The organism is Moraxella sp. CTOTU46934, from assembly GCF_031979465.1.
Classification (GTDB): domain Bacteria; phylum Pseudomonadota; class Gammaproteobacteria; order Pseudomonadales; family Moraxellaceae; genus Faucicola; species Faucicola tetraodonis.
Window position 1 is genome coordinate 230,687 of sequence record NZ_DALZEG010000001.1, and the last position, 57,671, is coordinate 288,357.

Sequence of the window (57,671 nt, forward strand, 5' to 3'; positions counted from 1 at the left end):
AATCAGGTTATAGCATCAAGATTGACGAAATTCGGGAATTGCAGCCTTTTGTCACGCAGTCTAGTGGCGGATTAAGAATCGTGGTTATTCACCAAGCGGATGCGATGACTCTAGCCGCCAGTAACGCGCTCCTTAAGACATTAGAAGAGCCTGCCGAAAATGTGTTGATACTGTTAATTAGCGATAGTCCTTCGCAGCTACTGCCAACGATTCGCTCGCGGCTACAGGCATTTTCAGTGAGCCATGTGACCCCCGCTCAATCAATGCAAGTGATGCAGCAATTAATGCCCAATACCGATGCCGTGACTTTACAACAAGTCAATGGATGGTCTGGTTATGCGCCTTTTTTGGCACTGCAAATGTTACACAGCGAATGGTATCAACACCGCCAGACTTGGATAAACAGCTTTCAAGCAGTTCGTAGCGGACAACGTACGCCTGTACAAGCCAGCAACTATTGGCAAAAAACGCTGACATTAACGGACTTTTTATACTTGTCGCAAGCCTTGTTAGTGCCATTGGGGCAATTTGCCGTCGGTATCTCAGCGTCATCCAATGATTTGGATTTTGGCAAGCTACAGCCAGCACCGACATTAAAGCAAATTAGCCAATTACAACAGGTCATCGATCAAATCTGGCAAGATAGACAGCAACATATCCAAGATAAGTTATGCTATGATAAAATTTTTAGCACCATGCTTGATTGCTAATTTACTCAATTATCTATATTACCCAATTATCTATATTATTTATCATTCACCATACGTTGGTAACCCCATGCGTTAGTAAAAGGAACAGTGATTATGGCAATGCCATCTCGTGGCGGTATCACCACCATTAACTATGATACGATCGAAAAATTGTATGCTAGCTATCTGCCTTTTATTGAAAACGGTGCGTTATTTATTCCTACAAACCAACAGCAACAACTAGGCAGTCAAACCTTTGTGGCAATTACTTTGCCAAATTCGAGTGAGAGAATGCCGCTACATGGTAAAGTGGTGTGGGTCAACCACCGCGCACAAGCACAGCGCCCCGCAGGCTATGCGTTACAGCTTGGCAAAGATGAAGCAGGTTTACGCATCAAAAATGAAGTCGACCGCCTGTTAGCGGGTCATATCAACTCAGATAAACCCACCTTTACGCTATAAATTTTGGAAATTCTGAAAGCTCTGGCAGTTTTAGTCGGTGATCGTTAAAAGCCAGCGATTGTTAAAGGTGAGCTTATGCTTAATCCTTTAAGTCGATAGCTTTTTTTCTTCTATCGCACAATGGTTAATCATTACTCTGCGTATCGGTGCATTTCTCATTTTTTGCCCGTTTTTTGTGCATTTTTTCATTGGCAAAAATAATACGCAATGTAGTCAATCCTTGTGTCAAATTACTTGTATAAAATAGCTTTCAGGCGTAAAATATACGACTATTTTTGCTTTGTTTATAAAAATGGCATGTCACAAACTTTAACGCAACCGTCTTTTGATCTAACCGCAAGCCTGCCCGTCATCACCATTGATGGCTCAAGTGGTGCAGGTAAAGGCACATTGACGGCAAGACTGGCAAAGCTGCTGGATTATCAAATTTTGGATTCAGGAGCGCTGTATCGGATTGTGGGTCTTGCAGCCCACCAAGCGGGTTTGTTAACGGACAACATTGATGAAGCTGCACTAGCTGATTTAACCCAATCGTTGAAAATTGAGTTTGCAGCCGCAAAAGCGGATTCTGAGCATGTGACAGTGCTCGTGAATGCCAACGATGTGAGCGAAGTGATTCGCACCGAAGAAGTGGGGAACTTTGCGTCAAAAGTCGCGGTATTCCCGAAGGTGCGTCAAGCGCTATTAGAGTTACAAAAAAATATGGCAACGTCGCAAGGCAACCCAAAAAAGGGTTTGATTGCAGACGGGCGTGATATGGGAACAGTGGTTTTTCCCGATGCGCCGCTGAAAGTTTATTTGATCGCATCCTCTGAGGCACGAGCCGCGCGCCGTGTCAGTCAGTTGACCAACGCTGGCAAACAGGCAGATTTTGACGAAATTTTGGCACAAATTATTGCGCGTGATGAGCGTGATAGTACACGCAGTGCCTCACCGGCTAAGGCTGCCGATGATGCGATAGTGATTGATAGCTCAGCCATCGATGCTGAGCAAGTGTTTAACCAAGTTTGGCAACTATGTGTTGAGCGCGGTTTGACAATTAACTAACTATTTTTTAACTAACAGTTTTTAAAAGTTTTATCGATTTTTTATAGGCACTAAAACCAGCCTTATGTTTATAAAAAATCTTAATTTGAACCGTACTGTGCTGGACAGGCTACGGCTATACAAAGGTAAATTTTATGATGGAATCATTTGCTGAACTGTTTGAAGCAAGCCAAGTACTTGACGTAGAACGCGGTGCAGTTATCGCAGGTACCGTAGTTGCGATTGATAGCGACTGGATTACCGTAGATACGGGTCTAAAATCAGAAGGTATCGTTGCGCGTTCAGAATTTTTGAATGAACAAGGCGAGCTTGAAGTAGCAGTTGGCGACCAAGTTCAAGTCGTTGTAGACGCGGTTGACAATGGTATGGGTCAAACCCTATTGTCACGTGAAAAAGCAAAACGTGCTGAAACTTGGAACGTACTTGAAAAACTTTACGAAAACAATGAGATCGTAACCGGTCTTATCTCTGGTAAAGTTAAAGGTGGTTTCACGGTTGATATCGGTTCAGTACGTGCGTTCTTACCAGGTTCATTGGTGGACACTCGCCCAGTACGCGACACTGCGCACTTAGAAGGCAAAGAGCTAGAATTTAAAGTCATCAAACTGGATCAAAAACGCAACAACGTCGTTGTTAGCCGCCGCGCTGTGATGGAATCTGAAAACTCAGCAGAGCGCGAAGCGCTACTATCTAACCTTGAAGAAGGTCAAGAAGTGGTCGGCGTGGTGAAAAACTTGACTGATTACGGTGCATTCGTAGACCTAGGTGGTATCGATGGTCTATTACACATCACCGATATGGCATGGCGCCGTATCAAGCACCCATCAGAAGTGGTTGAAGTGGGTCAAGAATTAAAAGTTAAAGTATTAAAATTTGACCGCGAACGTAACCGTGTCAGCTTAGGTCTAAAACAATTAGGCACTGACCCATGGCAAGACGTTCTTAACAACTATCCAAAAGGTACCAACGTTAAAGCACGCGTCACTAACCTGACTGACTATGGTTGTTTTGCTGAAATCGCTGATGGTATCGAAGGCTTGGTACACGTTTCTGAAATGGATCATACCAACAAAAACATCCATCCTTCAAAAGTGGTACAAATCGGTGACGAGATCATGGTTCAAATCCTTGATATCGATGAAGACCGTCGTCGTATCAGCCTAGGTATCAAACAAACCATGCCAAACCCATGGGAAGAGTTTGATAAGAACCACCAAAAAGGCGACAAAGTATCTGGTACTATCAAATCAATCACTGACTTCGGTATCTTTATCGGTCTAGAAGGTGGTATTGATGGTCTAGTTCACTTATCAGACCTTTCTTGGACTGAAAGTGGTGAAGAAGCGATTCGTAACTACAATAAAGGTGATACCGTTGAAGCGGTCATCTTGTCTGTAGACGCAGAAGCTAACCGTATCAGCTTAGGTATCAAACAACTTAACAGCGACCCATTCAACGAATACCTAGTATCAAATGATCGTGGTGCGGTAGTGAAAGGGGTAGTGACTGACGTTGATGCTAAAGGCGCTAAAGTAAAACTAGCTGATGATGTAGAAGGCTACTTACGTGCTTCAGAAATCCAACAAGACAAAGTAGATGATGCGACCACTGTACTGAATGTCGGTGATGAAGTTGAAGCGAAAATTGTCAGCGTGGATCGCAAAACTCGCGGTATCAACCTATCAGTTCGTGCAAAAGATGAAGCAGAGCAACGTGATGCTATCAAAGCATTAAGTTCAAATGCAGCAGCTGATACCCAACCAAAAACCATTGGTGACTTAATCAAAGAGCAACAACAAAACCAATAATCGGTTTTGTGAGCGATAAAAAAAGCGACTAACTTAGTCGCTTTTTTTATTTTTGCCTTTTGGTAGTAAAATAAAAGATTTAATCTAAAAAAAGACGACGAATTTAGTATGGTTTTGTTATAATATGCGAAGAAAAGTAATGAAATGTAATTTTTCATTATTAAAATTGTTGATAGATTGCTGGATGAAATTGAACTGTAACGAAGTTTTTAAAACAATCATTCTGTAATTTAGACTATGACAGTTACGTTTAGCGTGTTAGGGGTAGTATGGAAAAAGTGTTAAACAAATCTGACTTGATCACTAGATTATCAAGTGAATGTGAGAATATACCAGAAAAAACCATTGAGGATGCCACCAAGCAAATCATTGATTTGATGGTCGATACCTTATCTCAAAACGGACGTGTCGAAGTACGCGGTTTTGGTAGTTTTAGTTTGCATCATCGTGAGCCACGTGTGGCGCGCAACCCTAAAACAGGCGAGAAAGTTACCGTGAAAGCAACAGCGATACCCCATTTTAAACCTGGCAAAGCATTGCGAGAGGCAGTCAATCATCATCGTTAGTTGCGGTTTTTGAGTCATTTAACGTTGTTGAACTTACGCTATGGTTTAATATATGATTGATCAAAAAAGAGTGGACAAAAAATCCACTCTTTTTTTTGAATTATCTGTAATAATAGTGGCATTCAAAAATGTAGATTGATTAAAATAACCAAGGAGGAAACTATGCGTTACCTGTTAGCGATTTTGTTGTTCGTGGTCGTTGGTTATTCATTGATGCTGGTATTGGTGAATAACAACCAAGTCGAAGTAAATTTACTGTTTAGCCAAGTGCCACAAATGAGTTTGGGGTTACTGCTGATTATTAGCATTGTTTTAGGGGTCATCGCGGGACTATTGATGGGGTTGATTTTATTTCGTGTGTTACAGATGAAACTGGAAAATCAGCGCTTATCTAAAGAGTTAAAGCAAACCCAAGAAAAATTGATGCAAACACAGCATAATTATGAACAGCATTTAGCGCAAACCAGCAATGCAACGATTGCACCTACCGCAGCCAACCCTAATTTACCACCCGTACGATAAGCAATCCATACTATCGAATTGAAAAAACGAGTCAGTTTGTTATGAATCAAGTGGCAGTACCGCAAGCAACATCACTCATCGAATCAGCTATCAAGTCACCCATTATTGTGGCATTGGATAACATGGATGACCGTCAAGCACTAAGCTTGACGGATAAATTGGATCCTACATTGTGCCGGGTGAAAGTTGGCAAAGAGCTGTTTACCAAATATGGTAGTAGCTTAGTGACAGCCTTACATCAGCGTGATTTTGAAGTGTTTTTGGATTTAAAATTTCATGATATCCCCAACACCACCGCACAGGCAGTATTAGCGGCGGCTGATTTGGGGGTATGGATGGTGAATGTACATGCCAGTGCGGGGCGCACCGCCATGCAAACGGTGAAAGCGCGTTTATCGGCGCAACATTACCAAACCTTAGTGATTGCGGTGACGGTGCTGACCTCTATGTCACAGCAAGATTTGGCTGAGGTGGGCATCACCGACTCGGTAGAAAATCATGTCAAGCGACTAGCATTATTGACGCAGCAGTCTGGGCTTGATGGGGTGGTTTGCTCTGCACAAGAAGCCAATATGCTTAAACAGCTTTGCGGCAAGGATTTTCTGTTAGTCACGCCAGGTATTAGACTACCAGAAGACGCCAGTAATGACCAAACCCGCATTTGCACGCCCAAAGATGCTATAGCAAATGGGTCTGATTATTTGGTCATTGGGCGGTCAATCACGGCAGCAGCGGATCCCACCGCCAAACTGCACTATATCTTGGATACGTTAAAATAATCAATTTCGAGTTATGTATGCCAGTACGTTTTCAAGTGTTAAGTGATTTACATATTGATAGCTATGCAAGAAGGGATTTGCCCATTGGTAAAATCCCTTACACAAATGCCGATGCTATTTTAGTAGCGGGCGACACGTCCAATGGGCTTTTGGGCATCGAATGGCTCATCGGTGAATCAAAGCGACTTGAGAAACCAATTTTTGTGATTGTGGGCAATCATGAGTATTTTGGTCATAATATTCTTGAGTTAGATGCCCAAATAAAGGCATTGACGCAAGATACGCAAGTGCATTTTTTACAATGCGCGAGCTTTGAATTTATGGGTGTCAGAATTATTGGTACAACGCTTTGGACGGATTATCAATATCAACCACAAGATAATACGTTGGAGATTGCTCAGCAGTTTATGCGCGATTATCGCGAGATTTATTATGATAACCGACTGTTAACGCCCCAAGATACTGTATCTATTCATGAGCAGCAGAGGGCATGGTTGCAAAATGCCTTAAAACAAAACGAAAAAGATGCTATGCCCACTGTGGTCATGACACATCACAGCATCAGCCCATTATCTATCGCGCCAAAATATGCCAATTTTCCCAGTAATGCAGGATTTGTCGTTGATTTGAGCGAATGGTTGAAGAGCGATTTTGCGCCTGATATTTGGCTGCATGGACATACCCATGAAGCATTTGATTATCAGCAAGGTCATACACGTGTCATTGTCAATCCCAGAGCCTACCCCAATGAAATCAGTAGTACGGGGATAGTTTTTGACTGGCACAAAGTCATTGAAGTCATGGTATGATTGATGCGTTTTCACAGAAACATCCCATTTAATCGCTTAAATTTTTTGACCTCATCAGTTTGTAGTATCAATTTATGGTGCAAAGATAAAAAGATATAAGGAATGCGTATTTAAATGTCTAATTCAATCAACACCATGCCTGCTCATTTACCACCCAGTATGATTGACTCGGTCAAGCTACTGCCGAAAAATGAGCGATTAATACTATTTACCCGTCATTCATTACGCGAAATGTCAGATAAAAATGGCTTTGCCAGTTATGCATTACCACTGACACCAAAAGGCAGAGTGTTGGCGGAATCTTGGGGACGTTGGTTGGCTGCCAACTTAGATTACTCGATGGATGTAGATAGCATTAGTAGCCCGATACAACGTTGTATTGATACCGCGATTTTAATGCAAGCAGGGGCTGGCATCTCTAGAAATGTGTCGCACCAATCACTGTTGGTAGAGCCGGGTAGTTTGGTGGTTGACCATGAAGAAGTGAGTAAGGTATTCAAACAAATTGGTGCGCTCAATTTTATCAATCGTTTTTTGGCGGGCGACATGGCAGGGATTAAAGCGCCACATAAAGGCGGTTTGGATTTATTAGCGCTTTTATTTCAGCATCAGCCAAAACACGGGCATTTATTACTGGCGGTTAGTCATGATACGCTGTTATCAGCGTTTTTAGCAGTGATGATGGGCGTGGGTGAAATTAGCTGGGATGACTGGCCAAAAATGATGGAAGGGGTATTTTTGTGGTTTGATGATAAACCCTTTAGCGACGCAAAAGTACATTTTATTTGGCGCGGGCAGTGCTATGAACGCCGATTGATTGAATTGTTAGACCCATTTTCACCCTCTTATCCGTTAAAAGACTAATCGGTACCCAACAAAACCATAAAAATAATAAAGGTAGGACTTTATCCTACCTTTTTTGACACAGTCAACCTTTAAACATTTTCATGTTTTAATCAAACATGCTTACCTTTTAAATGATTAACCAAATTTTCAATTTGCTGCGCATGATTGCGAAGTTTATCCTCAATGCCACTAAACTGGTCTTTTAGCTTATCATCGACTTCATGAATACGCTGGGCAAACTCATTTTTTTTCATCTCAATGGCTTGCGTTTTTAACGCTTGCCATTCTGCAATCGTTTGTTTGAAGGCTTGTTGTTCACTGTTTAAACGATCTTTTATCACTTGAAAGTCGCTGGTTAAATTCCCTGAAAAAGTCGCAACTTTTTTCTCAGCACGTTTGAATGCCATTTCTGTTTGCGCATGCTGAATAGTAACGTCAGGGACACGTTTTAAATCCCAAGTCAAACCGATTTTTGACAAGCCATAAATAATCCATTTGCTAGGATCATATTGCCACCATTTTACCCCATTGCGATAGTCGTATTGGAAAAAGTGGTGATAGTTATGATAGCCTTCGCCCCAAGTGAAAATGGCCAGAATCGGATTATCACGCGCGGTGTTGGTATCAGTATAAGGACGGGTACCAAACATATGGCAAAGCGAGTTGATAAAGAAAGTAAAATGATGGCTTAACACCAAGCGTAGTAGCCCTGCAAGTACTAAGGTACCTGCAACATCACCCACCATCCAACCAAACAGCGCTGGCAACCCAATATTGGCCAATAAAATCCACAGGGCATAATATTTATCTTGCGCCACTAACACAGGATCAGCTTTTAAATCCGGGATATTTTTGTAGTCATAGTTGCCGCTTGGGTAGTTTTTGAGCATCCAACCAATATGTGAAAACCAAAAGCCACGCTTGGCAGAGTAGGGGTCTTGATAGATATCATCGACGTGGCGGTGGTGCAAACGGTGTCCCGCACACCAGTCAAATACCGAGCCCTGAACAGCTAAGGTGCCGCCAATCAGAAAGAACCATTTGACAATCGGATGCGCTTGGTAAGTACGATGTGACCATAAACGGTGATAACCGACAGTGATACTTAACCCATTCCAAGCCATAAAGAATGCGAAAATTGCCCAAACTTGCCAACTGACGCTATGTGTCCACAAGTAATAAGGTACAATCAATAAAGCCGCCAAAGGCGTGCTAATTAAGACAAACGCAGGGATCCAATTGATGGGCGCGTTTTCAAAAGATTGAGGTTGTGCCATAGAGATAAATGTCCTGAGGATGATCAAAATACGACATGTATTTTTTTAATCATTTGCGCTATATTGTACTGAAAAAATGGAAAAAAGTGAACACATATACACTCAAATTCCCGACAATTTTGCTAAATTAATATCGATAAACTTACTGTAATATGAATGCTTTAGCCAAAAAATTCAATTAAAAATTTTAGCTACAAAGATATTTTAGACGGACGGTAAAGTTTTGGTTTGACAAATCATCCGAAAGCAAGTTTGCCCCTCACTTCGAACATATTCTAGATTGGCATAATTGGCCTGGCAGAAGGCCTGCGACAAATAAAGCCCCAGACCCGTGCCCTGACTATCGGTGGTAAAAAACGGATTAAATAAATACTGAATATTTTCTTTGGCAACGCCGTGACCCGTGTCTATCACATCGATATGGATAGATTTGCCAAACTCATACACTTCAAGGGTGACAAAGCCGTGGGGCTCGGTTTTGCTACTAAAACGCAGCCCGTTATTGATGAGGTTGACCAAAATCTGTGCTAGCTGATGGTTATCAAACATAAAGCCTTTATCCGTACGGCAGTGCAGAAAAATATCATGGCCGCTAAAGTTTTCTTGTATAAAATCGTTTAGCCAAGTTTTGGGTTCAATATAAACAAAATTAGGGCGCTGCTGACGAGATAATTTAAGCACATCTTCGATGATTTTATTGACCCGAATGGTTTGGTGATAAATCATCTCATATAGCAGGATATTATCATCGGATAAGCCACTGTCAGCCTCATTAACTTCCTCCATTAATAATTGACTGGCTTGGCTAATGGTTGCCAGCGGGTTACGAATCTCATGGGCAATACTGGCGGATAATTGCCCCAGCGACGCAAGTTTTAACTGCTGCGCGCGGCTAAACTCGTGGCGTAAATCTTCAATAAAAATAATGGCATATTGCTGTCTTAATTGGGTGATACGAAGTCGCAAGTCATTAAAGCTTTGGTGATTGGGCTCAATGCCAACGGCCAAAGGTGTGCTAGCAGTCGCTGCGCCGAGCCGCACTATTAAAGTTTCTTCAGGCTCTTGGATGATGGGTGCAAGTCTTGCGGCTAATAAGGGGGAAATGTCTAGTAAATTAAAATTATCAAGGGCCTTGGGCAGATGTAGTTGTTCGAGTGCGGTATCATTGGCGATAAAAATTTCTAAATCGTGGGATAATACCACCACCCCTTGATCAATGATTTGCACAATTTTATTATTGATGGCATTTAGCGCATTGACTTCATTGACTTGGCGCTCAGAGAGCAGCTCAATTTGTTTAAGCCGTTTGGATAACGTATAACTTAAATAAGCAACCCCGATAAAGCTAATCGCCATCGAAGCCACGTTGTTAACCAGCGCGTAGTTCACATCGTTTTTTAGGGTCTGATAAAACTGTTGATAAATAACCAACGTGATGGCAAAAATAGTCAGCAAAATAGCTTGGTTGGAGCGCACCAACATAAAGGCCGCCGCAACTTGCACTAAAAACAGCAAAATCACTTGTAAATCATTACCACCGCTAAAATACAACATGGTAGTGAGTACCAGCGCATCGACAGTTAGCCCGACCATCAACAGCGGATTTTTGGGATAAAAATAATACAAAATAAATAAAGCAATACTAAACAAAAAATAGAAAAAAGTGGGAAAAAGATTAATCAATACCCAATAGTCATGCTGGGCATTTTTTAGTGCCAACATAAAACTAAAGGAAAAAAAGATAGCAATAATAATACGGTAACCATTGTAGACGTTACCGATTCTTTTGGTTTTATCTTGGGTGCTTGGCTTGTCAAATAGCGATGAAAACGCAGGATTGGTAATCATGGTTTAGGGTTGAACTAAACCATGACGCATAGCCAAATGGGTAAGTTTGACATCACTGTCGATATTAAGCTTTTCAAAAATACGATAGCGGTAGGTATTGACTGTTTTGACACTCACAAACAACTGATCGGCGATTTGCTGTGGACTTTTACAATTGACCACCATCATCGCTACCTGCATTTCTCGCTCACTTAGCGCATCAAATGGCGACTCTGAATTGTCAGTGAATAAAATATCAGCAAGCTGCTCGGCAACATCGGCGCTAAAATAACGCCCGCCTTGGTGGACTTTTTTGATGCCTTTAATCATCTCATCAAGCGGTGTCCCTTTGGTGATATAGCCACTCACCCCTGCTTTGATGAGCATGGATGGATAGGGCTGCTGAACCAAAGAGCTGACAGCCAAAATTTTGGTGTTTTTATCGGTTTGCAGCAAGCGCTTGGTGACTTCTAACCCGCCAATGGTAGGCATATTGACATCAAGTAACACCACATCGGGTTTTAATTGTTTGGTTTTGATAATCGCGGTTTCACCATCGGCAGCTTCACCAATCACATCAATGTCAGGGCTATCTGACAGCATCCGTACGATACCCATTCGGACTAAATCATGATCGTCAACGACCAATACTCTAATCATCATTTTTTATCTCCACCGCGCTTATCTTTGCTTATCTTTATGCCAACAAAGTTTTGTATCAACAACACTTTATATAAAAAAGAGTCAGCTAAAAAAACTCATTTTTTAACAATAACTGTCTATCCCCAAGTTTTTATATTAGCACAGTTAGCGATTTAAGACGTGAGTTACTGTCTTAAATGTGACGAGATTTTTTGTTCATGTTATGGGTAAATTTAGGTAGGCAAATTTGGGCACATGACGAAAATTCGCTTAACTTGCCCAATAGCTTTATAATAGTCAGCATTCAAACCTTTATTACTGCTAAAAAAATGCGAATCCCATTATGAGAATTAGAAAGCTGTTTAAATTTGAAAATGCCCATATCGTGCGCAATTGTAGCTCCGATCGCTGCAAGTACTCGATTCATGGGCATAGTTACCAAATCGAGCTGATTTTAGAAGCGCACCGCCTCGATCACGGTCAAATGGTGTACGATTTTGGGCTGTTAAAATCATCGATTAAAGACATCATTGATAGTTTTGATCATGCTATTTGTTTTTGGGATAAAGATGACCCCGACTATATTGACGCTTGCAAAAAATTTAGCGCGCGCTGGATTAGTTTGCCTGTTTCGCCCTCGGCAGAGCAGTTTAGCCGCGTGGTGTTTTTTTGGGCAAGAGAAATCTTAAAACAAACCCAAATGCAAAATGGCGAAACCGATGTCAAAGTGTATTCCGTCATCGCCCACGAAACAGCGACAGGCTATGCCCAATGCTTTGAAGACGATGTCGATAATGCCCAAATGGGCGCGTTGACGCTGGGTGATTTTGAATTTAGCGAGCAAGTAAAAGCCGAATGGCATGACCCAAACATGTATGACAAATTAAAAAAAGGCGAAAAATTTGTCAATCCGACAGTGGTGTTACAAGTTGACTAAGCTGTTGGTATCTGACGGGGTTGTTGTAACGATTTTTGATTTAGGACAAACATTGGGCAAGTTGGGAAATTAATCGACATGAATAAAACTATCCTCCTAAAATCCGAAACCGACACCCAAGCCTTAGCTAAAGAGCTTGCCGAAATGAATGTGACCGGTAGCGTTTGGCTGTCGGGTGATTTGGGTGCGGGCAAGACCACGCTTACCCGCTATTGGCTACAGGCAATGGGTCATACAGGCGCGGTAAAAAGTCCGACTTTTACCCTGGTTGAACCTTATCGTATTACGCAGGACGATGGTACAATTAAGCCGGTTTACCACGCCGATTTATACCGCCTAAATGATCCTGGAGAATTGGAATTTATCGGTTTTTATGAATATCAAGATGAGCCAAATAGTTTGGTGATTATTGAATGGGCGAGTCGTGCAGCAGGCTATTTGACGCCGCCCAATGCCACCCTTGATATCAAACGCCTGGATGACGAACAACGAGAAGTGACGATAAGTTTTGCCTGACAACCGTATTCATAAATTATCCCCACTGCTTATCAACCAAATCGCCGCTGGCGAGGTAGTCACGCGTCCTGCTTCTGTGGTCAAAGAACTGATTGAAAATGCTATCGATGCCAACGCTACTCATATTCGCATCGATATCGAACAAGGCGGGCTTGGGTTGATTCAAATTAGTGACAACGGCATGGGGATTCATCCTGATGACATGACGCTTGCAGTCACTCGCCATGCTACCAGTAAACTTGCTAATGTCAGCGAGTTGGTTGGTATTCATAGTTTAGGCTTTCGCGGCGAGGCACTAGCGAGCATTGCAGCGATATCGCATCTGACATTAACCAGTAGTCACAATGACAGCGGGATAGGGCAACAGCTGAGCGTGAGCGGTAGCGAGGTAAGCCAAGCTACTATTCGTCCTATCGTAAAACATCGCGGCACGTGTGTCAGCGTTCGCGATTTGTACTTCAATGTGCCAGGCAGACGCTCGCACCTAAAAAGTATCGCCACAGAATTTGCCCATATTGAACAAGTCGTGCAGCGATTAGCGATTAGTTTTGCCGATGTGCAGATTGAATTATATCATCAAGAAAAATTGCGTTTTAGCTTAACGCAGTCAGCCAAAGCCGCTCACCAAAATTTAGAGGGTGCTGCATTGCCTTTTTTGCCCGCGTTTAATTTGGCGCGGCTTGAACAAGCGTTAAATTTGCCATTGGCTAACATTGCACAGCCATTTTATTTATCGCTGCAAGGTTTACAAGCACAGACAGAGGATTTAAGTGCCCAAGTTACCGGCTGGTTTTTTATCGCCCATAAGAATAATCTGCCAAAACTGATTTATATCAATCATCGTTTGGTCAGTGATTTGGCGATTAGTCAAGCCATACAAAAAGTGGGTCGCAAGCTGGGTATTGGCATCGACAATTCGCTACAAATGGGCTATGCGTTGTCTTTTGAGCTGCCTGCCGAGTGGATAAATGTCAATATTCACCCAAGTAAACAACAAGTCAAAATCCAGCCATTGACCAATATATTAGCTTGGTTGTCTCAGCATATGCTAGAGCAATTGCAGCCTAAAATGACGGCGTTAAACACCCTGCAACGGCAAGCTTGCATGACAAAAACTGATAACAGTAACGTCGATAAATTTCAAAACTTGCCTGCGGGTAAAGCTACGCCCATTCACTATATAAAGCCTAATGATAAACCCACTAATCACATAACTCACGTTGCCGAAAATCAGTCGATTTATCAGGTGGCAAGAAAGGGTGCTGTTGATAGGTTAACGGATAGCGACGCGATACAGCTAGTAACCTTATTTGAAAACAAGCATGAATTTGAAAGACAGCATCAATGTGAAAACCAGCATCAAACTTTTGCTTTAATTTTTTGGCAAGGATATTTTTATCTGATTGATTTACAATATCATCATATAGACAGTGATGATAAAGCCTATGTTCAATCTTATTTGAATCAAGCTGATTTTACCCACATTGCCGATAATGCCATTCGAGTCAGTGAAGCTGACATGCTACAATGGCTGCTGTCGCAGTCGCATTTACCTAATCCCTAGTTACCTCCCTATTCACCTTAACAATCCCCAGAATAAGCTATGATAACAGCCGATAGACAAGACGTGATTTGCCTTATAGCACCTACTGCCAGCGGCAAGACAGCGTTGGCGTATGAACTCTACGAAACAGGCAAATATCGTCTTATTTCGGTAGATTCTGCCTTGATTTATCGGGATATGAATATCGGTACTGCCAAACCGACACGTGAAGAATTGGCACACTATCCACATGCCCTCGTTGACATCATCAGTCCTGAGCAAAGTTACAGCGTTGCGCAGTTTGTAAGCGATGTGGACTATCATATCAATCTTGCTCATCAGCAAAATAAAACACCTGTGCTGGTGGGTGGTACCATGATGTACTATATGGCACTGATTCAAGGTATCAATGATATCCCAGCAACCTTGCCTGAGATTCGCCAACAAGTCACCCAACTGATTGCCAAGCAGGGGATAGAACAGCTACATGCTTATTTAACCCGGGTAGATCCCATCCTTGCTAAGCAACTCAAAACCACAGACACCCAAAGAATTGGCAGAGCGGTGGAAATCTATCTACAAACAGGCAAGCCATTAAGCGCTTGGCAAAACCAGCCCGCTAGGGCGTTAGCCGACAATCCAAATCAGCGTTGGCAAGTTTTAGCCGTGATGCCAGATCGTGATTGGTTACACAAGCGCATCGCACTTCGGTTAGATATCATGTGGCAACAAGGCTTTTTGCAGGAAGTGATTGCCCTGCGACAACAGTATCACCTCACGGCTGATCTGCCATCCATGCGCTGCGTTGGCTACCGGCAAGCTTGGGATTTTTTAGAAAAAATACAAAATACAACATTGTTTACATATGATAATAATGAAGAAAATTTTCATGATGATGTGGCGCGTTTTTTACTAAACACGCACAGCTCCCCAATTCAAGATTATAGACAAACTATGCAAAATGAGGCATTATATGCTACAAGGCAGCTAGCAAAACGCCAATATACATGGATGCGTAAGCTAGTTAGCACACAACAATTGGTTGAGCGTTTTGATATCAGACCCTTGGCAACTATTGATCAAGCAAGAAATTTGCTAATAAAAACAAGTTAACAGCAGTGACATGCTTGGGTGATACTATTTGAGTGCTTATCTAATATGGTGATTCGACAATCCATATTAAGCTAATAAGGTATAATTAAAAATTCGTTTAAAAATATAATAATTTAACCAACTTTCTGTTTATTTCTGGGAGAAACCTATGTCAAAAGGTCAAACACTACAAGACCCTTTCTTAAACTCTTTACGTAAAGACCGTATTCCAGTGTCTATTTTTTTAGTCAATGGCATCAAACTTCAAGGTCAAATCGAATCTTTCGATCAATATGTGGTATTACTCAAAAACACCGTCAGTCAAATGGTCTACAAACACGCCATTTCAACGGTAGTACCTGCCCGTAATCCCCGTTCAGCCACGCCAATGCCAGGGGCAAGTGGATACGGCCAATCTAGCCAACTGGGCTTTGGTCAAACAGGCGGTTTTGAACCACAAGGCTATGGCGCAAATCGCACAGGGTTTGCTAATCGTGGGGGCTTTGGTGACCGCGGCTTTGATGGTGGTTATGACAATGACCCACGTGGCTATTCGCACGAGCGTACAGGGTTTGCCCAAGCACCGTATGATCGCAGTGGTTTTACTGACCGTGGTTTTGATAGCGGCTATGACACTATGAATTTTGAGCCTGCCAAAGATGATACTAATTTTGACGATGATGCCAACGGCAATGGTGAAGACAAGTTTTAATTTTAAATTCCAAACATGATATTACGTGGCGAACCCTATCAGTGTTCGCCATTTTTTATAGCTTTTATAACTTGTCTTTTATAGTTTATTTGGAACTGATTTAGCAATGCTTAGATTGTTAATACAAACTCGATGAAATGTTGTCAAAATATGTATTTTCGGACTTATCCCGTGAATATTGGCTGAAATTACGCTATGATAATCAGACTTTAAAAAATTTTAAATTTTTAGCTTTAAATATTGTTTATGCTAACTATTAAACGCCCGAATAAGCGTAGAGCAATAAGCGCATAAAGATAAGTGCCCGAAAAAAGCGCACCAATAGCCATCTTGAAAAATTAGTGAGGAATTATCTTGGATGCATCGGTTGATTATTTAAAGCATGCCAAAGACGCTATCAAAACAGAACAACATGCTTTAGATTTGCTGATTGAACAGCTAGATGAACGATTTGTGACCGCTTGCCATTTGATCGAAAACTGTCAGGGGCGTGTGGTGGTGACAGGTATGGGTAAGTCAGGGCTTATTGGTCGCAAAATTGCAGCGACTTTTGCCTCAACGGGAACGCCATCTTTTTTTATGCATCCTGGTGAAGCAGGTCATGGCGACCTTGGCATGTTGGTCAAAGGCGATGTGTTAATTGGCATCTCGAACTCAGGTGAGTCAGATGAAATCCGCACGTTACTGCCTGTGGTAAAAAAACTGGGCATTCCGCTCATTAGTATCAGCCGTGACAAACGCGGTATTTTGCCAAGATCTGCCGATGTGGCTTTGACTTTAGGGGCGTCTGAAGAAGCTTGCCCCCTTGGATTGGCACCGACATCAAGTACCACAGCTACTTTGGCGTTAGGAGATGCGTTAGCGGTGGCGTTGGTGCATAGTAAGCATTTTACCTCAGAAGATTTTGCTTTATCACACCCTGCAGGGGCATTGGGTCGCAAATTATTGACCCAAGTAAAAGACTTGATGCATGTAAATAACCTGCCAACCATTGATGAGCATTCGACGCTTAACGAAGCCTTGTTTAGTATGACGGGTGGCAGACTGGGGATGACGGTAATTACCAATGCAAACAATCAAGTCGTGGGTGTATTCACCGATGGCGACTTGCGCCGTGGCTTAGCGCGCCAATTGGGGCTTGATACGCCGATTAGTCAGGTGATGTCAACCAATCCAAAGTCCGTCAATCCTGATATGCGTGCGTCTGATGCGCTCACCTTAATGAATGAACAAAAGATAAATCAGCTATTAATCATTAATGATGATAAGACTTTAGCGGGTATTTTGACCTTGCATGAGCTACTACATGCGGGTGTGAATTAATAGGCTTAAAATAACTACTTTTAAAGTAACTAGGCTTACAATAATAAGGATAAGGTCATGCAAAGTCTGCTCACTAAAGCAAAAAACGTTAAACTATTGGTTATGGATGTGGATGGTGTACTGTCTGATGGAAAAATTATCTATGATGCCAACAGTGTTGAAACCAAAGGCTTTAATGTTCAAGATGGCTTTGGTATTCAGCGTATTCACCAAGCAGGTATTCAAACTGCCATTATAACGGGTCGCACTAGCGCCATTGTCACGCATCGCGCCAAAGAATTAAAAATTACCCATCTAGTGCAAGGGCGGGAAGACAAATTGACGGCGCTCAATGAATTGTTAGCTAAGATTGGTATCTCGCTAGCAGAATGTGCTTATATCGGTGATGATTGGCCAGATATCAAAGCCTTGCAATCCGTCGGATTTGCTGTAGCCGTGGCAAATGCTAATGGCGAAGTCATCAAACGGGTCGACATGGTTACCACGCGCTCAGGCGGAGAAGGGGCAGTTCGTGAGTTATGTGATTTGATTTTAAAAGCAACGGGTCATTACGATGATATTTTGGCCAGTTATGTGGTTTAGGTCATATAACTTGGTTTAAGGGATTTATGCTAAGGGACTTATGCTAAGGGATTTGTTCTAAGTGATTTTTTTGAAAGTGATTTATTTTAAGTGATTTATTTTAAGGTTTAAGCAAGTTGTTTTAAGTGATTTGGCGTATGCGGCTTAGTGTGGTAACGTCCATTTTTATCAAATTTTTTGGCAATGTTAGGTGGCAATCGTGTCAACAAAAACGCTATTTATTTTAGGCTTATTATTTATTATCGTATCGGCCTATTTTTATGCGCAAAACGATGCTCGCTTGACCCAAGTATCCCTCAAACCGACCGATATTGATTACCAAGCAGAGCAAATTAAAGCGCTACAAACGACGGAAACAGGTAGTGTCGGCTATCAGTTAACAGCGGCGCAAGTAACTCATTACCAAAATGCCAATACCGCCGTGATGTCCAAGCCACAGATTGTTATCCGTCCAAAAAATGAGCGTGAAGTAACCTTGGTGGCAGACCAAGCACAATTGGATGAAAATAAGCAGATTGCCAAACTGATAGGTAACGTGACCTTAACTAGCGTTCCGTTGCTCACCCAAAATACCAGTATGTTGAATTTGCCTGTTAAAATGATAGGTAAAAACTTTGTCGGTGATTTGGTCAATAATACAGTGATGACTAATGAACCGCTGACCTTTATCCATGGGAATAATCGGTTTGATGCCAAACAATTTAGTGGTGACTTGGCAACGGGTGATTACGGTTTTGGACAAGTGAGTGTGATGATTCAACCTGCACAGTAGCTAACCCTATCTCTATGGAGTAGAGTGGCTACTGTTAAGACAGCAACTCAGTTGCGATGTTGACGGGACTTAAGTGAGTATCAAAAATCTTTAACTTCGGTGCTAATTTAATCTATATTGTTGATTTTAAAATTTTTATATAAAAGGTTTAACATGATTGTGGTGAAGACTCGACAATTAATAATGGCTGGCGGTGTGGTAGTTGCTGGCATGCTTGCGGCATCGAACGTGGCAAACGCCCTGCCATCAGACGCCAATGAGCCGATTCGGTTGTTGGCAGACAAAGCGACGTACAGTGAGCGCTCTGGGGTGACAAGCTATACAGGCAACGTCACCATTACCCAAGGCACACTCAAAATGGCGGCGGATAATTTAACCGTCAATTTGACGCCAACCCGCGCCATCGAAAGTGCAGTCGCAACAGGGCGTCCTGCCACTATCCAACAAATTGTGACACAAGAAAAGGGCTTAGCGAAAGGTCAGGCGAATCGAATTGATTACAATGTCAAAACAGGGCTTGTCACCCTCACGGGTAATGCGCGCTTGACCCAAAATGGCGGTAGTTTTTCTGGGAATGTCATCCATTACAGTCTAAAAGTGGGTGATATTGAGGCAAAAGCAGGGAATAACCAACGTGTTGAGTTGGTGTTTCCGCCACAATCAACCAACCGTGTGGGCGTTCGTAATCGCTAGTATTGTTTAACTTGCTTTCGCTTTGTTCATTGCTATTGTTTAGTTCTAGGATTTATTATGTCGCAACCGCAAGCCAACCAGACTCTAATCATGCAGCACCTTGCCAAACGCTATGGCAAGCGTTGGGTGGTTAAAGACGTGTCTTTTTCGGTAGAACAAGGACAAGTGGTTGGGTTACTCGGTCCAAATGGGGCGGGTAAGACTACCAGCTTTTATATGGTCGTTGGTCTGGTCAATATGGACAAAGGGCAGATACAGCTGGGCAATCAAGATTTGTCGGCATTGTCCATGCACGAGCGCGCCGCAGCAGGCATTGGCTACTTACCGCAGGAAGCGTCAATTTTTCGCAAATTAACCGTTGAAGAAAATATTTTATCGATTTTGCAGACTCGCACAGATTTGGATAAAGCGGGGCAGCAGCAGCAACTTGAGCAGCTGATTGGGGAATTTAATTTGGGTCATGTGCGCCATTCATTAGGGATGAGCGTGTCAGGCGGTGAGCGCAGACGCTGTGAGATTGCCCGCAGCCTTGCCTCAAATCCCAAGTTTATTTTGCTTGACGAGCCTTTTGCTGGGGTTGACCCGATTTCAGTAGGCGATATCAAAGAGGTGATTATCAAGCTTAAACAGCGCGGCATCGGCGTGCTCATTACCGATCATAATGTACGTGAAACTTTGGCTATCTGTGAACATGCCTATATTGTCAGTGAAGGACAAATTATTGCGGCAGGCACGCCAGCGCATATTTTAGACAATGAGTTGGTACGTAAGGTCTACTTGGGTGAGAACTTCATGGTCTAGCAAGCAGGGTTTAGCAAGATGGCTACAAGCACATCATGACGATAAAAGCACGCATCTGGCAAGCGATTTTATTTGAGACAATCGCCATACTGCTATCATTAGGCTGGGTAAAATTACTCAGCTTTTTTGGCTTTACGGGTAGTGAATCGCAGCCTAACTCAAGTATATTGGCGCTGCTGATTGGCATTTCGCTCATCGCCATGATTTGGACATTTATTTATAACTTACTGTTTGATAAATTTTTTACCGGTGAAAAACTGGCTCGACCGCTATGGCTACGGGTACTGCATATAGTGGGGTTTGAAGGTGGCTTGTTGGGCTTTACCTTACCACTGGTCATGTGGGTGATGAATATTGGACTGTGGCAGGCGTTTATGCTCGATATTTCGTTGACCTTACTTATTTTGGTATATGGATTTATTTTTTACTGGATTTATGACCTGGTCGCCCATAAATATAGCCACAAATAACAGCGATCTTGCGTGTCAAAACTTGTGTGTCAAACATAGCTCGCTATCCCTAATTTCATTGCATTAATTTCATCGCATTGTTTATCCCTCTCATTACCACCAATACGCTTTAAGTTTTTTTATTTTAAATTTTTCTTTATTTTTAAATTTTTCATTGCAAATTGGAATCTATGGCAAAATCAAAATCATCCTACGTATGCCAACAATGTGGCGCAAACTTCGGTAAATGGTCGGGGCAGTGTGCCGAATGTGGCGCATGGAATAGCCTTGTCGAAGCCCCGACGGTCAGCATGCCACATCACAAACCTGTCACCAAAAAAGCTAGTAACTACGCAGGCGAGCAATCGAGCGTCATGCCACTTAATGCTGTGCCTATGTCACTCGATACTAGGCTACCAACGGGTGTTGGTGAGTTTGATCGGGTGTTAGGCGGTGGCTTAGTGGCAGGTTCTGTGGTGCTGATTGGGGGTGATCCCGGTATTGGCAAATCCACTATCTTGCTACAGACGGCGATTCACATGGCAGAAAATCACAGTCTAGCCGGCAGTGCGCTGTATATTACGGGTGAAGAATCGTTGTCACAGGTAGCGATGCGGGCTAGTCGTTTGGGGCTACCCAATAACAACTTAAAAGTATTGGCAGAAACCAATGTTGAAATGATCTGCCAAGCCTTGACCCAAGAGCAACCAGCCGTCGCTATCATTGACTCAATTCAGACTTTGTTTACCGAAGCTATCCAATCTGCGCCAGGCGGTGTCAGTCAAATTCGTGAATCAGCAGCGATTCTGACGCGCTATGCCAAGCAAACAGGTACAGCGTTATTCTTGGTCGGGCATGTGACCAAAGAAGGGGCGCTGGCAGGCCCTCGCGTGCTAGAACATATGGTAGATGCGGTACTGTATTTTGAAGGGCAGTCGGACAGCCGTTTTCGAATGATTCGTGCGGTGAAAAATCGTTTTGGTGCCGTCAACGAGCTGGGCATTTTTGCCATGACGGATGCAGGGCTCAAAGAAGTGGCAAATCCATCGGCGATATTTTTAAGTCGCTATGATAAACCGATTGCAGGCTCAGTGGTCATGGTTAGCCGTGAAGGTACCAGACCGCTACTGGTTGAAGTACAAGCGCTGGTCGATGAATCGCAAGGGCAACCTAGGCGCATGGCACTAGGTTTAGATTATCAGCGCTTAGCCATGTTGCTGGCAGTCATGCACCGCCATGGCGGTATCCAAACCAATGGGCAAGATGTGTATGTCAATGTGGTAGGCGGGGTCAAGGTGCTTGAAACCGGCTCAGATTTGGCGGTTTTATTGGCCTGTGCGTCTAGTATCAAGGAAAAGCCTTTGCCTTATACCCTGGCAGTATTTGGTGAAGTGGGCTTGTCGGGTGAAATCAGACCTGTTCCCAATGGTCAAGAGCGTCTAAAAGAAGCGGTGAAACATGGCTTTACCCATGCGATTGTACCCAAAGCCAATGCCCCCAAAACGCAATTAGAGCAATATCAAGGTCTCAAAATTATCGCGGTTGAGCGATTAGATGATGCGATTGATAGCGCCTTTAATTATCTATAAATAAAGGAATCATCTATAAATAAAAGATATAAAAAAAGCTGAAAAGTAATGTTTCAGCTTTTTTATAATTGACTTTTTTATTCTGCATCAGCCGCAAAATTAAAGTATTTGGATTGACTGCCAATGATTTTTTCAACTGCTTCAATCACTTCATCCACCACATCATCATACACGCCATAGTGAAGCTCATTGCGAAACGAGGTAAACGGACTTTTACGTAGACCTGAACGCACTTCAGTAATACCATTTTTATGGTAAATAAAATCAACTTTACCATTGGTATTTAATACACAGCTTAGCCGTCCATCTTTTACCATCATATCCACGCGCTCTGGCATAAAGATGTATTCATTGACATTTAACGTTTTGTCTTCGACAGCTTTCGTAACAAGTGATTTTAAATCAAACATAGTGACCTCAAAGGATATTGTTTTTTATAATTAAAATTGAGAAAAATAGCAGTATTGGCACTGCTTGCTTATCCAGTGTTATTATGAAGAATTAATTTATCACTGTGTGTAAAAAAATGGATAACTTATGTTATCCATCTTCATCATGTTAAGTGCTAGGGTTTATTTAACTTATTCTATTTAACCCATCTTATTTAACCCATCTTATTTGATTGGGCCCAGTTAAGTTAGCTCAAAATTAAGCTGTCATCTTCTACCACTTCGCCGCGGGTGCGTTCAAACATATTGAGTAAATCATGGACAGTCATGCCTTTGCGTTCATCGCCTGATACGTCTAGTACCACTTGCCCTTGGTGTAGCATGACGGTGCGCGTGCCATGATTGAGCGCTTGCTGCATGGAGTGAGTGACCATCATGGTAGTGAGATTGTTTTCTTGGACAATTTTATCGGTCAGTTCCAAGACGAAAGCGGCGGTTTTTGGGTCAAGGGCAGCCGTGTGTTCATCAAGTAGTAAAATTTTTGATGGCTGCAGGGATGCCATTAATAGGCTAACCGCTTGGCGTTGCCCGCCTGATAACAAACCCATACGGTCAGTGAGTCGATTCTCTAACCCTAATTTTAAAATTGCCAGTTTTTCACGGAAAATTTCACGGTTTTTGTGATTCAATGCGCCTTTTAAAAAACGCGATTCGCCACGCTTGTAAGCAAGTGCCATGTTTTCTTCAATGGTTAAGGCTTCACAAGTACCTGCCATTGGGTCTTGAAAAACGCGTGCTACCCAGTGTGCCCGTTGGTGGGCGGATTTTTTGGTCACGTCAATATTGTTTAAGGTAATTTTGCCGCTATCGACCCGAATCGTGCCAGCGACGGCATTTAAAAACGTCGACTTACCTGCGCCGTTGGTACCAATGACCGTGACAAATTCACCCGCCTCAATACGCAGGCTGATACCACGTAAGGCAGGGTTTTCAATGGGCGTACCAGGATTGAAGGTCAATCGTAGGTTGTCTGCGTTCATCATAAGGCATTGTCCTTTTGCTTTATAAGTTGTTAAGTGCCAAAGTTAACATCAACTATTTGATACCAAGTTAAGCGGCATGCTTATGGCGATTGCTTAAAATTTTTGATTTGATTTTTGGTAGGATTAAAGCAATCACCACCAGCAGTGCGGTGACCAAGTTAACATCTTGAGGACCAAAACCAATCGCACGTAAGGTATCATTTGACAACGCAATTTGGATAAAGAATTTATAAAGAATCGCCCCGACAATAGCAGATAGGGTAATCCACAGCATCTTTTTGGCAGGGATGATGGTTTCACCAATGATAACGGCAGCGAGACCAATCACAATGGTACCAACACCAATGGAAATATCGGCACCGCCTTGGGTTTGCACAAAAATCGCACCAGCAAGCGCAATCAGCCCGTTAGAAATCGCCATACCTAACAAAATGCTACGAGAGGTAGCAATCCCTTGAGCTTGTGACATTCTAAGGTTAGAGCCAGTTGCTCGCATCGCCAAGCCCATCTCAGTGCTAAAGAACCAATCCAAGAAAAACTTGGCAGCAATCACCACACCACCAATCACCACACAGCGCATCCAATAGCCATTACTATCGGTCACCAGTTCGCCAAATATTGTTGGCTCACCGAGCAATGGCAAGTTTGGCGCTTGCATAATACGCAAATTGACGGCATACAGCGCGACCATCACTAAAATACTGGAGAGCAACTGTAAAATACCAAGTTTGACATGTAGCCAAGCCGTTACCAAACCTGCAACACCGCCAGCAAGCATACCAAAGATACAAGCCAGCCAAGGGTTGACATCCGCGATGATTGCCACGCCTGCGACAGCACCGCCTAAGGGAAAACTACCATCCGCGGTCAAATCTGGAAAATCTAACACCCGAAATGAAATGTATACGCCCAAAGCCACTAACGCATAGATTAGACCACTTTCTAGGGCACCAAATAAAGCAAGTAACGACATAACTGTTCACACAAAAAAGTAAAGACCGCTTGTTAATTCAACAAGCAGTCAGGTGTTAAGGTAAACCAAGTGGCGTTAAGCGTAATGCGACTAAAGTAAAAATACGCGCTTTGAAACTTTAGTTGCCACTGGGAAATCAAATTTGCAATCACATTAAAACAGCTAAAACTAACGAATGATTTATTGTTTAGCTTTTGGCGCAGGTTCTACTTGGGCTGCCTGACTAATTAACTCTTGTGGCAGCGTAATACCGACTTCTTGCGCGTGTTTTGGACTAAGGTATAAGTCAAGCTTATTCATCGTGATAGGCTTGATGGTACCTGGTTTCTCGCCTTTTAGGACGCGTCCAACGATTTTACCTGTTTCGATGCCCAAATTTTTGTAGTTGATACCCATTGCTGCGACTGCACCACGGGCAACGGAGTCCGTATCGGATGCCACTAGAGGGACTTTGATTTCTTTAGCTGCTTGGTAAAGCGACTCATAGGCGGATACCACGTTGTTGTCAAGTGAGGTATAGATGAGCTGAACTTTACCTTGTAGACCACGAGTTGCTTGGGGAATATCGGTAGTGCGCTGTGCAGGTGCCGCAACGATGTTGATACCCATCGGTTTAAATTTTGTTTCAAGCGCTTTGAGTACCACGGTTGAGTTGACTTCGCCTGGGCTGTATACATAGCCGACTGATTTGAGATTTGGTACGACTTTTTTCATCAGCTCAATCTGTGGCTCAAGTGGTAACATGTCTGATGCGCCTGTCACGTTGGTGCCAGAGGCTTCCCAAGATTTTATCAGTTTTGCTTCGACAGGGTCGGTAACTGCAGAGAAAATGACAGGAATTGAGTTGGTCGCTGCAATGACGGATTGCGCCGATGGGGTAGCAATAGCAACGATGGCATCGGGCTTATCCGCGGCAAATTGTTTGGCAATCTGACCGGCAGTCGCCGTATTGCCTTGGGCTGACTGGAAATTTACTTTTAGGTTTTGACCTTCCTTAAAGCCTTCGTTGCCAAGCTCTTCAATCACACCTTGACGAACGGCATCTAATGCTGGGTGCTCAACGATTGCTGTGATAGCAACAGACTTGGTATCGCCTGACGCAGCTGTCGTTGCACTTGCTGTGCTTGCCGTACTGGCATCAGCTGTTTTATTGTTAGATTGGCTGCAACCCATCAGGCTTGCCATACAAATTCCACCTAGTATCATTGCTGTGGTCAAACGAGAAACACCAAATATAGCGTTCAACATATATCACTCCAAAAATCCATCCATAGGGTAACAATTAAAAAGGTAATAAAAAGGTAAATCTTAAAAAGGAAAATCTTACACTTCAATAACAATATCCTACAGCATTGTTAAACATTATTTACATTTTATCAGCTAATTTTGCAGCCGCATAGCGTTATATGTATCAGGCAAGTTTGCCAACCATGATAAAAGCTTTAGGTTACTGGTTAAAAGGTGTTTTCTGATAAATTGCTATAACATAACAATTTGCCTCATTTCGCTAATGTATCATTTTTCAATAATAATTCGCTAAGTCATCAGCTAACCAATAAGTCATAGCGTATTGTTTTTAAGTAGAAAGAAAATTACCACAGCATTGTCATATTAAGTTACATTTTAATTTCATAATATAGCTTCATACAAAATTACTTATACAAGGTACAGATAAAGGTGTATGACAATGAAAAAATCGACATTATTAACTAGCTTACTTTTAGCGGGCTCGTTCGTGGCTTCACCCGTTGTTTTGGCAGACCCTGGTCATGGTAAAGCTCAATATAAACAAGAAAAAAACTGGAAACAGCAACAAAAACACTATAAAGATGACCGCAAAGAAAACCAACGCTACAACACGAACCATGATAGAGACCGCGACAGAGGTGATAATCGATACTACGATAGTCGTACGGGTCGCTACCTAACCCATGATTAGTATCGCCAATTACCCCCAGGTCTACAAAAAAATGTTGCACGTGGTAAAGCGGTACCACCAGGCTGGGCAAAAAAAACTAGACAATCGTTACTACACAGTCAAGCGATATAATGACCGAAATGTCTATGTGTTAAATAACAATGCTTATCGCCAGGCAAAAGTTATCAGTCGCCCGCGCCCAGGTGAAGTTCGCCTACGTGTTGACAACCGCGTACTTGATGTCATTGAAGCGACACGTGTTATTTTAAATGTGCTTTAAATTTTTAAATGTGCTTTAAATAAGGCATCGTTTCACTGCCGAGTTTGAAGAACCCGTCTATTTAGTTAGGCGGGTTTTTTTTATTTACCCATAACAATTATTTGTCAATTTTTCGCTCGGGTGTAGTATCAACGTTAATCGCGCCTTTTAATAGTTCAGGATTTAGTGTTAAGCCTTGGGCTTGTGCATGTTTTGGGCTCACATATAAAGTTAATTGGTTCATTACTTCGGGTTTAACTTGACTGACAGGCGTGCCATCCAAAATTTTGCCTACCATTTTGCCTGTGGTACGCCCAAAGTCATAATCATTGACACCGAGTGCTGCCGTAGCACCGCGGCGGACGCTAAACTCATCGGAGGCGATGATGGGAAGTTTTAGTGCATTGGCTGATTGCACCATCGATTCAAATGCCGATGCCACATTATTGTCCATTGAGGTATAAATCAGCTGGGCTTTGCCGCCAAGACTGTTAGTTGCCATGGCAATATCAGTCGGACGGTTGGCTGGGATATCCACTAAGTTCATGCCACGCTTTGGTAGCGCAATGTTGAGTTTATCGCGCAGCGCTACCGAATTCATTTCACCTGCGCTAAACACATAGCCAATGGATTTGGCTGACGGCATGATTTTTTGTATAAAGTCAAGCTGCGGTGCTAGCGGTAATTGGCTGGATAAACCTGTGATGTTGGGCTGAGTCGGGGTGTTTTGTTGAGTAATGAGCTTGGCAGCGACAGGATCTGACACTGCTGTATAAACAATCGGTATCTCTTTGCTAGCGGCAGCCAACGACTGAGCGGTAGGGGTGGAGATTGCCACGATAGCATCAGGTTTGTCGGCGACAAATTGTTTGGATATTTGTCCTGCCGTTGCTGTATTGCCTTGTGCTGACTGAAAATTTACGGTTAGATTTTGCCCTTTGATATACCCTTCAGCAGCCAATTCATCAAGGATACCTTGGCGAATGGCGTCGAGCGATGGGTGCGCCACAATCGCAGAAATGGCGATGGTTTTATTGGGTTTTTGGCTGGCAGTGGCTGAGGATTTGCTAGCCGTGTCCATAGAGGTTTGCGCGTCTGGTTTCTGAGGTGAGCAGGCGGCTAAAGATAAACCAAGAAGGGCGCAGATAGCGGATAATTGACCGCGTGTGGTTGACAACATAGTATTCCCCAATCATCAAAATTGTTTTGTGAGCAGAGTATATCATTTCAACGTACTAGTTTGCTATAACATAAATGAAAGTTTGCTATCCTCTATACATATCATACATAAGTTTTTTTATTGCTTAGCGGTTTTTATGAACATTAGTCTTTTAAAAAAGTGTTGTAAATATTGCTGTCTGAGTAGGTTTAATTACATAAAGCGCTTAGTGGAAACAAAAAGACCTTAATTGAAACATAAAGTATCAAAATAATTGGATATTTCATGAAACTGTCATAATAAAATGGTATGAAAATCTTTCGATATCTTTTAGAATACAACTTCTACTCGCAGCATTATTTATCTTTTTTAAACGATTCGTTGCAGCGTTGATTAAGTTAAACATGTCTGTGCTTAGTAAAGGTAAATGATTCACAGATGGAATCATCGTACACTAACTCAACAAGGAGGCTATATGAACTCATCAAACTTGATGGCAGGCGTATTAGTAGTTGGTGCTATTCTACCTTCGGCTGAAGCACCCCATTATTGCCAATACAATAAGTCAGCTAATCCAGTTAGAGCCAATCGAAAATCTATACCCGTTCGCATTAGCGTTAGCAAAAGCGACCGTTAATCGGGCGACATTATTGATTTTTTGATATTTAGGATAGCTTAATAAAAAAACCGCTGATGATTACCAGCGGTTTTTTGTTGTGACCAAAAAAATGATTAAGAATGTGTCAAAATGTTTCAGCTCATCGCCATCAATCACAGTTAAGCCCATTAAGCAAGGGTCGCACCCGCAGGGATATGGTCATCTAGCGTAACCACGGTCAATTGACCCGCTTTTTCAGCCGATAAAATCATACCTTCAGAAATACCAAACTTCATTTTTCGTGGCGCAAGGTTGGTGACGCAGACCACGGTTTTGCCTACCAATTGTTCAGGGTTATAGAATTTGGCGATACCACTAAACACATTGCGCGTTTTCACATTGCCCTGCGCATCTGTCTCACCCACATCTAGGGTAAATTGCAGCAATTTATCTGCACCTTCCACGTTATTGCAGGCTAGTACTTTTGCTACGGTCATCGTGACTTTGGCGAAGTCATCGATACCAATCAATGCGTTAGCATCAGTGGGTTGTTCGCTAGCGGCGGCTTTGGTTTTGCTAGTGCCCGCTTGCCCATTTGCTGGTTGATTGGCGATAGCAGGCTGTTTGTTTAAATCTTCTTTTGAAGCGTCCACCATCGCAGCAACTTTATCTTTGTCAACACGCTGCATCAATGGGGTAAAGGCGTTGATGGTATGCCCAACCAATAACGCATGACGGCTATCAAAATCTAGGCTGTTAACATTGAGAAAAATTCGTGCTTTCTCACACATCAATGGCAATACAGGGGCAAGATAAACCACCAATTGACGGAAGATATTAAGCGCGACGGTACACACCGCTTGTACTTCGGCTTGTTGACCTTCGACTTTGTTAAGAGCCCACGGTTTTTTGTCATCGATGTACTCATTGGCTTTGTCTGCACACGCCATAATCAGCCGCATGGCTTTGCTAAATTCGCGCGCTTCATAAGCGGCAGCGATGTCTTCGCCCGCATCAATGATTTGTTGCACCAAAGCAGGCTCGCTGATTGTTAGTGCCAGTTTACTGCCATGATTTTTATGGATAAACCCTGCGCAGCGGCTAGCGATATTGACGACCTTACCCACCAAGTCTGAATTGACTTTTTGCATGAAGTCTTCAAGATCAAGATTGATATCTTCGACACTGGCAGATAATTTGCTAGCGAAGTAGTAGCGTAAGTATTCGGGGTCAAGGTTTTGTAAGTAGGTATCAGCTTTGATAAAGGTGCCGCGAGATTTACTCATTTTCTCGCCATTGACGGTTAAGAAGCCATGCGCATTGATGGCAGTTGGGGTTCTAAATCCTGCGCCTTCCAGCATCGCTGGCCAAAACAGGGCGTGGAAATACACGATATCTTTACCGATAAAGTGATAAACTTCGGTGTTGTTATGATTTTCTTTTGACCAATACTCATCAAAATTTAAGCCTAACTGCGCACCTTGTTGGTCACACAAGTTTTTGAAACTTGCCATATAACCGACAGGCGCATCGAGCCACACATAAAAATACTTGTCGGGTTCACTGGCTGGGGTGTTTGGGATTTTAAAGCCAAAATACGGCGCATCGCGGCTGATATCCCAGTTGGCAAGCCCTGCATCAAACCATTCTTGTAATTTGTTGGCGATAGAGGTCTGCAGGCGACCTTCTTTACGCGTCCAATCCTGCAAAAATTCGTTAAAATTTGGCAGGTTAAAGAAGTAATGGATGGATGATTTCAAAACAGGCGTTGCACCTGAAAGCGTTGAGTAGGGATTTTTGAGTTCGGTGGCATTGTAGGTCGTGCCGCAGACTTCGCAGTTATCGCCGTATTGGTCTTTTGCGCCACATTTTGGGCATTCGCCTTTGACAAAACGGTCTGCCAAAAACAAGCCTTTTTCTGGGTCATACAGCTGTTCAACTGCTTTGTGCGAGATATGACCGTTTTCATACAAGCGATTATAAATCAGCTGGGAGTAATGCTCATTTTCAGGGCTATGGGTTGAGTAGTAGTTGTCAAAATCAACCAAAAATCCCGCAAAATCTTTTTCATGGGAGGCTTTGACATCGGCAATTTGCTCTTCAGGGGTGACACCGTTGGCTTCTGCTTTGAGCATAATCGCTGTGCCATGGGCATCATCGGCACACACATAGGTCGCTTGATGACCCAGTGATTTCATAGCACGTACCCAAATATCGGTCTGGATGTACTCAACCAAATGCCCCAAATGAATCGGACCATTGGCATAGGGTAGGGCGCTAGTAACTAAAATTTTTCTCACAATACACCTGTTATTGATTTGTTTAAAAAAATGTCATTATTGCTGTATGATAGCTTAAATCGCATCATTTCCCAACCAATGGGCATCAATCAAACAAGAAAAATTACTTTTCACACAGATATGTTCAATCTGTCTCTGTGAAAATTGGCAATAAACCCCACTTAACAGTGGTTAAAATCGTTAAAATAACAACATTGGGGTAAGCAACTATCATGTTCAACTTTATTAAACCAAAAACCGTGGCAACAGTGGATGAGTCCACGCTTAATCAGTTATTGGATGACTACCGTGTCAATAACCAGCCAATTCGCCACTATGTCAAAGGGGTTAAACAGCAAGGTAATAGTCTGACATTGGATTTGCGCTTGCCCGATGACTGCAATCCTGAACAAATCCATCATGATTTGAGCCAAAAGCTACATATTCATGGGGTCAGTGAAGTGAATATGAATATTACCTTGTTTGACAGCACTACTGCGCCAAAACCTACGACCAAAGGTAGTGGCTCAACCCTACCCAAAACCACCAATGCCATGCCACCCGTCACTCAGGCCGCGCCACAAAGTGACAAATTAGTCACAGAAACCCCTGAACCTGCGATTGCCAAAAAAGCCACCACCCAAGCTGAATTAACACCGCATCCACGTATCGAGCATATTATTGTGGTGGCTTCGGGCAAAGGCGGCGTTGGTAAATCGACGACGACAGTGAATATCGCCTTGGCGCTGCAAAAATTGGGCAAACGCGTGGGCGTGCTGGATGCCGATATCTACGGCCCCAGTATTCCAAGTATGCTTGGCGTGGCAGGTCAGCAGCCGCAGCTCGAGCATGAGCAATTCGTACCGATTGCCGCGCAAGGCATACCGATGCTATCTATCGGTAGCTTGTTGAGTGATGACACCACCCCGATTGCTTGGCGCGGTGCCAAAGCCACAGGCGCACTGATGCAACTTTACAACCAAACCAACTGGCCAAATCTTGATTATTTGGTGATTGATATGCCACCTGGGACAGGGGATATTCAGTTGACGCTCGCCCAGCGTATTCCTGTGACCGGTGCGGTGATTGTGACCACACCGCAGCATATTGCCTTGCTAGATGCGCAAAAAGGCATTGAGATGTTCCGCAAAACCCATATCCCTGTGCTGGGCGTGGTAGAAAATATGGCACTGCATACTTGTAGTAGCTGTGGGCATACCGAAGCGATTTTTGGCGAAGGCGGCGGAGATAAAATGGCAGCACAGTATCAAGTGCCGCTGCTGGGGCAATTACCACTGGCAAAAGGCATCCGCGAGCAAGCCGATAAGGGCGAGCCATCCGTCATTGCTAATCAAGGCGCAGGCGATGAATTTGCCGACTATTATCTCAATATCGCTAAAAATATCGAAGCCAATATTGCCAAATTTGCCAAACCGCATGATAACAATCGGATTTTTTAGTGCGATTGGAAAGTCAAAGAGTGTGTGTTAAATAAACCTGTTTGGGTAGCATACAAACAGGTTTTAACTAACATACGGAAAACCCCGCTAGCCCAATGATACTTTAGATCAATAATACGTTAGACGAATAATTTAGTTAAATCCAAATTAGCAAAGTTTATATCGGTTTTAAGATGATAAAACTGGTTGAATGTCGCTTGATAACCACTACCCACATTGTCAAGTGTCACAGGCACACCGAGCGGAAAATTAATGCGTCTTGCCACATGCCCAAAGGGGAAATCTGTGTAGATGGGTCGCCCTGTGGTTTGTTGGATGGTACGGATGACGGTATCAAAGGTGTAATCGCCATTGTAAGCATCACTGATGCCGCTAAAATTAAATTTGCCGAGCACAATTGCCTGCTGTTTTGCCACAATACCTGATAACACCAAGGTTTGTAGCATACGCTCGATACGGTAAGGCTGCTCACCGGTATCTTCCAAAAACAAAATCCCGTTGTCGACAGCTGGCATATACGGTGTGCCCACCATTGCAGATAACACACTAAGATTACCGCCCCATAAGATGCCTTTTATCGGCTTAGCCAAGGGACGCGCAGTGTCACGATAAAGCTGAGTTTCTGGCACTTGGATACTTAGCTGGTTTTGGGTACAAAGGTTGATAAAACTTTGGATGGTATCAGTATTCACCGCTGTTTTGCCAAAGTCACTACTTAGCATTGCCCCTGCCACATAGGGGAGATGACCTTTGGCGTACATGGCAAGCTGCAAGGCAGTAAAATCACTAAATCCCATCAAAAGTGTGCCGCGATCTTTGAGTTTTTGCGTCAACGTTCGCCACTGCTGATCACTTAGTTTGTTGAGCAAACGCATCGCGCCATAGCCGCCGCGCACGCCGAGTAATATCTTAGGCAATTGGTGTAAAGGTTGATTGAGTAACGCGGTAATATCGCCCAATCGCTCACTGTCTGAACCTGCAAAGCGCAAATAACGTCGGCTAATCACTTCTGGATTGTCGATATAAAATCCGGCTTGGGTGAGTCGGTGAATCGCCAGTAAGTTACGCTGTTCATCACTGCCAAATCCCGATGGTGCTACCAGATGGAGGTGGACGCCGCGACCTTTGAGTGCTTCACAATTGGCTTTGATGGTCGCAAAGTCCCATTGGGGCCATTGGGGATTGATGGGCACTGTTTCCATGGGCGTATTGCCATTGGGCATAGCGCCGGGCTCGCCAAAAGCCATGTTATCAGCATCATTGTTTGACCCATACCGCTGTGAAGGTTGGCTAATCACTTGCCCGCCAATGGTCAAATCCGCTTTTGCACCCGTTACCGTCGCTGCCGATAGCGCTATGCCTGTTTTTAGCAGTCGACGCCGCGTCAAGCCAGCCAAGTGGGTGGCAGTCATGTGGGCGTGAGTATTCGCCATTTTTTGAGACATTTTATTATCCAAACAAATTCATCGACTTACAAAAATCATGGTTCAACTAATCGGGTATATTTAATCAGGTATATTCATCTTGTTGTTGGTATCTGCCGAAATACCATAATAAAAAACCCCTGTCGCCACCAAACTCGATACCAACACAAACATCATATCAAGCGCAGCTTTGTGCATAACATATAAATTCAATAGCGCAAAGACCACGAGCGCGACCACAAAAAAAATCGCCGAGTATTGCCATTTTTTATCAGTTGGGATGGCGGCGTCTTTGTAGTGGAAATGACGGATACTAAAGCCACTAGTGTATGCCACTAAGCCTAGCACTAACCATGCAAAAAAATTCATCGCTTATTCTCTATTAATCGTTTGGGTTAAAATTTGGATGAGATATATTAACTCAAGCATCAAATCAAGCAGCAAACCAAGCTCATCAAGTCAAGCAGCAACTCAGGTGATTACAGTTTGGTGGTTTGCTCGCATGCCACTTTATAGACAGTATTGCTACCTTTGTAGATATAACCCAGATACGGGCTGTCAAATTGCGGGTTTAGGCTTGCAAAACTATCGGTGATTTTGGCGAGCACAAACACGCGGTCGGGACGGGCAATGACTTTTTCTAAGTATTGATGTTCATCGGCTTTGATGTCAAAGTATTTTTGTATATCTGGGCTGTCAGTGGCGATGACTTGCATGGCTTCAGGCTTGTCCCAGTTTTTGCTGGGGTCGTTAAACTCGCGCATTTGCATGGCATAGTTGTCACCATTTTTGATGATTTTGATTTGGGCAGGTTCCGTATGGCTGACTGTGTAACAGCCCACAAACACATCATCGCTAGCGGCAGGTTCTGATAACGCTGGCGACGGTTTTGCGCCATCGCTGCTAGTTGTTGCAGGGGATTGGGGCTTGTTACAAGCCGCTAAATTTAGGCTTAGCGCACAGACCATAGCCATACCCGCCTTGGTCAACACGGGTGACACGAGCGCACGAGATTTGTTTTGCATAGACGTCCTTTAAACCTGCAGATAGCAACTATAAGCGGTTATTATAGACGTTTTGGCATGGCTTTTTATGCTTTTTTTTCTTATACTGAGGGCTGTTTTTTTGATTGTTTTGCTGTTTTATATGGGTTGTTATCTATGTCAAATCATGCCTTAACGCCCCTTGTGGGTCGAACCCTTGCTTACACTGATGGCGCCTGCCGTGGCAATCCTGGTAAAGGGGGCTTTGGTGCTGTGGTGATTTTACCTACGGGTGAGCAAATTGATATTTGCGGGGGTGAAGCACATACCACCAACAACCGTATGGAGCTAATGGGTGCGATTGCCGCACTGGAAAACAGCCCAAAAGCGTTACCGATTCAAATCTGGTCAGACTCTAGCTATGTCATCAAAGGCATCAGCGAATGGCTGGCGGGGTGGAAAAAGAAACATTGGAAAAATGTCAAAAATGTGGAATTATGGCAGCGACTTGATAAGCTGTGCGAGCAGCGACAAATTGACTGGCAATGGGTCAAAGGACACGCCGGTCATGATGGCAATGAATATGCCGATAAGCTTGCAAACCAAGGCATTGATCAACTGCCCAAAAGTTTTAACAAAGTGATTAAAAATCCACCCAATCTCACGACTGATTTAGATGTTAAATCGAATTTTAGTGATAAAAACCCTGATTTTGATGATAAAAAAAAAGACCTGCCCATGAATCCAATGTCAACCGATAACAACCCAGTCCTCAATCACTCAGCGTTAACCCGTGATTTTAGCGATGCGTCTTTTGATGACGCGCAAGATATGGAGTTTGCCGACAGTGAGATAATGGGGGATATCTTTTTGCAGGCACTCGACGGTGAGCCAGCCCCAAGCACTATTCAAACAAGCACTATCCAAACAAGCAAGGCTCAAACCCGCCATACTCAAGCTAGCCATACTCAAAGTGTCGATGTATCAACTCAGTCATCGTTAGGGGGGCAGGCAACTGACTTACCAACAAGTGCTAACCCACATTTTGCGGTGTTCACCAACCCACAAGGGCAATTTGTCGCGCAAGATGACAGTTTGATTGCTCAGCGTCCCGTGTTTAACGGTATTACCAGTCAGCCCAATCCGACCTTTATACCTTTATTACCCATCGCCAAACACAAAGGGACTGCCAATCGGCAGCTGATTCTCGATACTGAGACCACAGGGTTTGAAGCGCAAAATGGTGACCGTATCATTGAGGTCGGTATCGTTGAGATGATTAATCGACGTTTTACCGGTGAAAAACTGCATGTCTATATCAACCCAAAAATTGAGATGGGTGAGGAAGTCATTCGCGTTCATGGCATTCACAATGTGTTTTTAAATGATATGCCCGTGTTTGAGCAAGTCGGTGAAGCGATTTATGACTTTTTGCAAGGCGCAGAAATCATCGCGCATAACGCGGGGTTTGATATGAGCTTTTTGCAAGCTGAGTTTGCGCGACTTGGCTTGCCCGATATCAACCAAGCCGTCACCGTGACAGACAGCCTTGCCATCGCCAAACGCATGTTCGCAGGGCAGCGCAATACCTTGGACGCGTTGGTGAAACGTCTCAATGTCGGTAAACAAGACCGTACCTTCCACGGGGCATTACTCGATGCCGAGATTTTAGCGGAAGTGTATCTGGCGATGACAGGTGGACAGGTTGCGTTGGCGATTGATGATGAGGTCGGCGGCGGTGTCGGCGGCGCAACTGAGCATCAGCGTTTTAGCACGACTATCAAGCGCTTTTTGGCAAGTAGTGATGCTGAGCAGGCGCATCTTGAATGGCTTAACGCCTTAAAAGATAACAACCCGCAGCTGGCTGAAAACTGGGCGAGTGTTTAACAATAAACAATGCCTCATTAAATTTTGTAAAGGCATTTCTTTGATGGGCAAAATTTCATGATAGAGTGTAATTATTCTGCGGGTATTAACACTTTGACATAGACACTGGCATAGGCACGTCTTACAATAATCAGCAATAAGCGTAGCTGTCATTTTACCTTTATCAACTTAAAATCATTTTGGATAAAAAAACATGAGTCTGCCAAGTCCTAACTCACAAAAACTAACGGCCACCAATTTTGATTTGCCTTCATTACATTTATTAAGACCTGAGATTGCCGTGACGCTACACGATGCCGAGATGCATTTAAGTGAGTTTAATGACGACAGTAGTCAAGCGCCTTTGCTACTTGATTCCGTGGATACCTTGGCGCAATTGGCAAAAGTACTGCGGTTGATTCAATTAGAGGAAGGGTATGAACTTGCCAATAGTCTATCGGCAGGACTGCAAAAACTCTATGACGAGCGTGACCAAGCCAACCGTGACAAAGCTGGCAATGATATGATAATGGATGTGTCAGAAGGCATCATGACATTGGCGCGTTATATCGAGTTTGTATTACTTAAAGAGACCATTGAACCTTCGTTGTTGTTGCCGATTATCAATCAACTTCACAGCGATTTGAATCAGCCAGCGCTGCAGCTATCAGACTTAACTGGCCACAAAAACAGCAGTATCGCGATTGCCAACCCGGAACAAAATTACCAACCGTTAAAATCACTCGGCATTGACCCAAAAAAATTAGTGGAAGCTTATCGCGCAGGTCTGAGCGTGGCGCTCACCGCACAAAGCAATCAATTATCGCCTAAAGAGCGAGACAAACTCAAAGCCATGCAAGCTGCGTGTGAAATGGTTTCAAAACGTACCGATAGTTTGTTTTGGCATGCTGCTGATGCGGCGGTATCAGATTTGGCAGGGGCTTTACCGCTTAGCAACCTGCAAAAGCGGGCGCTCATTTTTGTTGAACAACAATTTAATGACTATCTACCTGTCAATGATTCTCGTTTTGCTGATTTGGTGCAATTTGCCAGCTCAAGAGATAGCCAGCTTGCCTTGCAAGTTCAGCGCAAATTCTCGGCCAATACTTTAGACGAAACCCAGCTAAAAACTATGCGCCGCTTCTTATTTGGACCTGACCGTGAAGTGACCAGTACGCTTAACCAGCTCATCCAGCAAGAAATTGATTTGATTAAATCTGCCAGTGACAGTTATGCTCGCCAAGTTAATCTCAATTCAAGTCCAGATGAGATTGATAGCATGGCGCAGCGTTTGCATGATTTAAGTAGCGTGTTTAAAACCTTAAATTTAAATGAGGTGAGTGCAGCACTGACTCAACAAATTGGCAAATTAAAAACTTGGACGCAGCCAACGCCTGATGATTTTGATGAATTGCTTGGCACTTTAATGATGGCAGAAAATGCGGCAATTAACCTGGCAAAATCACATACCCCAGGTGCGGTAACATTGCCCGTGTGCAACCAAACTATTTCGCTACAGCAAATCGAAACAGCGCACAACACGCTCGTCCAAGAAAGCCGTACCGCGATTGCCACCATTGAAACTGCGCTCAATGATTATCTAAATGACACCGACAAAGATATTCTACATATCAAGCCTGTGCCTGATATCATGCGCACTATCTCGGGTGCTTGCTTATTTTTAAACTTACCTCGACAAAGCCAACTGCTCAAACGCGGTGCCACAGTGCTACAAAACTTAATTGAGCAACAGGGTCGTGAGTTATCAGAGCATGCGCTTGCTAAAATTGCTGATATTGTGATGTCAGCAGATTATTATTTAGAAAGTCTTGAAACGAACAAACCTGCCGGCAACCATGCAATGTATGTAGGCTATCGTAGCTTACAACACATGCTTGTGGCTTAGGGTGATTTGGTAACCAATATGACCGCATTACACCATTATTTGCTTATTTGTGATAACGATAAGTTCGCTTGTATAGGCGAACTTCCTTTTTTTTATCGTTGTGAGGACATGCCTGCTCAGGCCGTTAAAGTGAACACCGATGAGGCAGGCGACAGCATTTATGCCATTGCCCATCAAGATATCGACTTGTCACAATTGCCACAAGAGATTACAGGACAGATTGAGTTTCTGCGCTTTCGACATCTGATTGGCAGCCTTGATGCGCTGCAAACCAGCCAATTAGCCAAAGCCATGCAGTTGTTACGCTTTCGTCAAGATCATCAATTTTGTAGCCGCTGCGGTACGCCCACGGAGTTACACCCCATTGAAAATGCCACCGTTTGCCCCAGCTGCCATTATCACCAGTATCCCCGAGTACAGCCTTGTATGATCACCGCCATCATCAAAACCACCACGGACAAACCACAGATTTTGTTGGCGCATCATCTACGGGCGACAGATAGCAAAATGTATACCGTGCTGGCAGGTTTTGTGGAAGTCGGTGAGAGCTTAGAGCAATGCGTGCATCGTGAAGTGATGGAAGAGGTGGGGTTATCTGTCAGTAATTTGCGCTATTTTGGCAGCCAACCGTGGCCTTTTCCCAGCAATTTAATGGTAGGGTTTATTGCAGAGTACCAAAGTGGCGATATCACCATAGATAACAATGAGCTGATGGATGCCCAATTTTTTGATATAGATAGCTTAGATGAAAACGACCCTATCATTCCGCCAAAAGGCACGATTGCTTACCAACTGATCGAATGGGTCAAACAGCATTACCAATCTTAAACAGATTGATTCAGTGATTTGTCTTGATGATTTGTCTTAATAGGTTATAGGCGAAATAGGCATGAGCTATGGTAAAATACACACTGATGATTATAGTGAATAAAAATTGAGCCATGTCTGATAGCCAACCTGTTTTCGAGGTACCTAATCTATTTAATAATTTAAACCTAAATAGCCTAAGTATCGAGCATCAACGATTAATACAACAAATCGACCAAGTTCTACCGCAAACCCAATGCGGGCTATGCGGTCATCCTGAAGGCTGTTTGCCGTATGCCACCGCCATTGTCACATTGGGCGAGTCGCATAACCAATGCGTGCCCGGTGGACAATCAGTCACCGACCAAATCGGCAAATTGCTTGGGCGTATCCCACTGACAGCTGAAGCCTCAAAGTGGCAAACCGATCCCGCTACCAATCGTCCGATGGAAATGCGAGCCATCATTCGAGAAGAAGATTGCATTGGCTGTACCAAATGTATCCCTGCGTGTCCTGTCGATGCCATTATTGGCTCAGGCAAACGTATGCACACCATTTTTACCGACCTATGTACAGGTTGTGAGCTGTGTTTGCCACCCTGTCCCGTGGACTGCATCGAGCTGGTGCCCTTCACACGGTTGATGGATGACGCGACAAGGCAAACCGAGCAAGACGGATTACGCGCGCGCTATTACGCCCACCTTGACCGTATCGAACGCCAAGTCAATGACAACACCAATGCCAAACCTGTGGTCAGTATGGTACAAGCCAAACTCAATGATATCAAAGTCGATATCGATGCAGGAGCGGCAAAAAACGCCATCGAAGCGGCAAAACTACGCACCCAAATCAAAAAATTAGAAAAACAACTTGCCGTACGCGCTGATGACAACAACCAAGCCTTGGTGCAAGCCTTGCAGCAGCAACTTGCGACACTGCCATAACCTAAAGAGTGCATAATGGTTGCCAACATCAAACCAAAAATCCAAGTGCCCAAAACCGCAGAGACACCGCCCTCACGGCGCATGCCTAATAAAAACGTGTTGCCGTTTTTCCAAAAACTAGCCGCAGCCATTGAAAAACCAGAGACGGAACTGGAATATCAGAGCAACTTTGAATTGTTGATCGCGGTCATACTGTCGGCACAAGCCACCGATGTCAGTGTCAATCTGGCTACCCGCAAACTATATGCCGTTGCCAATACCCCGCAAGCAATTTTGGATTTGGGTGAAGCAGGGCTAAAAAGCTATATCAAAACCATTGGGCTATATAATAGCAAAGCCAAAAATGTGATGAAATGCTGTCAAGACTTGGTAGATAAATTTGCTAGCGAAGTACCGCAAACCCGTCACGAGCTTGAAAGCCTAGCAGGGGTAGGGCGAAAAACTGCCAATGTGGTGCTTAACACCGCCTTTGGGCAGCCTACTATGGCAGTGGATACCCATATTTTTCGTGTCGGCAATCGCACAGGCTTGGCAACGGGTAAAAATGTGCGAGAAGTGGAAGATAAACTCATCGCGCGAATACCACAGGACTATATATTGGACGCGCACCATTATTTGATTTTGCATGGGCGTTATACTTGTAAAGCTAGAAGTCCCGAATGTGGCAAATGCCCAGTGTATGATGAATGTATGTTTAAAGACAAAGCCAAGTTTATTGAAAAGTAAGTGCATTTAAATTAACACAGGATGTTAAACGACCAATTTTTTTAATTCCAAACTTGCCTATGGATATTCATAATTTCCTACAAGTTGCGGCGGGAAAAAATAGAGAAAGCCAACAGACTTTGCTATAATCAACCCACTTTTAGGCTACTTTTTTACAAGCAGTTTTGTAAACAACTTTACTAACAAAAAGGAAAAACTCATGGCAGATTTTAACCAAATTCTTGATGCGGGCGATGTTGATGGCGGCGTGATTAACGTGGTTATCGAAATTCCAGCGGGTTCAAACAACAAAATCGAATGGAACCGTAAACTTGGCGTGATGCAACTTGACCGTGTAGAGCCACAATTATTTGCCAAACCAACCAACTATGGTTTTATCCCACAAACCCTTGATGAAGATGGCGACGAATTAGACGCACTGATCATCACTGACACTCCGCTACCAACAGGCATCTTTATCGAAGCCAAAGTCATTGGCGTGATGAAATTCGTGGATGATGGTGAAGTAGATGATAAAGTGGTCGTCGTACCTGCCGACGACCGCAACAACGGTAACGCTATCAATACCCTAGCAGATTTACCACAGCAATTGATTAAGCAAATCGAGTTCCATTTCAATCACTATAAAGATTTGAAAAAAGCGGGCACAACCAAGGTTGAAAGCTGGGGCGACATTGATGAAGCCAAAGCGGTGATTAAAGAATCACAAAAACGCTGGACAGAACAAGCCTAAGTGTTCGCCTTGAATTTTGCGAACGTCTAAGTTCAAAAACCCTACTTACAAAGTAGGGTTTTTTTATTGCTATTTAAGCCCTCGTTTTTTACAATAACGCCATTTTTTATTAAGTTGTTTCAAGAGTCGTTATGCAAGCCACACCGTTATACTATCGTCTCGCTATGTCGCTGTTAAAGCCACTATACCAACTAAAACTTGCGAGCAAAACCACCTTGCCTAATGAAAAGCAGCAACGCTTCGGTCAAGTGTTTCCCGAGATTCATACCCGCCAGCCAATGATTTGGTGCCATGCGGTGTCACTCGGTGAAACCAATACCGCCGAGCCGATTTTAAGAGATTTGCTCGCGCAAGGCTATGCGCTGTGGGTGACCAATACCACCCATACAGGCTATAACCGTGTCGAGCAGCTGTTTGCGCCTGAGATAGCAGCCGGCAAGGTGTACCATAGTTTTGTACCGGTCGATAGCAAAGCGGTGATTGATAAATTTTTGGCACATGTCCAACCCGTCGCCGCGTTATTTATCGAGACTGAATTGTGGGGTACCACGCTTGCTGAATTGAGCAATCGTCAAATTGCCACGATTTTGGTCAATGGTCGCTTGTCAGAAAAATCTTTTAAGGGCTATCAAAAAGCTGCCAAGCTGAGCCAAAGTATGATGGAGAATTTAAGCCTTATCATCGCCCAAGACAGCGATTCTGCCAAACGCTTTCGCCAATTGGGCGCTACCAGTGACAAAATTCGTATTGCCAGCTCGCTTAAATGGTCTAGTAAAACCAACCCGTTGATGTTAAGCCGTGCCGAAAAGTTACGAGAAACTTGGCACTTGTCAGATCGTGCCGTGATTTTGGCAGCCAGTACCCATGAAGGCGAAGAATTGGCAATTTTAGACAGTTTTTTAACCGTGAAAGCCCAGTATGCCAACCGTCATCCGCTGCTCATTATCGTACCCCGTCACCCCGAGCGGTTTGATGATGTCGCCAAATTGATTGATGCCAAAAATTTACCGGTGATTCGTCGTAGTCAAGATGGTGAACCTGCCAAAAACCAGAGCGTTTATTTGGCAGATAGTATGGGTGAGCTTGGCGTGTGGTATGCTCTTTCAGACATTGCCATTGTCGGTGGGTCTTTGGTGAATATCGGGGGACATAATCCGATAGAAGCAGCCATTGTCGGCAAGCCAATTATTATGGGGCAATATACCCAATCTTGCCAACTGATTGTAGATCAGTTAAAACAAGCGGGTGCATTGGTGCAAGTCAATGGTAGTGATGACTTAACGCAGCAACTGGCTCGATGGCTTGGCAACCCAAAAGCCGCCCAAACTGCCGGTCACGTCGGGCAAATCTTAGCAGAAAAATATCAAGATGCGACCAAGCAACAACTTGCCATGATCATGCAATGTATCGCTGATAATAAGGAACAGCTTATAAAATCAGAGATTCAAAAAATTGACCATGAACCTGTGGCGAGTGATGGTCGAAAGCTCATTGACGATCTGTAAGCCATGCATTAACCATTTATATAGATTACAAATGCAAAAATAAAAAGGACTAGCCAAGCTAGTCCTTTTTTATCAGTCAGTTTTGTAGTTTATTCTTGTAGTCTATTCTTGTACTTCGGTTTTATAAGCCAATAGTCAGCTATTTCATAAACCAGCCGTGACTTGCGATAAATGATTGACCTGTCATCGCATTGGTTGGGAAAGCGGTTAAAAATAAGGTTAATTGAGCGATATCATCAGTTGTGGTAAATTCACCATCAACGGTTTGACCCAGCATCACGTTTTTCACCACTTCTTCTTCAGAAATGCCTTTTTCTTTGGCTTGTTCTGGGATTTGTTTTTCAACCAGTGGGGTTTTGACAAAGCCTGGGCATACCACATATGAGCGCACGTTGTGGGCTGCGCCTTCTTTAGCCAATACGCGGGCTAGACCTAACAGCGCGTGTTTGGCAGAGACGTACGGCGCTTTTAGGGCTGATGCTTCATGCGAGTGTACTGAGCCCATATAAATGACGGTACCTACTTTATCATTTTGATACATGTATTTAAGTGCCGCTTTGGTAGTCAAAAAAGCACCGTCTAGATGGATGCCAATCATTTTTTTCCAATCAGCGTAGCTAAATTGGTCGATGGGGTTGATGATTTGGATACCGGCATTGGACACCAAAATATCAATATCCCCAAATTCTTGCACCAGTTTATCCACGCCAGCATTTACCGCGTCTTCATTGGTCACATCCATGGCAATGGCCACTGCTTTGCCGCCTGCAGCTTTAATTGCATCCACGGTTGCTTGCGCCGCATCTGGGTTGATATCTGCAATACCTACCGCAGCGCCTGCTTTGGCATAGGTTTCTGCGATATCGCGACCGATACCACTTGCAGAGCCAGTGACGAGTGCGACTTTACCGGTTAAATCAGTAGTGAGTTGGGTAGCCATATTTTTCTCCTTAATTTTTTATGACAAAGTGGTTTTATTATGACTGTTTTACTTATTGAAAATTAATTATTGAAAGTTACTATCGGGACGGGCTTGCGCATCGGCAATGTAATCTACCGCTACTTCACCCAACGCAAGGGTGAGATTAGCAATAATATGAGAGGTTTTGACGATTTCTAGCACAGGTAATTTTGACACGGGTGCCATCACATGGTCAAATAACTGTAAGGTAGCAGGTCCTGTATAGGCTGCTTTAACTTCTACATTGGTCAAATAATAGCGCACCAACTCGCAAATACGCGGCGTGCCATCGACATGGGGAATAAGTTTTAACAAATAATTGGGCGTTTTTTCCATATTGGCTTTGACGGTGGCTTTGTCCAGTTCATCATATTTATACGCCATAGTGCCTGTGGCTACGCGCACACTGCCATAGTCGAGGGTGCCAAGTAGCGTGTCGGTGTTGTCAACGGTTAATACAGGCGATGCCATTTTTTTGGGGAAACCCCACAGCTCACGCCCGCCTGCGGTAGGTCCAAAGTCATCTAAAAACATACAATGGGTATAATTGGCATGACGACCTTCGGCATCAATCACTTCAATCACTTGTCCCGATTCGGTATAGTTGCCAAAACCTGTGCTGTTGGGCATACGGATAAACTCGTAACTCACCAGCGCGTCATCAGTGATTTGGAGTGGCTCAGGTACAATAGCGCGCAGTTTTTCGGGATCTGTGCGGTAGGTGATAATAAAGTATTCGCGGTCAAAAAATTCGTAAGGACCATTCGAACAAGGTGGGGCAGTAAAAGGCATAAACGTCGCGTTATCTAAGATATCACTCGCTTTCATGAGCTTTCCTTTTTATCTCGTTATATTATCTAGTCATGTTGTTTAGTTATGCATATTTAATTTTATCGTTATGACATGAAGCAGGAAATATCATACACCTTTATGCAAAATCAATCCCAAGACAAAATTGTTATGATGTTGTAATGATTTTTTCACACCTGCATCCGCTTAACTTTGGCGATAGCAGGTTATCTGACCGCAATGTAGGGCTGTTCTTATGGGCTATTTTATTGGCTAGTTAACAGTGCATGACCGCAGAGCACACTCACGGCATTCTCAGTGCGTAAGATGCGATTGCCAATATGCGCCGCTTGGCAGCCAGCGGTTTTGAATAATTCGACTTCATAATCGATCCAGCCGCCTTCAGCCCCAATCACTAGCACATGTGGCATGGCATTGTCCCACACTTGGGTAAACTGCTCATTGGCATAAGGATGTGCCAAAATCGCCTGTTTGCCTGCAATTAAAGCAGGTAGTTCATCTTCAACAAAGGGTTTTAAGCGTTTTTTGAAGCTCACGGTCGGGCTTACGGTATCGCAGGCTTGTTGTAAGCCTTGATGAATATAGTTATCGAGCTGAGTTAAAAATGGGGTTTGCCAGTAGCTCTTTTCACTACGGTAACTATTGACCAAAATAATATGCTGGGCACCCATCGCCGTCATGTCCAAAAATAGACGACGCAATACCTTGGGGCGGGGAATTGCCAAAATAACAGTCAGCGGAAGTTTGGCAGGTGGCGCAATAGTACAGTGGATTTGTGATAATTCGATACTTGAATCGTGGATATTGCTCACAACCGCTGTGCCTAAATGACCATTTTTGATACCGACTTTCACCGTATCGCCCGATGTCACTTTAAGCACCTGTTTTAAGTGAATCACGCTCGTTTTATCATCAATAATAGCGGTCGATAAGGTATTTTGCGGTAAAAGAATGATATTCATAAGGACAAATCTTAGGCAATAAAAAACCCCAAAACTTAATTAAGTCAGGGGTTTTTTTAAATATGGCGGAAGCTGAGAGATTCGAACTCTCGAAGGGCTCGCACCCTTGCCGGTTTTCAAGACCGGTGCATTCAACCGCTCTGCCAAGCTTCCAAATTGTGGTGGCTATTATATACAAGTGAAATAACAATGCAAGCATTTTTTTACGTTAATGCAAAAAATATTAGCAAAAGAAAGCTAAATAGAAAGTTGGATAACTATGCTGAACACCTTGGCTTAATACCTTGGCTTAATATCTGGGCTTCATAACTTGCGCGGATGTTAAGCAACATATTGAAGCAAAAAACGCTCAAAAACCCATCAATCCTGCGTCTAAAAATATTGATACAACGGATTGTTTTAGTGCCTCCATGTGACCTATTGCAACTTAACAATAATGTTGAAAATTACCTTGCTGATACGTTATCACATTGTTAATATACGCAGCACTGCAATCCATTAGATTTTCTAATGATTGCTGATAAAATTCTAAAGGTTGTGCGACTATTTGGCTAAATTTGTTCCACAATTTTTATCGCAAATGTAACCTTATCTCAGTTTTAGGGTTCGTCAGATAAAGGAGTGTATCTGTCATGATACCTATCGATACCACCACACTCGTGGAACTACCCAAACCCCGTAAATGGTACCAAATTCTGTATGTACAAGTGATTATCGCCATTGTACTGGGTATCTTGCTTGGTGTATTTGCCCCAGAAGTGGGTGAGGCAATGAAACCACTGGGTGATGCATTTATTAAATTGGTTAAAATGATTATCGCCCCCGTTATTTTCTTGACAGTGGTGACGGGTATTGCTGGTATGAGCAATATGAAACGAGTCGGCCGTGTTGCTGGTAAAGCCATGCTGTACTTCATTACCTTTTCAACCTTGGCATTGATTATCGGTCTTGTGGTTGCCAATGTGTTGCAACCTGGCGCGGGTCTCAATATTGATCCAGCCACACTGGCAACAGGGAAAGATGCGGCTAAAGTATCTGAGTATGTTAGCAAAGCGCACGATAGTACCATTACCGGTTTTTTGATGAATATCATTCCAGAAACCATGATAAGTCCACTGACAGAAGGCAATATCCTGCAAGTGTTATTTGTTTCAGTGCTGTTTGGTGTTTCGTTAGCATCCGTGGGTGATCGTGCTCGTCCCGTGTTAAACTTCTTTCAAGAGTTATCTGCGCCTGTGTTTAAAGCGGTTGAAATCTTGATGAAAGCTGCGCCGATTGGGGCGTTTGGTGCGATGGCATTTACCATTGGTAAGTATGGGTGCACTCACTAGGTAACTTAGCCTTTTTGATAGCCTGTTTTTATATCACTTCATTGCTATTTGTGCTGGTGGTGCTCGGTGCTGTGGCACGTTACAACGGCTTTTCAATCATCAAGATGATTAAATATATCAAAGATGAATTGCTATTGGTGTTAGGCACCAGTTCATCAGAAGCGGCACTACCAACCTTGATGCAAAAACTTGAACGCGCAGGCTGCGAAAAATCAGTGGTCGGTTTGGTGATTCCAACAGGATATTCATTTAACTTAGATGGTACCAACATCTATATGACCATGGCAGCGTTATTCATCGCGCAAGCCTGTAATATTGATTTGACGTTGACCCAAGAGATTACGTTATTATTGGTCGCAATGTTAAGCTCAAAAGGCGCGGCAGGTATCACGGGCGCTGGTTTTATCACCTTGGCAGCCACCTTGGCGGTGGTGCCAACTGTGCCAATCGAAGGGATGGCGCTTATCTTAGGGATTGACCGCTTTATGTCAGAGTGCCGTGCATTGACCAACCTAACCGGTAATGCCTGTGCGACGATTGTCGTGTCACGTTGGGAAAATGCGCTAGACAAACAGCGCTTGGACGCAGCGCTCAATGGTCACCCATTACCGCCTATTGAGCATCATCCCACTGTATAAGCGTATAAAAGCGTTGATTAGTCATAAAAAACCCAAAACGCAAATGTTTTGGGTTTTTTTATGGGGCTAAAAATGCTTAAGGTTTTGCCGTATCAGTTGCTTTGGCTTCTGGCTCATTGGCTGTCTCCTCAATCGCTTCAAAAATCACCTCATCGGACACCCCTTGACGCTTCAGCTTTTCGATAAAACGGCTGTCTTTGGCGAGTGAGTAGCCGACATTCTCGGCATCGAGTCCACGGCGAATATATAAGCGAATCAAGCCTTGAATACGTGGAAAACCATGATTTTTGGCGACTTGGGTTAACAAATCCCGCATTTCTTCAGTGATTTTGATATGAATAGGAACCATGACTTGTTGATTTTTTTTGATTTTAGTAATCATTTGCATGCCTCGCGTGTGATCAATTTTTAGCAATGAAGCTAGATGTAACCAGTTTATCAATTAGACGGAAAATTTAGCACAATTAGATATCTTTAACCTAGTGTAATTATTTCATTGGCGAGAAACAAGCAAGGCAAACGTAAAATTCCTACAAAAATCTTAGCCAAATGTTGCATTAGCTTAACGCTGCACGCGACAATCAGGCGAAATTTCTTTACAAAATTTGTTGTTCCCAATAGGCCTGTACCGATTTATCACATTGATAAACCTTCTCAACGATGCGATCGGCAGGGGCATTATTCACTTTTTTTACCAATTCAACCCACAGCTCAGGCGTACCGAGTTCAATAATCACATTAAACAGGGGCGTCATATCGCGCTGCAACAGCGATTGGTCAATCATATATGCCGCAAACACACACGCTTTTGGGTTTTTATCAGCCACGGCGCGATAAGCCATGCCATCAAGCAAGGCTGGCACGGTGATTTTGAATGCTGGTAAAAGCTGCATGGCTAAATGCGCGCTATCAGGCAGCTTGATTAGCTCGATAAATTGGGTGATTAAGTTTTCATAGTAAGATTTATCTTCTGGTGACAGTTTACCTTGCTGATGATCGCTCACTAGCTGGGTGATGCGGTCTTTATTAATCGCTTGTTGTAGGGTCAAAAATTGTGATTGGGTAGGGGAAAACGACAGCGTCATAACTAGTACCTTATCAATAGTATCTTAAGTACTTTAGCAGGTGAGATAATAGGGTATCAAACAAAAGCGTATTAAACAGCAAATTGCTAAACTTTGCTCATAAAAAACTTTGCTCATAAAAAAACCCATTCACAAGGGAACGGGTTCAAAATATACAACAGAATCTGGCTTGATTGGCTCTCCAACCTGGGCTCGAACCAGGGACACATGGATTAACAGTCCATTGCTCTACCGACTGAGCTATTGGAGAACAGATAATCAAGTGGTGCGTATATTACTGAGATTTAAAAAATGAGTCAAGCATTTTTTAGCAAAAAATATTAATAAAGTTCATGATGCAAAATGATTTATAGCAATAATGCTAGATAAAAAAAGACCTTTAACAAGCGATGTTAAAGGTCTTCTTAATATGGCTCTCCAACCTGGGCTCGAACCAGGGACACATGGATTAACAGTCCATTGCTCTACCGACTGAGCTATTGGAGAATAAGCGGTAGAATTTTTTGTTAAACCTGCAAAAATCATCGCAGCGTTTAAGTGGTGCGTATTTTAGCAAATTAACCGTGACTGTCAAGCCCTATATCACAAATATTCGAATTTTTTTATTATTCAACGAGATTTTGGCTAGTAATCAGTCAGTTACTGATTGGCTATTGTGATGATAAGACGAATTTGCTAGTTTAGCGGTTAATGCATCGCTGTATTGGCCAAGTTGCGTCCTAGCTACCTTGCCTCCTAGCTACGTTCTCACCGCTCGCTATGTTGATTCACAGCTATGCTAAGGTTGATAATTTTTTATAATAGTTGTTATATGAATTAAGAAGGATCTTCATTGTGGCTAATTCCGTTGAATTACAGCAAAATTTGCAAGTTGCCCCTTTACAAAACGAACTTACCATGTCTGTGCTGATGACGCCTGATTTGGCAAATTTCACCGGCAATGTGCATGGCGGTGATTTATTAAAAATGCTTGACCAAGTGGCTTATGCTTGTGCCAGTCGCTATAGCGGTAGCTACGTGGTGACGCTATCGGTGGATCAAGTGATTTTTCGTGAGCCGATTCATGTAGGGGAGTTAGTCACCTTTTTGGCAAGCGTCAATTATGTGGGCAAAACTTCGATGGAAGTGGGTATTCGAGTGCAAGCAGAAAATATCCAAAACCGTACGATACGCCATACCAACAGTTGTTACTTTACCATGGTAGCGGTGGATAAATATGGCAAGCCCACCCGTGTACCACCCCTTGAAATCAAAGATAGCCCGCAAGAATGCCGCCAAAAAGCCGCACAGATGCGTAAAGCATTGCGTTTTCAAAGTAACAACATTCCCCAATGTGATATCGAGTAGACAGAAAAATGCGTCATAAATATCTCTCTAAAAAATCCAACAAACCGTTACGCCTATTATGGTCATTAACCGCTAAAAAGTTAGCAGGGCTAGCCTTATTGGTATCATCTAGCATGACTATGCTGGTTCATCCTGCTTACGCCGAATTAATCATTCAAAACAACCCAGTCAATGCAGTCAATGCCCAACCTTCAATTGCGACTCTCAATGAATTGCAAACCCAGCCCACGGATGCATCGCTTGACAAGCTTATCAAGGTGCTACATATCGATAAAATGATTGATGAAATGATTGCCCAACGCCAGCAAGCGGCCAGTATGATGAAAGGGCTACCCCAAGAATTGCCTACGGATGAAAACGCGGGTATTTTTAGCCGTCATGCGCAGAAACAGCTTAAAAATATCTTTGTTAAATATAGCACCGTCTTAGGACAGCAATTAGACCAACCCATCTCTAAACAGCAAATGCAACAAGCTTATCAAGCGATTGCCAAAAGAACCTATACCCAAGCTGAAGTCGATGCCCTCAACCAATTTTATGAGACCCCAATGGGACAACGCATCTTGAGCAAACAATCGCAAGTTTCCAGTGAGTTTGTGCAGGTGATGATGCCGACCTTGATAGGTGACACAAGCCAATTAGAAAAAGCGATGCCAAGCTTGCAAAAAGATATCGAAAAAATCTTTAAATAACTAGTTGACAATCCATGACAAGTCTATATAATACGCGTCACTTCGATGATATTGAAGCAACTTGATTGGCTAATAGATTGTCTATCAGGGTCGTTAGCTCAGTTGGTAGAGCGTCTGCCTTACACGCAGAATGTCGGCGGTTCGAATCCGTCACGACCCACCAATTTGACAAGTTTGGGTCATCGTCATCAGCTACCGTGCAGTGGTAGTTCAGTTGGTTAGAATACCGGCCTGTCACGCCGGGGGTCGCGGGTTCGAGTCCCGTCCGCTGCGCCACTTATTTTAGTGGATTTAAAAACGAAATTTTTAAAGTTTTATGCCTCAAATCTCCCCTGATTTGAGGTTTTTTTTGACGTAAATTTTATACCAAGTTGTTGATTTTAAAAAATATATTATTTTATACATTTTTCTCTTGATGTAATTAGGAAAATTGATTTTTATTGTTAAGTTGAAAAGATATCTATTTTTAATATTTAAGTAAAACTAACGTGACCAAACGCTTGTGACCAAAACGTGACCATTTTGTGACCAAAAATTTTGGCTTACGGCTTGCAAGGTCGCAAGCCGTTGTTCAAACACAAGAAGCCTAGCGAAAATCAAAAAATTAGCCACAACGACTAAATGCTTTGATGGGCTATTGTTATGAATTCTGGGAGGCGTGCATATGCTTGAACAGCCGTCTTAAGTCATTGGTTTCCCCAAATAATACTAAAACCGTATCAGGCTCAATGACAAAATCTGGATGCACAATGCCATCAATTTTGGATTGCGTTTGATTTCGACCAAATCCAAATTGGTTTTGGTGAAATGAAATGGTGGTTAACAGCATCACATTAAATTGATTGATTAAATCAAGCGCGTGAACGGTTTTACCGTAAAATGTAGGCGGTGTCTGTATTTGAACGATACTATAATCGTTATCGAGCTCAAACGAATCAATTAAGCCATTTAGCGACAGTTTTTTTGCCCAGTGCGTTGCTGCCTCGTTTTCGGGCTGGATGATATCATCAACCCCCAATGCTTGTAGCACTTTTTCATGCAGTGGGTTAATCGCTCGGCTAATGATGTATTTGGCATTGAGATTTTTGAATAGGGCAGTGACCATCACGTTTTGCCCTTGGTCTTCACCAATGGTAATGAGCACCACATCTGTCTGGGCAATGGGTAGCCCTGAGACGGCGTTTTCACTGGTAGAATCGATACAAATCGTGTGCGAAATGGATTCTTTGTAGCGCTCAACTTTATCCATATCGATATCAATGCCAATGACCTCATGCCCTTGACTGGTGAGTTTGGTGGCAAGTGATGAGCCAAAATTGCCTAGACCGACGATGATGTATTTCATATCTATACCTTATCAATTTATCTTTAGGTGATAATAATTTCTTCGCTGGGATAGCGATAGCTTTGATGTCTTGGGCGATTTAATAAGGCAATTAAGATGGTCAACGCCCCAACCCGTCCACAAAACATCAGCCCAATCAGGACAGATTTGCTAAACGCACTTAAATGCGGGGTGATACCTAAGCTTAAACCCGTGGTAGTGTAAGCAGAAACACTTTCAAATAACACTTCTGTCATACTCATGTTGGGCTCTGCCCAGCGTATTAACGTACAACCAAACGCAATGATAATCACTGACAAACATATAATCGCAAATGCCCGCTTCACTGAGATATCCGCAATTTCACGACGAAATATTTCGATACGAGAATAGCCGCGTGCCAGTGACACAATATTGAGCACAGCGACCGCAAAGGTTGTGGTTTTGATACCACCGCCTGTAGAGTTTGGGGATGCCCCAACCCACATCAATGCAATGGTAAGCATCACGGTCGGTGGCGCTAGCTGTGCCATGTCTACCACGTTGATTCCTGATGAGCGCGGTGCAGCTGCCACAAAAAACCCTGTCACAAGTTTGCCTATGACACTGGTATGCTCAGTTAAGGTGCCTTGCCACTCAAAGGCAAGCACACTGACAAAGGCAAGCACTAGCAAGGATACGGTCGTCACTAGACTAATGCGACTATTGATACTCAGTAGCCACGGCTTGGCACCATATCGTGAGCGGTTAGGAAACAACAGGCGCATCACCTGATGGCGCAAATATTCCACGACATTGGCAACTATCGCAAACCCCAACCCCCCAAACAAAAATGTCACCGCCACAACCATTTGTAACGGATAATTAAAGCGCAGTTGTAACTCATATAAGCTATCACTCATCGTTGAAAAACCTGCATTACAAAATGCAGAGATGGCATGAAAAACCGAAAAAAAGATGCGACGATGGATACTCATAGGGACATCAAGCATACTGAGATAAATCGCCATGGCTGCCACGGACTCCACCGCAAACGTGACCGCAAAAATTACTTTGAGCGTCTTTAGTACATCACTCATACGATTGGCTGAGGTCACATGCCCAATCTGTAGCTGTGTTTGATAACTGATGCGCCCTCGAAAAAAATAGCTAAAATAAGTGGCAAAAGTTAAAATCCCTAAGCCGCCCAATTGAAACAAACACATGATAATGATTTGACCCAATGGGGTAAAAAAAGCGCCTGTGTCTTTTACCGCCAGACCTGTAATACACACCGCACTCGTGGCAGTAAATAAAGCATCAACAAACGCAATATGACCATACGTGGCATTTGGCATCATCAGCAAAAACGTGCCGAGCAAAATAAGCAATAAAAAACTTAAAATAAACAACTGGGCAGGGTGCGCAACGACTATCTTAAAGCTAAACTCCATTACCAATAACTGACGAATAAAAGAAACCAACAACGCAATTTTTATCAGCGATTTTTCAAACAAGAATTTGTATAAAAAAGAACTATTATCGGCAAAAAAATGTGTCACCAATAATGCAATGACTAATAAAGCAATGCACAAATCAAACGTTAGCACAAGCTTTGAGCGTATACCTTTTTGCACATATTGACTCAATAATTCAATAAAATTAAGCCCAAGCACGATCAAATAAAACGTCGAAGCCACGCCATGCAACCAAACTTTAAAAACAAACCCTGTCTCAATAATCGCAAGCAATACAGCGAATAAACCGCTATAAAATACCAGTTTATTAAGCACACCCGATGGCTTGTCATGCATTGAGTCTAGCGCATTTTTTTTATTTTTTTTCAATATAAAATCAAACATCTTAAAGTTGACTTCCGTTTTACCCAAGCATAGTTGTTGTACTTTATACCGCAATTATACGTTTGAGAAAACTAGATTGAACAATGATTTAAAAAAAGCAGCAATGATTTGACAAAATTACGTTGTTTTTGAGGCAGGCTAAAACACCAAGGTTACCGTTAAGCCTTGGGTGGTGGCAGTGGTTTGGGCGTTATTCTCAACCACTTGCGTAGGACTCAGATAAATATCGATATTGGCTTGTTGACAAATTTGATAAACAATCGATAAACCCAAGCCGGTACCGCCAATCACCGTCAAACCTGAATGGGCGCTTGTGTCTTTGGAGGAAAAAGATTTTTTCGCAGTATCACTATGGGTTTGTGTGCTACTTGGTTGTCCTTGCCCTTGTCCGTGTGCTAGGGATGCGCTTGACGCATTTTGATTGACGCGGTAAAAGGGTTGAAAGACGTCCTGATAATGGGCTGCATCAATGCCAATGCCGGTATCGGCAACTTGGACGATGAGTCGTTTTGCGCGGTGATTGGGTTTGTTGCTAGCGTTGTTCACCAACACAGGGGTCGGGGTCAATGGGTTAGCGAAGTTGGCATGGGTGGCATAGGTGTCTTGGGTGGCATAAGTGGAATCGGTGCTGCTTGACGTTTGTGTTAAATCTTCGATAGTCATCTGGTCAATGACAACCGCGATATTGCCTGTGGTTGGGGTGTATAAAATGGCATTTTGCAGTAGGTTTTTGAGGAGGATAAACAAGGCAGTTTCATCTACACTGACCTGCGTCGCGGACCCCCCCAGCGCGGTGAGATAGTTGTCAACCGACAGGGTTTGGTCTTTGCTATCGGCAATCGGAAATAGCAGTTTGATGGCTTCTCGTAGCACTGCGATTAAATCGGTGGGCGTGCGGGTGCGCTCGGTCAGCTGTGATTGCTGGGCTTCCATACGGGCAAGGGTGAGTAGCTGTTCCACCAGATGTTGATTGTGTTTCACTCTGACAGCGAGTTTATCAATGTTTTGTTTGAATTTGGCTTGCCTTGCAGGGTCGCTATACATCGCCGCGTCTTGACTGTATTTTTGCAGTTGTTGCACTTGCAGCGAGATTGCGGTCAACGGCGAGCGTAGCTCATGTGCTGCATCCGCGATAAAGCGATTTTGGTTTTGGATATGCGTGTCAACCCGTTGTAACAACGCATTGATTTCAATGACCAAGGGCATGAGCTCGCTGGGCAGAATTGAGCGATGTTGGCTGTCAGTGGGCAGCTCGATTAAGCTGAGATCTTGACCGTGACGCTTTGCCATTTGCCTAGCTAATAACTGAATCGGACGCAATACGCGCTTTAATACCCAAGGCAATAGTGCAAGCAGCAACAGGGTGGTTAGTAAAATTGGGATAATGGATTGCCAAGCCGATTTTAAGGCAATTTTTTTCTGCCATTCGACAGGTTGACGCACAAAAATCACCCGCCTTGGAGTGTCTTTACGAAAGACTTTCCAAATTTCACCATCAAGGGTTAATTCACTAAAACCGATAGGGGTGTTAATTAATTGCGGATGAGCCATAGGCGTAATAAAATTGGTGTCAATTTTGCCAAAACGGGCAGGGAAGATATCAACTTGCACACCATCTTTAACGCCTTGATACTGTAGTACGCTGCTTTCATCATTGGGTGAGAAAACAGTGGTCGGCGTGCTACTGCTAGGGGCAGAAGCTATCATAGCTGGTATAGACGGTATAGGCGGTGGTAAGTCATGCGGTAAAAGATTGTTATCTAGGTTTCGCCTATTGGGAATTAGTTCATGCGGGGGTGGTCGCACCGTTGAGCGCGAGCTAACCAGCTCAGCAAGATAGCTAAGATTGGTTTCTTGTGAGGTATTAAACTCTTGATAGGTATAGCAAAATACCGCAATCTGTACCAAAATGCCAATCGATAGTAACGTGCCAAGTATCCAAACCAGCAATTGTTTTTGTAGTGATTTTTGCAACGATTTTTGCAAGGATAGGGCGGTTTTTGTAGGGTTAGCCATGGTCATTTTCGTGGGTACTTGGCGGTCATTGTCTGGATATTTTTGAGCCTTTTTTCTATCGCTTTTTGTTAGTCTTGGGATTCGGCGCTGATATACCAGCCCAAACCACGGATGTTTTTAATCCGTTTTTGACCAATTTTTTTGCGCAGTCCATAGATTAAAAATTCAATGGCATTGCTTTCTATCCCAGCTTCCCAATTGTAGATAGAATTTTCCAATTCACTTTTTGAAAACACTTTATCGGGCGCGTTCATAAAAGTGGTGAGCAGCATGTATTCTTTGGCGGTAATATCGATTTCTATGCCGTCACGTTTGAGGCGTTTGGCATTGATATCAAGGGTTAAGTCGCTGACTTGTAGGGTGTTTTGGCTATTGCCCTGTGAGCGGCGCACCAATACACGCATACGAGCGAGTAATTCACTCATCGCAAACGGCTTAGTCATATAGTCGTCTGCCCCAGCATCCAGTCCTTTCACGCGGTCTTTGATTTGGTCTCGGGCGGTCAGCACCAGTACAGGCGTGTCGATTTTGGCACTGCGAAGCGTCTCTAACACGCTCATGCCGTCAATTTCTGGCAAGCCCAAATCCAGCAAAATCATGTCATACGCTTCGACTTTGAGGGTCAAAATCGCTTCTCGCCCATCTTTTGCCCAGTCTACTGCATAGGCTTCTTCTTCTAGACTATCAATCAGACTGTCGGCAATGAATACGTCATCTTCGACGAGTAATACTCTCATTGGATTACCTTTATAAACGAATACTGTTCAATAAATAGAATATAACACAAAAAACCGCCATTCTAAGAATGACGGTGTTGCTCATAGGCAAGGTTGCCATTTGTCGCTCAATTATGGCTGAGTAGGCGCACGACGTTTGAAGTCGTTGAATGATTTGACATCGCTCACAGCACCTGTTTGGGCATCAACTTTGACATGGTAGACTTCTTTACCTTTTACCACTTCAATCTGATAGCTTGGGGTTCTTGGTGATTGATTCTGGGCAGGGTTTGGTGCAGGCGGCATGCCTGTATTGTCCATTTGTGGGTCTCTGTTAGGGCGGCGGTGACCGTCACGAGGACCATGACCACCCATTTTACCCCCTTTATCCCCACCTAAATGGGCGCCAATGGCTTCACCACCCACTTGGCTTGCTGCCAATTGCATGGCGCGCTCTAGGCTGATATTGGTGGCAGGCGGCGCAGGCGGTTGATTGTTGTTGGGGTTGCCCATGTTATTGGGGCTATTAGGGTTATTGGGGTTGCCCATGTTATTGGTGTTATTGGGTTGTGGCGGACGCGCTGGGCGTGATGGCCGTGATGGCCATGATGGCATAGTTGCTTGGGTCACTTGACCATTAGACGCATTGACGATATAGAGTTGTGGTTGACCATTCGCATTAAGGGTCATGAC

56 protein-coding genes, 5 tRNA genes and 1 pseudogene (2 of these 62 running past the window's edge) are annotated in these 57,671 nt (G+C 43.4%); 37 read left to right on the forward strand and 25 right to left on the reverse strand.

Annotation, left to right across the window (positions count from 1 at the left end):
* The 9 genes from RTN07_RS01035 to RTN07_RS01075 form a co-directional block, all read left to right on the forward strand.
* Positions 1–710: the 3' portion of a DNA polymerase III subunit gene (locus tag RTN07_RS01035; RefSeq protein ID WP_312174906.1), read on the forward strand. 454 nt of this gene lie to the left of the window's left edge; 710 of the gene's 1,164 nt are visible here — the last part of the coding sequence; its start codon lies beyond the left edge, outside the window; it ends in the stop codon at positions 708–710.
* Positions 711–803: 93 nt separating this feature from the next.
* Entirely contained in the window at positions 804–1,151 is a 348-nt protein-coding gene (locus tag RTN07_RS01040) for a PilZ domain-containing protein (protein WP_065252396.1), read from the forward strand.
* Positions 1,152–1,448: 297 nt separating this feature from the next.
* Positions 1,449–2,198, forward strand: coding sequence for a (d)CMP kinase (gene cmk, locus RTN07_RS01045; protein WP_312174908.1), 750 nt, complete (start codon positions 1,449–1,451; stop codon positions 2,196–2,198).
* Positions 2,199–2,335: 137 nt separating this feature from the next.
* Positions 2,336–4,006, forward strand: coding sequence for a 30S ribosomal protein S1 (rpsA, locus tag RTN07_RS01050; protein WP_186303382.1), 1,671 nt, complete (start codon positions 2,336–2,338; stop codon positions 4,004–4,006).
* 269 nt (positions 4,007–4,275) lie between these two features.
* On the forward strand, positions 4,276–4,572 hold the full coding sequence (locus tag RTN07_RS01055; RefSeq protein ID WP_036603685.1) for an integration host factor subunit beta: 297 nt from the start codon (positions 4,276–4,278) through the stop codon (positions 4,570–4,572).
* A gap of 162 nt (positions 4,573–4,734) precedes the next feature.
* Entirely contained in the window at positions 4,735–5,094 is a 360-nt protein-coding gene (locus tag RTN07_RS01060) for a lipopolysaccharide assembly protein LapA domain-containing protein (protein ID WP_036603687.1), read from the forward strand.
* A gap of 77 nt (positions 5,095–5,171) precedes the next feature.
* On the forward strand, positions 5,172–5,873 hold the full coding sequence (gene pyrF, locus RTN07_RS01065; protein ID WP_040403692.1) for an orotidine-5'-phosphate decarboxylase: 702 nt from the start codon (positions 5,172–5,174) through the stop codon (positions 5,871–5,873).
* Between the two features lie 17 nt (positions 5,874–5,890).
* Entirely contained in the window at positions 5,891–6,682 is a 792-nt protein-coding gene (locus tag RTN07_RS01070) for a metallophosphoesterase (protein WP_312174909.1), read from the forward strand.
* Positions 6,683–6,796: 114 nt separating this feature from the next.
* Positions 6,797–7,546, forward strand: a complete 750-nt coding sequence (locus RTN07_RS01075; protein WP_007116361.1) for a histidine phosphatase family protein — start codon at positions 6,797–6,799, stop codon at positions 7,544–7,546.
* A gap of 92 nt (positions 7,547–7,638) precedes the next feature.
* Here the strand turns inward: RTN07_RS01075 and RTN07_RS01080 are convergent, their stop codons facing one another.
* The 3 genes from RTN07_RS01080 to RTN07_RS01090 form a co-directional block, all read right to left on the reverse strand.
* On the reverse strand, positions 7,639–8,805 hold the full coding sequence (locus RTN07_RS01080) for an acyl-CoA desaturase (protein ID WP_076774433.1): 1,167 nt from the start codon (positions 8,803–8,805) through the stop codon (positions 7,639–7,641).
* Positions 8,806–9,009: 204 nt separating this feature from the next.
* Positions 9,010–10,653: a sensor histidine kinase gene (locus RTN07_RS01085; RefSeq protein WP_312174913.1), complete on the reverse strand. Its 1,644-nt coding sequence runs from the start codon at positions 10,651–10,653 to the stop codon at positions 9,010–9,012.
* Between the two features lie 3 nt (positions 10,654–10,656).
* Positions 10,657–11,292 (reverse strand): response regulator, encoded by a 636-nt coding sequence (locus RTN07_RS01090; protein ID WP_040403691.1) that lies wholly within the window; start codon positions 11,290–11,292, stop codon positions 10,657–10,659.
* Between the two features lie 325 nt (positions 11,293–11,617).
* Here RTN07_RS01090 and RTN07_RS01095 point away from each other — a divergent pair, with 325 nt between their 5' ends.
* From RTN07_RS01095 to radA, 12 genes are all read left to right on the forward strand, one after another.
* The gene (locus RTN07_RS01095) at positions 11,618–12,211 is read left to right on the forward strand and encodes a 6-pyruvoyl trahydropterin synthase family protein (protein ID WP_007116356.1); all 594 of its coding nucleotides are present in this window, start codon (positions 11,618–11,620) and stop codon (positions 12,209–12,211) included.
* A 78-nt stretch (positions 12,212–12,289) separates the two neighbouring features.
* A complete protein-coding gene (tsaE, locus tag RTN07_RS01100; RefSeq protein ID WP_076774430.1) occupies positions 12,290–12,727 on the forward strand; it encodes a tRNA (adenosine(37)-N6)-threonylcarbamoyltransferase complex ATPase subunit type 1 TsaE in 438 nt (145 codons plus the stop codon).
* Positions 12,720–14,291 (forward strand): DNA mismatch repair endonuclease MutL, encoded by a 1,572-nt coding sequence (gene mutL / locus RTN07_RS01105; RefSeq protein ID WP_312174914.1) that lies wholly within the window; start codon positions 12,720–12,722, stop codon positions 14,289–14,291. Before tsaE ends, mutL begins: the two co-directional genes overlap by 8 nt.
* Before the next feature lie 39 nt (positions 14,292–14,330).
* Entirely contained in the window at positions 14,331–15,383 is a 1,053-nt protein-coding gene (gene miaA / locus RTN07_RS01110; protein ID WP_312174916.1) for a tRNA (adenosine(37)-N6)-dimethylallyltransferase MiaA, read from the forward strand.
* Positions 15,384–15,531: 148 nt separating this feature from the next.
* Positions 15,532–16,074: an RNA chaperone Hfq gene (hfq, locus tag RTN07_RS01115; protein ID WP_050324114.1), complete on the forward strand. Its 543-nt coding sequence runs from the start codon at positions 15,532–15,534 to the stop codon at positions 16,072–16,074.
* 354 nt (positions 16,075–16,428) lie between these two features.
* Positions 16,429–17,397, forward strand: a complete 969-nt coding sequence (locus RTN07_RS01120; RefSeq protein WP_203171651.1) for a KpsF/GutQ family sugar-phosphate isomerase — start codon at positions 16,429–16,431, stop codon at positions 17,395–17,397.
* Between the two features lie 57 nt (positions 17,398–17,454).
* Positions 17,455–17,979 carry a KdsC family phosphatase gene (locus RTN07_RS01125; RefSeq protein WP_062334430.1) on the forward strand — a complete coding sequence of 175 codons (525 nt, stop codon included), beginning with the start codon at positions 17,455–17,457 and terminating at the stop codon, positions 17,977–17,979.
* Between the two features lie 199 nt (positions 17,980–18,178).
* Positions 18,179–18,751, forward strand: a complete 573-nt coding sequence (lptC, locus tag RTN07_RS01130) for an LPS export ABC transporter periplasmic protein LptC (protein WP_007975572.1) — start codon at positions 18,179–18,181, stop codon at positions 18,749–18,751.
* Between the two features lie 183 nt (positions 18,752–18,934).
* Positions 18,935–19,444, forward strand: a complete 510-nt coding sequence (lptA, locus tag RTN07_RS01135; protein WP_312175397.1) for a lipopolysaccharide transport periplasmic protein LptA — start codon at positions 18,935–18,937, stop codon at positions 19,442–19,444.
* Positions 19,445–19,501: 57 nt separating this feature from the next.
* Complete coding sequence (gene lptB / locus RTN07_RS01140; protein ID WP_312174921.1) at positions 19,502–20,245, forward strand: LPS export ABC transporter ATP-binding protein; 744 nt, start codon at positions 19,502–19,504, stop codon at positions 20,243–20,245.
* A 35-nt stretch (positions 20,246–20,280) separates the two neighbouring features.
* Positions 20,281–20,715, forward strand: a complete 435-nt coding sequence (locus tag RTN07_RS01145) for a PACE efflux transporter (protein WP_312174922.1) — start codon at positions 20,281–20,283, stop codon at positions 20,713–20,715.
* Positions 20,716–20,885: 170 nt separating this feature from the next.
* Positions 20,886–22,283, forward strand: coding sequence for a DNA repair protein RadA (gene radA, locus RTN07_RS01150; protein WP_312174924.1), 1,398 nt, complete (start codon positions 20,886–20,888; stop codon positions 22,281–22,283).
* Positions 22,284–22,360: 77 nt separating this feature from the next.
* On the opposite strand, the gene RTN07_RS01155 is transcribed toward radA, so the two are convergent.
* From RTN07_RS01155 to RTN07_RS01170, 4 genes are all read right to left on the reverse strand, one after another.
* Positions 22,361–22,693 carry a hypothetical protein gene (locus tag RTN07_RS01155; RefSeq protein WP_096488671.1) on the reverse strand — a complete coding sequence of 111 codons (333 nt, stop codon included), beginning with the start codon at positions 22,691–22,693 and terminating at the stop codon, positions 22,361–22,363.
* 227 nt (positions 22,694–22,920) lie between these two features.
* A complete protein-coding gene (locus tag RTN07_RS01160) occupies positions 22,921–23,715 on the reverse strand; it encodes an ABC transporter ATP-binding protein (RefSeq protein ID WP_036593505.1) in 795 nt (264 codons plus the stop codon).
* Between the two features lie 67 nt (positions 23,716–23,782).
* Positions 23,783–24,688 (reverse strand): ABC transporter permease, encoded by a 906-nt coding sequence (locus RTN07_RS01165; RefSeq protein WP_007116341.1) that lies wholly within the window; start codon positions 24,686–24,688, stop codon positions 23,783–23,785.
* A gap of 180 nt (positions 24,689–24,868) precedes the next feature.
* Positions 24,869–25,861: an ABC transporter substrate-binding protein gene (locus tag RTN07_RS01170; protein ID WP_409455526.1), complete on the reverse strand. Its 993-nt coding sequence runs from the start codon at positions 25,859–25,861 to the stop codon at positions 24,869–24,871.
* A gap of 514 nt (positions 25,862–26,375) precedes the next feature.
* Between RTN07_RS01170 and RTN07_RS01175 the strand changes: the two genes are divergently transcribed.
* Positions 26,376–26,627 (forward strand): hypothetical protein, encoded by a 252-nt coding sequence (locus RTN07_RS01175; protein WP_312174930.1) that lies wholly within the window; start codon positions 26,376–26,378, stop codon positions 26,625–26,627.
* A 127-nt stretch (positions 26,628–26,754) separates the two neighbouring features.
* Entirely contained in the window at positions 26,755–26,886 is a 132-nt protein-coding gene (locus RTN07_RS01180; protein WP_309596737.1) for a hypothetical protein, read from the forward strand.
* 97 nt (positions 26,887–26,983) lie between these two features.
* Here RTN07_RS01180 and RTN07_RS01185 read toward each other — a convergent pair whose 3' ends face one another.
* Positions 26,984–28,045: an ABC transporter substrate-binding protein gene (locus RTN07_RS01185; protein WP_312174934.1), complete on the reverse strand. Its 1,062-nt coding sequence runs from the start codon at positions 28,043–28,045 to the stop codon at positions 26,984–26,986.
* 454 nt (positions 28,046–28,499) lie between these two features.
* Here RTN07_RS01185 and RTN07_RS01190 point away from each other — a divergent pair, with 454 nt between their 5' ends.
* Complete coding sequence (locus RTN07_RS01190; protein ID WP_007116336.1) at positions 28,500–28,661, forward strand: hypothetical protein; 162 nt, start codon at positions 28,500–28,502, stop codon at positions 28,659–28,661.
* Between the two features lie 149 nt (positions 28,662–28,810).
* On the opposite strand, the gene metG is transcribed toward RTN07_RS01190, so the two are convergent.
* The gene (gene metG / locus RTN07_RS01195) at positions 28,811–30,922 is read right to left on the reverse strand and encodes a methionine--tRNA ligase (protein WP_312174938.1); all 2,112 of its coding nucleotides are present in this window, start codon (positions 30,920–30,922) and stop codon (positions 28,811–28,813) included.
* Positions 30,923–31,134: 212 nt separating this feature from the next.
* Between metG and apbC the strand changes: the two genes are divergently transcribed.
* On the forward strand, positions 31,135–32,361 hold the full coding sequence (apbC, locus tag RTN07_RS01200) for an iron-sulfur cluster carrier protein ApbC (protein WP_312174941.1): 1,227 nt from the start codon (positions 31,135–31,137) through the stop codon (positions 32,359–32,361).
* 119 nt (positions 32,362–32,480) lie between these two features.
* On the opposite strand, the gene RTN07_RS01205 is transcribed toward apbC, so the two are convergent.
* The 3 genes from RTN07_RS01205 to RTN07_RS01215 form a co-directional block, all read right to left on the reverse strand.
* Entirely contained in the window at positions 32,481–33,806 is a 1,326-nt protein-coding gene (locus RTN07_RS01205; RefSeq protein ID WP_312174944.1) for an LD-carboxypeptidase, read from the reverse strand.
* Positions 33,807–33,866: 60 nt separating this feature from the next.
* A complete protein-coding gene (locus tag RTN07_RS01210) occupies positions 33,867–34,154 on the reverse strand; it encodes a hypothetical protein (RefSeq protein ID WP_076774400.1) in 288 nt (95 codons plus the stop codon).
* 110 nt (positions 34,155–34,264) lie between these two features.
* Positions 34,265–34,810 (reverse strand): hypothetical protein, encoded by a 546-nt coding sequence (locus RTN07_RS01215; RefSeq protein WP_007116331.1) that lies wholly within the window; start codon positions 34,808–34,810, stop codon positions 34,265–34,267.
* Between the two features lie 135 nt (positions 34,811–34,945).
* Between RTN07_RS01215 and dnaQ the strand changes: the two genes are divergently transcribed.
* The 7 genes from dnaQ to RTN07_RS01250 all read left to right on the forward strand — a co-directional run bounded on the left by dnaQ (position 34,946) and on the right by RTN07_RS01250 (position 43,255).
* Positions 34,946–36,655, forward strand: a complete 1,710-nt coding sequence (dnaQ, locus tag RTN07_RS01220) for a DNA polymerase III subunit epsilon (protein WP_312174947.1) — start codon at positions 34,946–34,948, stop codon at positions 36,653–36,655.
* 193 nt (positions 36,656–36,848) lie between these two features.
* Entirely contained in the window at positions 36,849–38,540 is a 1,692-nt protein-coding gene (locus RTN07_RS01225) for a hypothetical protein (protein WP_312174949.1), read from the forward strand.
* An 18-nt stretch (positions 38,541–38,558) separates the two neighbouring features.
* Positions 38,559–39,368 (forward strand): NAD(+) diphosphatase, encoded by an 810-nt coding sequence (gene nudC / locus RTN07_RS01230; protein ID WP_312174951.1) that lies wholly within the window; start codon positions 38,559–38,561, stop codon positions 39,366–39,368.
* 113 nt (positions 39,369–39,481) lie between these two features.
* Complete coding sequence (locus tag RTN07_RS01235) at positions 39,482–40,291, forward strand: RnfABCDGE type electron transport complex subunit B (protein WP_312174954.1); 810 nt, start codon at positions 39,482–39,484, stop codon at positions 40,289–40,291.
* Between the two features lie 81 nt (positions 40,292–40,372).
* Positions 40,373–41,017, forward strand: coding sequence for an endonuclease III (nth, locus tag RTN07_RS01240; RefSeq protein WP_050324508.1), 645 nt, complete (start codon positions 40,373–40,375; stop codon positions 41,015–41,017).
* A gap of 199 nt (positions 41,018–41,216) precedes the next feature.
* Positions 41,217–41,750 carry an inorganic diphosphatase gene (locus RTN07_RS01245; RefSeq protein ID WP_065263418.1) on the forward strand — a complete coding sequence of 178 codons (534 nt, stop codon included), beginning with the start codon at positions 41,217–41,219 and terminating at the stop codon, positions 41,748–41,750.
* A 131-nt stretch (positions 41,751–41,881) separates the two neighbouring features.
* Positions 41,882–43,255, forward strand: a complete 1,374-nt coding sequence (locus RTN07_RS01250) for a 3-deoxy-D-manno-octulosonic acid transferase (protein WP_095355674.1) — start codon at positions 41,882–41,884, stop codon at positions 43,253–43,255.
* Positions 43,256–43,394: 139 nt separating this feature from the next.
* On the opposite strand, the gene RTN07_RS01255 is transcribed toward RTN07_RS01250, so the two are convergent.
* The 4 genes from RTN07_RS01255 to RTN07_RS01270 all read right to left on the reverse strand — a co-directional run bounded on the left by RTN07_RS01255 (position 43,395) and on the right by RTN07_RS01270 (position 46,141).
* Positions 43,395–44,195, reverse strand: coding sequence for a 3-hydroxybutyrate dehydrogenase (locus RTN07_RS01255; protein WP_201664459.1), 801 nt, complete (start codon positions 44,193–44,195; stop codon positions 43,395–43,397).
* A 66-nt stretch (positions 44,196–44,261) separates the two neighbouring features.
* Entirely contained in the window at positions 44,262–45,044 is a 783-nt protein-coding gene (locus tag RTN07_RS01260) for an acetoacetate decarboxylase (protein ID WP_312174960.1), read from the reverse strand.
* A gap of 227 nt (positions 45,045–45,271) precedes the next feature.
* Complete coding sequence (locus tag RTN07_RS01265) at positions 45,272–45,988, reverse strand: 16S rRNA (uracil(1498)-N(3))-methyltransferase (protein WP_312174962.1); 717 nt, start codon at positions 45,986–45,988, stop codon at positions 45,272–45,274.
* A gap of 63 nt (positions 45,989–46,051) precedes the next feature.
* Positions 46,052–46,141, reverse strand: a tRNA-Ser gene (locus RTN07_RS01270).
* A gap of 479 nt (positions 46,142–46,620) precedes the next feature.
* Between RTN07_RS01270 and RTN07_RS01275 the strand changes: the two are divergent.
* Positions 46,621–47,957 (forward strand): annotated as a pseudogene (locus tag RTN07_RS01275) (dicarboxylate/amino acid:cation symporter).
* A 76-nt stretch (positions 47,958–48,033) separates the two neighbouring features.
* Here the strand turns inward: RTN07_RS01275 and RTN07_RS01280 are convergent.
* The 4 genes from RTN07_RS01280 to RTN07_RS01295 all read right to left on the reverse strand — a co-directional run bounded on the left by RTN07_RS01280 (position 48,034) and on the right by RTN07_RS01295 (position 49,528).
* Positions 48,034–48,339, reverse strand: coding sequence for a CopG family transcriptional regulator (locus RTN07_RS01280; RefSeq protein ID WP_312174964.1), 306 nt, complete (start codon positions 48,337–48,339; stop codon positions 48,034–48,036).
* 214 nt (positions 48,340–48,553) lie between these two features.
* A complete protein-coding gene (locus tag RTN07_RS01285; protein WP_282841617.1) occupies positions 48,554–49,042 on the reverse strand; it encodes a hypothetical protein in 489 nt (162 codons plus the stop codon).
* A gap of 174 nt (positions 49,043–49,216) precedes the next feature.
* Positions 49,217–49,292: transfer RNA gene (locus RTN07_RS01290), tRNA-Asn, on the reverse strand.
* A gap of 160 nt (positions 49,293–49,452) precedes the next feature.
* Positions 49,453–49,528, reverse strand: a tRNA-Asn gene (locus RTN07_RS01295).
* Positions 49,529–49,939: 411 nt separating this feature from the next.
* Between RTN07_RS01295 and RTN07_RS01300 the strand changes: the two genes are divergently transcribed.
* The 4 genes from RTN07_RS01300 to RTN07_RS01315 all read left to right on the forward strand — a co-directional run bounded on the left by RTN07_RS01300 (position 49,940) and on the right by RTN07_RS01315 (position 51,357).
* Positions 49,940–50,389, forward strand: coding sequence for an acyl-CoA thioesterase (locus RTN07_RS01300; protein WP_050772869.1), 450 nt, complete (start codon positions 49,940–49,942; stop codon positions 50,387–50,389).
* An 8-nt stretch (positions 50,390–50,397) separates the two neighbouring features.
* On the forward strand, positions 50,398–51,081 hold the full coding sequence (locus RTN07_RS01305) for a DUF2059 domain-containing protein (protein ID WP_312174967.1): 684 nt from the start codon (positions 50,398–50,400) through the stop codon (positions 51,079–51,081).
* Positions 51,082–51,168: 87 nt separating this feature from the next.
* Positions 51,169–51,244: transfer RNA gene (locus RTN07_RS01310), tRNA-Val, on the forward strand.
* Between the two features lie 36 nt (positions 51,245–51,280).
* A tRNA-Asp gene (locus RTN07_RS01315) sits at positions 51,281–51,357 on the forward strand.
* Between the two features lie 364 nt (positions 51,358–51,721).
* Here the strand turns inward: RTN07_RS01315 and RTN07_RS01320 are convergent.
* The 5 genes from RTN07_RS01320 to RTN07_RS01340 all read right to left on the reverse strand — a co-directional run.
* Positions 51,722–52,426, reverse strand: coding sequence for a potassium channel family protein (locus RTN07_RS01320; RefSeq protein ID WP_312174970.1), 705 nt, complete (start codon positions 52,424–52,426; stop codon positions 51,722–51,724).
* Positions 52,427–52,449: 23 nt separating this feature from the next.
* Positions 52,450–54,231 (reverse strand): TrkH family potassium uptake protein, encoded by a 1,782-nt coding sequence (locus RTN07_RS01325; RefSeq protein ID WP_312174971.1) that lies wholly within the window; start codon positions 54,229–54,231, stop codon positions 52,450–52,452.
* Between the two features lie 153 nt (positions 54,232–54,384).
* Positions 54,385–56,262 (reverse strand): sensor histidine kinase, encoded by a 1,878-nt coding sequence (locus tag RTN07_RS01330; RefSeq protein ID WP_312174973.1) that lies wholly within the window; start codon positions 56,260–56,262, stop codon positions 54,385–54,387.
* A gap of 68 nt (positions 56,263–56,330) precedes the next feature.
* A complete protein-coding gene (locus RTN07_RS01335) occupies positions 56,331–56,999 on the reverse strand; it encodes a response regulator (RefSeq protein WP_050324180.1) in 669 nt (222 codons plus the stop codon).
* Between the two features lie 111 nt (positions 57,000–57,110).
* Positions 57,111–57,671: the 3' portion of a PepSY domain-containing protein gene (locus RTN07_RS01340; RefSeq protein ID WP_312174975.1), read on the reverse strand. It continues 366 nt past the right edge of the window; 561 of the gene's 927 nt are visible here — the last part of the coding sequence; the start codon falls outside the window, past its right edge — the gene reads right to left on this strand; it ends in the stop codon at positions 57,111–57,113.

What these genes read in the sequence shown, in the direction of transcription:
- RTN07_RS01040 (WP_065252396.1), top strand. Translation starts at nt 804, where the DNA reads ATGGCAATGCCATCTCGTGGCGGTATCACCACCATTAACTATGATACG.
- cmk (WP_312174908.1), top strand. Translation starts at nt 1,449, where the DNA reads ATGTCACAAACTTTAACGCAACCGTCTTTTGATCTAACCGCAAGCCTG.
- rpsA (WP_186303382.1), top strand. Translation starts at nt 2,336, where the DNA reads ATGGAATCATTTGCTGAACTGTTTGAAGCAAGCCAAGTACTTGACGTA.
- RTN07_RS01055 (WP_036603685.1), top strand. Translation starts at nt 4,276, where the DNA reads ATGGAAAAAGTGTTAAACAAATCTGACTTGATCACTAGATTATCAAGT.
- RTN07_RS01060 (WP_036603687.1), top strand. Translation starts at nt 4,735, where the DNA reads ATGCGTTACCTGTTAGCGATTTTGTTGTTCGTGGTCGTTGGTTATTCA.
- RTN07_RS01070 (WP_312174909.1), top strand. Translation starts at nt 5,891, where the DNA reads ATGCCAGTACGTTTTCAAGTGTTAAGTGATTTACATATTGATAGCTAT.
- RTN07_RS01075 (WP_007116361.1), top strand. Translation starts at nt 6,797, where the DNA reads ATGTCTAATTCAATCAACACCATGCCTGCTCATTTACCACCCAGTATG.
- RTN07_RS01080 (WP_076774433.1), bottom strand. Translation starts at nt 8,805, where the DNA reads ATGGCACAACCTCAATCTTTTGAAAACGCGCCCATCAATTGGATCCCT.
- RTN07_RS01085 (WP_312174913.1), bottom strand. Translation starts at nt 10,653, where the DNA reads ATGATTACCAATCCTGCGTTTTCATCGCTATTTGACAAGCCAAGCACC.
- RTN07_RS01090 (WP_040403691.1), bottom strand. Translation starts at nt 11,292, where the DNA reads ATGATTAGAGTATTGGTCGTTGACGATCATGATTTAGTCCGAATGGGT.
- RTN07_RS01095 (WP_007116356.1), top strand. Translation starts at nt 11,618, where the DNA reads ATGAGAATTAGAAAGCTGTTTAAATTTGAAAATGCCCATATCGTGCGC.
- tsaE (WP_076774430.1), top strand. Translation starts at nt 12,290, where the DNA reads ATGAATAAAACTATCCTCCTAAAATCCGAAACCGACACCCAAGCCTTA.
- miaA (WP_312174916.1), top strand. Translation starts at nt 14,331, where the DNA reads ATGATAACAGCCGATAGACAAGACGTGATTTGCCTTATAGCACCTACT.
- hfq (WP_050324114.1), top strand. Translation starts at nt 15,532, where the DNA reads ATGTCAAAAGGTCAAACACTACAAGACCCTTTCTTAAACTCTTTACGT.
- RTN07_RS01125 (WP_062334430.1), top strand. Translation starts at nt 17,455, where the DNA reads ATGCAAAGTCTGCTCACTAAAGCAAAAAACGTTAAACTATTGGTTATG.
- lptA (WP_312175397.1), top strand. Translation starts at nt 18,935, where the DNA reads ATGGCTGGCGGTGTGGTAGTTGCTGGCATGCTTGCGGCATCGAACGTG.
- lptB (WP_312174921.1), top strand. Translation starts at nt 19,502, where the DNA reads ATGTCGCAACCGCAAGCCAACCAGACTCTAATCATGCAGCACCTTGCC.
- RTN07_RS01145 (WP_312174922.1), top strand. Translation starts at nt 20,281, where the DNA reads ATGACGATAAAAGCACGCATCTGGCAAGCGATTTTATTTGAGACAATC.
- radA (WP_312174924.1), top strand. Translation starts at nt 20,886, where the DNA reads ATGGCAAAATCAAAATCATCCTACGTATGCCAACAATGTGGCGCAAAC.
- RTN07_RS01155 (WP_096488671.1), bottom strand. Translation starts at nt 22,693, where the DNA reads ATGTTTGATTTAAAATCACTTGTTACGAAAGCTGTCGAAGACAAAACG.
- RTN07_RS01160 (WP_036593505.1), bottom strand. Translation starts at nt 23,715, where the DNA reads ATGATGAACGCAGACAACCTACGATTGACCTTCAATCCTGGTACGCCC.
- RTN07_RS01165 (WP_007116341.1), bottom strand. Translation starts at nt 24,688, where the DNA reads ATGTCGTTACTTGCTTTATTTGGTGCCCTAGAAAGTGGTCTAATCTAT.
- RTN07_RS01170 (WP_409455526.1), bottom strand. Translation starts at nt 25,861, where the DNA reads ATGGGTTGCAGCCAATCTAACAATAAAACAGCTGATGCCAGTACGGCA.
- RTN07_RS01175 (WP_312174930.1), top strand. Translation starts at nt 26,376, where the DNA reads ATGAAAAAATCGACATTATTAACTAGCTTACTTTTAGCGGGCTCGTTC.
- RTN07_RS01185 (WP_312174934.1), bottom strand. Translation starts at nt 28,045, where the DNA reads ATGTTGTCAACCACACGCGGTCAATTATCCGCTATCTGCGCCCTTCTT.
- RTN07_RS01190 (WP_007116336.1), top strand. Translation starts at nt 28,500, where the DNA reads ATGAACTCATCAAACTTGATGGCAGGCGTATTAGTAGTTGGTGCTATT.
- apbC (WP_312174941.1), top strand. Translation starts at nt 31,135, where the DNA reads ATGTTCAACTTTATTAAACCAAAAACCGTGGCAACAGTGGATGAGTCC.
- RTN07_RS01205 (WP_312174944.1), bottom strand. Translation starts at nt 33,806, where the DNA reads ATGTCTCAAAAAATGGCGAATACTCACGCCCACATGACTGCCACCCAC.
- RTN07_RS01210 (WP_076774400.1), bottom strand. Translation starts at nt 34,154, where the DNA reads ATGAATTTTTTTGCATGGTTAGTGCTAGGCTTAGTGGCATACACTAGT.
- RTN07_RS01215 (WP_007116331.1), bottom strand. Translation starts at nt 34,810, where the DNA reads ATGCAAAACAAATCTCGTGCGCTCGTGTCACCCGTGTTGACCAAGGCG.
- dnaQ (WP_312174947.1), top strand. Translation starts at nt 34,946, where the DNA reads ATGTCAAATCATGCCTTAACGCCCCTTGTGGGTCGAACCCTTGCTTAC.
- RTN07_RS01225 (WP_312174949.1), top strand. Translation starts at nt 36,849, where the DNA reads ATGAGTCTGCCAAGTCCTAACTCACAAAAACTAACGGCCACCAATTTT.
- nudC (WP_312174951.1), top strand. Translation starts at nt 38,559, where the DNA reads ATGACCGCATTACACCATTATTTGCTTATTTGTGATAACGATAAGTTC.
- RTN07_RS01235 (WP_312174954.1), top strand. Translation starts at nt 39,482, where the DNA reads ATGTCTGATAGCCAACCTGTTTTCGAGGTACCTAATCTATTTAATAAT.
- nth (WP_050324508.1), top strand. Translation starts at nt 40,373, where the DNA reads ATGCCTAATAAAAACGTGTTGCCGTTTTTCCAAAAACTAGCCGCAGCC.
- RTN07_RS01245 (WP_065263418.1), top strand. Translation starts at nt 41,217, where the DNA reads ATGGCAGATTTTAACCAAATTCTTGATGCGGGCGATGTTGATGGCGGC.
- RTN07_RS01250 (WP_095355674.1), top strand. Translation starts at nt 41,882, where the DNA reads ATGCAAGCCACACCGTTATACTATCGTCTCGCTATGTCGCTGTTAAAG.
- RTN07_RS01255 (WP_201664459.1), bottom strand. Translation starts at nt 44,195, where the DNA reads ATGGCTACCCAACTCACTACTGATTTAACCGGTAAAGTCGCACTCGTC.
- RTN07_RS01260 (WP_312174960.1), bottom strand. Translation starts at nt 45,044, where the DNA reads ATGAAAGCGAGTGATATCTTAGATAACGCGACGTTTATGCCTTTTACT.
- RTN07_RS01265 (WP_312174962.1), bottom strand. Translation starts at nt 45,988, where the DNA reads ATGAATATCATTCTTTTACCGCAAAATACCTTATCGACCGCTATTATT.
- RTN07_RS01280 (WP_312174964.1), bottom strand. Translation starts at nt 48,339, where the DNA reads ATGATTACTAAAATCAAAAAAAATCAACAAGTCATGGTTCCTATTCAT.
- RTN07_RS01285 (WP_282841617.1), bottom strand. Translation starts at nt 49,042, where the DNA reads ATGACGCTGTCGTTTTCCCCTACCCAATCACAATTTTTGACCCTACAA.
- RTN07_RS01300 (WP_050772869.1), top strand. Translation starts at nt 49,940, where the DNA reads ATGTCTGTGCTGATGACGCCTGATTTGGCAAATTTCACCGGCAATGTG.
- RTN07_RS01305 (WP_312174967.1), top strand. Translation starts at nt 50,398, where the DNA reads ATGCGTCATAAATATCTCTCTAAAAAATCCAACAAACCGTTACGCCTA.
- RTN07_RS01320 (WP_312174970.1), bottom strand. Translation starts at nt 52,426, where the DNA reads ATGAAATACATCATCGTCGGTCTAGGCAATTTTGGCTCATCACTTGCC.
- RTN07_RS01330 (WP_312174973.1), bottom strand. Translation starts at nt 56,262, where the DNA reads ATGGCTAACCCTACAAAAACCGCCCTATCCTTGCAAAAATCGTTGCAA.
- RTN07_RS01335 (WP_050324180.1), bottom strand. Translation starts at nt 56,999, where the DNA reads ATGAGAGTATTACTCGTCGAAGATGACGTATTCATTGCCGACAGTCTG.